This window comes from Bacillus sp. AR2-1 (genome assembly GCF_008368755.1).
GTDB classification, from domain to species: domain Bacteria; phylum Bacillota; class Bacilli; order Bacillales; family Bacillaceae_G; genus Bacillus_A; species Bacillus_A wiedmannii.
Genome location: NZ_QORY01000014.1, coordinates 57,672 through 115,342, shown reverse-complemented (window position 1 = coordinate 115,342; position 57,671 = coordinate 57,672). Strand labels below are relative to the sequence as shown.

Annotated in this window: 58 protein-coding genes and 1 pseudogene (2 of these 59 cut by a window edge); 9 read left to right on the top strand and 50 right to left on the bottom strand. The window is 34.2% G+C overall.

Translation table 11 applies throughout. The features are described from left to right. Nucleotides 1-237: the 3' portion of a cation diffusion facilitator family transporter gene (locus tag DT250_RS16585; protein ID WP_149213356.1), read on the top strand. The gene continues 645 nt to the left of window position 1, outside the view; 237 of the gene's 882 nt are visible here — the last part of the coding sequence; its start codon lies off the left edge, out of view; the stop codon is at nucleotides 235-237. On the opposite strand, the gene DT250_RS16580 is transcribed toward DT250_RS16585, so the two are convergent. From DT250_RS16580 to DT250_RS16560, 5 genes are all read right to left on the bottom strand, one after another. Next, nucleotides 227-862: a phosphatase PAP2 family protein gene (locus DT250_RS16580; protein ID WP_000833364.1), complete on the bottom strand. Its 636-nt coding sequence runs from the start codon at nucleotides 860-862 to the stop codon at nucleotides 227-229. The genes DT250_RS16585 and DT250_RS16580 overlap by 11 nt on opposite strands. A 77-nt stretch (nucleotides 863-939) precedes the next feature. After that, nucleotides 940-1,695: a sporulation protein gene (locus tag DT250_RS16575; protein ID WP_048563103.1), complete on the bottom strand. Its 756-nt coding sequence runs from the start codon at nucleotides 1,693-1,695 to the stop codon at nucleotides 940-942. Then, nucleotides 1,677-2,498, bottom strand: a complete 822-nt coding sequence (locus DT250_RS16570) for a serine/threonine protein kinase (protein WP_149213355.1) — start codon at nucleotides 2,496-2,498, stop codon at nucleotides 1,677-1,679. The genes DT250_RS16575 and DT250_RS16570 overlap by 19 nt, the downstream gene beginning before the upstream one ends. Continuing rightward, complete coding sequence (locus tag DT250_RS16565; protein WP_000473373.1) at nucleotides 2,498-2,680, bottom strand: hypothetical protein; 183 nt, start codon at nucleotides 2,678-2,680, stop codon at nucleotides 2,498-2,500. The genes DT250_RS16570 and DT250_RS16565 overlap by 1 nt, the downstream gene beginning before the upstream one ends. A 110-nt stretch (nucleotides 2,681-2,790) precedes the next feature. Further along, nucleotides 2,791-2,970, bottom strand: coding sequence for a YozD family protein (locus DT250_RS16560; RefSeq protein ID WP_087982478.1), 180 nt, complete (start codon nucleotides 2,968-2,970; stop codon nucleotides 2,791-2,793). Nucleotides 2,971-3,120: 150 nt separating this feature from the next. Between DT250_RS16560 and DT250_RS16555 the strand changes: the two genes are divergently transcribed. After that, a complete protein-coding gene (locus DT250_RS16555; protein ID WP_000456535.1) occupies nucleotides 3,121-3,288 on the top strand; it encodes a DUF3930 family protein in 168 nt (55 codons plus the stop codon). A 4-nt stretch (nucleotides 3,289-3,292) separates the two neighbouring features. On the opposite strand, the gene DT250_RS16550 is transcribed toward DT250_RS16555, so the two are convergent. The 10 genes from DT250_RS16550 to DT250_RS16505 all read right to left on the bottom strand — a co-directional run bounded on the left by DT250_RS16550 (nucleotide 3,293) and on the right by DT250_RS16505 (nucleotide 12,598). Further along, nucleotides 3,293-3,955, bottom strand: a complete 663-nt coding sequence (locus DT250_RS16550) for a hypothetical protein (RefSeq protein WP_000101496.1) — start codon at nucleotides 3,953-3,955, stop codon at nucleotides 3,293-3,295. Nucleotides 3,956-4,145: 190 nt separating this feature from the next. Then, on the bottom strand, nucleotides 4,146-4,361 hold the full coding sequence (locus DT250_RS16545; RefSeq protein WP_000750728.1) for a YozE family protein: 216 nt from the start codon (nucleotides 4,359-4,361) through the stop codon (nucleotides 4,146-4,148). Between the two features lie 72 nt (nucleotides 4,362-4,433). Continuing rightward, complete coding sequence (locus DT250_RS16540; protein ID WP_000995761.1) at nucleotides 4,434-4,706, bottom strand: YokU family protein; 273 nt, start codon at nucleotides 4,704-4,706, stop codon at nucleotides 4,434-4,436. Next, nucleotides 4,703-6,124, bottom strand: a complete 1,422-nt coding sequence (gene kamA, locus DT250_RS16535; RefSeq protein ID WP_000902134.1) for a lysine 2,3-aminomutase — start codon at nucleotides 6,122-6,124, stop codon at nucleotides 4,703-4,705. The genes DT250_RS16540 and kamA overlap by 4 nt, the downstream gene beginning before the upstream one ends. A 210-nt stretch (nucleotides 6,125-6,334) precedes the next feature. Further along, entirely contained in the window at nucleotides 6,335-7,720 is a 1,386-nt protein-coding gene (gene rocR, locus DT250_RS16530; protein WP_087982480.1) for an arginine utilization transcriptional regulator RocR, read from the bottom strand. Nucleotides 7,721-7,819: 99 nt separating this feature from the next. After that, nucleotides 7,820-8,665, bottom strand: coding sequence for a putative beta-lysine N-acetyltransferase (ablB, locus tag DT250_RS16525; RefSeq protein WP_088063275.1), 846 nt, complete (start codon nucleotides 8,663-8,665; stop codon nucleotides 7,820-7,822). Continuing rightward, on the bottom strand, nucleotides 8,662-9,930 hold the full coding sequence (locus DT250_RS16520; protein WP_088063274.1) for a peptidase: 1,269 nt from the start codon (nucleotides 9,928-9,930) through the stop codon (nucleotides 8,662-8,664). Before DT250_RS16520 ends, ablB begins: the two co-directional genes overlap by 4 nt. A 15-nt stretch (nucleotides 9,931-9,945) precedes the next feature. Next, nucleotides 9,946-10,608 (bottom strand): CoA transferase subunit B, encoded by a 663-nt coding sequence (locus DT250_RS16515; protein ID WP_149213354.1) that lies wholly within the window; start codon nucleotides 10,606-10,608, stop codon nucleotides 9,946-9,948. Beyond that, nucleotides 10,593-11,291, bottom strand: a complete 699-nt coding sequence (gene atoD, locus DT250_RS16510) for an acetate CoA-transferase subunit alpha (protein ID WP_000208097.1) — start codon at nucleotides 11,289-11,291, stop codon at nucleotides 10,593-10,595. Before atoD ends, DT250_RS16515 begins: the two co-directional genes overlap by 16 nt. After that, entirely contained in the window at nucleotides 11,288-12,598 is a 1,311-nt protein-coding gene (locus tag DT250_RS16505; RefSeq protein WP_001205889.1) for an aspartate aminotransferase family protein, read from the bottom strand. The genes atoD and DT250_RS16505 overlap by 4 nt, the downstream gene beginning before the upstream one ends. Before the next feature lie 1,003 nt (nucleotides 12,599-13,601). On the opposite strand from DT250_RS16505, the gene DT250_RS16500 reads away from it, so the two are divergent. Further along, complete coding sequence (locus tag DT250_RS16500; protein ID WP_088063273.1) at nucleotides 13,602-14,351, top strand: DUF4397 domain-containing protein; 750 nt, start codon at nucleotides 13,602-13,604, stop codon at nucleotides 14,349-14,351. A gap of 33 nt (nucleotides 14,352-14,384) precedes the next feature. Here the strand turns inward: DT250_RS16500 and DT250_RS16495 are convergent, their stop codons facing one another. Beyond that, the gene (locus DT250_RS16495) at nucleotides 14,385-15,518 is read right to left on the bottom strand and encodes a BA2291 family sporulation histidine kinase (RefSeq protein ID WP_000425101.1); all 1,134 of its coding nucleotides are present in this window, start codon (nucleotides 15,516-15,518) and stop codon (nucleotides 14,385-14,387) included. Between the two features lie 234 nt (nucleotides 15,519-15,752). Between DT250_RS16495 and DT250_RS16490 the strand changes: the two genes are divergently transcribed. After that, nucleotides 15,753-16,145, top strand: coding sequence for a YueI family protein (locus DT250_RS16490; protein ID WP_000247570.1), 393 nt, complete (start codon nucleotides 15,753-15,755; stop codon nucleotides 16,143-16,145). Between the two features lie 121 nt (nucleotides 16,146-16,266). Here the strand turns inward: DT250_RS16490 and DT250_RS16485 are convergent, their stop codons facing one another. Together DT250_RS16485 and DT250_RS16480 are read right to left on the bottom strand one after the other, a co-directional pair. Next, a complete protein-coding gene (locus DT250_RS16485; protein WP_048546594.1) occupies nucleotides 16,267-17,691 on the bottom strand; it encodes an aldehyde dehydrogenase family protein in 1,425 nt (474 codons plus the stop codon). Between the two features lie 132 nt (nucleotides 17,692-17,823). Continuing rightward, on the bottom strand, nucleotides 17,824-19,179 hold the full coding sequence (locus tag DT250_RS16480; protein WP_002108356.1) for a hemolysin family protein: 1,356 nt from the start codon (nucleotides 19,177-19,179) through the stop codon (nucleotides 17,824-17,826). Nucleotides 19,180-19,532: 353 nt separating this feature from the next. Between DT250_RS16480 and racA the strand changes: the two genes are divergently transcribed. Beyond that, the gene (gene racA, locus DT250_RS16475; protein ID WP_088063272.1) at nucleotides 19,533-20,075 is read left to right on the top strand and encodes a chromosome-anchoring protein RacA; all 543 of its coding nucleotides are present in this window, start codon (nucleotides 19,533-19,535) and stop codon (nucleotides 20,073-20,075) included. Nucleotides 20,076-20,171: 96 nt separating this feature from the next. On the opposite strand, the gene DT250_RS16470 is transcribed toward racA, so the two are convergent. The 17 genes from DT250_RS16470 to DT250_RS16390 all read right to left on the bottom strand — a co-directional run bounded on the left by DT250_RS16470 (nucleotide 20,172) and on the right by DT250_RS16390 (nucleotide 41,205). Next, a complete protein-coding gene (locus DT250_RS16470) occupies nucleotides 20,172-20,768 on the bottom strand; it encodes a hypothetical protein (protein WP_149213353.1) in 597 nt (198 codons plus the stop codon). A 274-nt stretch (nucleotides 20,769-21,042) separates the two neighbouring features. Beyond that, a complete protein-coding gene (locus tag DT250_RS16465; protein ID WP_149213352.1) occupies nucleotides 21,043-22,893 on the bottom strand; it encodes a hypothetical protein in 1,851 nt (616 codons plus the stop codon). Further along, entirely contained in the window at nucleotides 22,883-24,703 is a 1,821-nt protein-coding gene (locus DT250_RS16460; protein WP_149213351.1) for an AAA family ATPase, read from the bottom strand. Before DT250_RS16460 ends, DT250_RS16465 begins: the two co-directional genes overlap by 11 nt. Nucleotides 24,704-24,809: 106 nt before the next feature. Further along, nucleotides 24,810-25,070: a hypothetical protein gene (locus DT250_RS16455; protein ID WP_000391452.1), complete on the bottom strand. Its 261-nt coding sequence runs from the start codon at nucleotides 25,068-25,070 to the stop codon at nucleotides 24,810-24,812. 75 nt (nucleotides 25,071-25,145) lie between these two features. Then, nucleotides 25,146-26,573: a basic amino acid/polyamine antiporter gene (locus DT250_RS16450; RefSeq protein WP_088063270.1), complete on the bottom strand. Its 1,428-nt coding sequence runs from the start codon at nucleotides 26,571-26,573 to the stop codon at nucleotides 25,146-25,148. A 213-nt stretch (nucleotides 26,574-26,786) separates the two neighbouring features. After that, nucleotides 26,787-28,298 (bottom strand): ABC transporter permease/substrate-binding protein, encoded by a 1,512-nt coding sequence (locus tag DT250_RS16445; RefSeq protein WP_000129146.1) that lies wholly within the window; start codon nucleotides 28,296-28,298, stop codon nucleotides 26,787-26,789. Nucleotides 28,299-28,301: 3 nt separating this feature from the next. Then, nucleotides 28,302-29,249, bottom strand: coding sequence for an ABC transporter ATP-binding protein (locus DT250_RS16440; protein WP_106383195.1), 948 nt, complete (start codon nucleotides 29,247-29,249; stop codon nucleotides 28,302-28,304). A 100-nt stretch (nucleotides 29,250-29,349) separates the two neighbouring features. Further along, nucleotides 29,350-29,907: a YdcF family protein gene (locus DT250_RS16435; RefSeq protein WP_149213350.1), complete on the bottom strand. Its 558-nt coding sequence runs from the start codon at nucleotides 29,905-29,907 to the stop codon at nucleotides 29,350-29,352. 158 nt (nucleotides 29,908-30,065) lie between these two features. Next, nucleotides 30,066-31,196, bottom strand: coding sequence for an RNA-guided endonuclease InsQ/TnpB family protein (locus DT250_RS16430; RefSeq protein WP_149213349.1), 1,131 nt, complete (start codon nucleotides 31,194-31,196; stop codon nucleotides 30,066-30,068). Nucleotides 31,197-31,919: 723 nt separating this feature from the next. Beyond that, nucleotides 31,920-33,149 carry an MFS transporter gene (locus DT250_RS16425; protein ID WP_088609149.1) on the bottom strand — a complete coding sequence of 410 codons (1,230 nt, stop codon included), beginning with the start codon at nucleotides 33,147-33,149 and terminating at the stop codon, nucleotides 31,920-31,922. A 1-nt stretch (nucleotide 33,150) separates the two neighbouring features. Beyond that, nucleotides 33,151-33,687, bottom strand: a complete 537-nt coding sequence (locus tag DT250_RS16420; RefSeq protein ID WP_046955699.1) for an NADPH-dependent FMN reductase — start codon at nucleotides 33,685-33,687, stop codon at nucleotides 33,151-33,153. A gap of 146 nt (nucleotides 33,688-33,833) precedes the next feature. Further along, complete coding sequence (locus tag DT250_RS16415) at nucleotides 33,834-34,988, bottom strand: CgeB family protein (RefSeq protein WP_149213348.1); 1,155 nt, start codon at nucleotides 34,986-34,988, stop codon at nucleotides 33,834-33,836. A 34-nt stretch (nucleotides 34,989-35,022) separates the two neighbouring features. Next, nucleotides 35,023-36,243 carry a tetratricopeptide repeat-containing glycosyltransferase gene (locus DT250_RS16410; RefSeq protein ID WP_087982498.1) on the bottom strand — a complete coding sequence of 407 codons (1,221 nt, stop codon included), beginning with the start codon at nucleotides 36,241-36,243 and terminating at the stop codon, nucleotides 35,023-35,025. A 270-nt stretch (nucleotides 36,244-36,513) separates the two neighbouring features. Next, nucleotides 36,514-37,410, bottom strand: a complete 897-nt coding sequence (gnd, locus tag DT250_RS16405) for a phosphogluconate dehydrogenase (NAD(+)-dependent, decarboxylating) (RefSeq protein WP_088092666.1) — start codon at nucleotides 37,408-37,410, stop codon at nucleotides 36,514-36,516. 18 nt (nucleotides 37,411-37,428) lie between these two features. After that, complete coding sequence (locus DT250_RS16400) at nucleotides 37,429-38,778, bottom strand: GntP family permease (protein WP_048528855.1); 1,350 nt, start codon at nucleotides 38,776-38,778, stop codon at nucleotides 37,429-37,431. Nucleotides 38,779-38,792: 14 nt separating this feature from the next. Next, a complete protein-coding gene (gene gntK, locus DT250_RS16395; RefSeq protein WP_149213347.1) occupies nucleotides 38,793-40,331 on the bottom strand; it encodes a gluconokinase in 1,539 nt (512 codons plus the stop codon). A 436-nt stretch (nucleotides 40,332-40,767) separates the two neighbouring features. After that, entirely contained in the window at nucleotides 40,768-41,205 is a 438-nt protein-coding gene (locus DT250_RS16390) for an Lrp/AsnC family transcriptional regulator (RefSeq protein WP_060488643.1), read from the bottom strand. A 142-nt stretch (nucleotides 41,206-41,347) separates the two neighbouring features. On the opposite strand from DT250_RS16390, the gene DT250_RS16385 reads away from it, so the two are divergent. The 3 genes from DT250_RS16385 (at nucleotide 41,348) to DT250_RS16375 (ending at nucleotide 44,277) form a co-directional block, all read left to right on the top strand. After that, nucleotides 41,348-41,929, top strand: coding sequence for a DJ-1/PfpI family protein (locus DT250_RS16385; RefSeq protein WP_088080590.1), 582 nt, complete (start codon nucleotides 41,348-41,350; stop codon nucleotides 41,927-41,929). Between the two features lie 429 nt (nucleotides 41,930-42,358). Continuing rightward, complete coding sequence (locus DT250_RS16380; RefSeq protein ID WP_098088179.1) at nucleotides 42,359-43,261, top strand: ABC transporter permease subunit; 903 nt, start codon at nucleotides 42,359-42,361, stop codon at nucleotides 43,259-43,261. Further along, complete coding sequence (locus tag DT250_RS16375; RefSeq protein ID WP_141540979.1) at nucleotides 43,258-44,277, top strand: ABC transporter permease; 1,020 nt, start codon at nucleotides 43,258-43,260, stop codon at nucleotides 44,275-44,277. Before DT250_RS16380 ends, DT250_RS16375 begins: the two co-directional genes overlap by 4 nt. A gap of 140 nt (nucleotides 44,278-44,417) precedes the next feature. On the opposite strand, the gene adhP is transcribed toward DT250_RS16375, so the two are convergent. The 5 genes from adhP to DT250_RS16350 form a co-directional block, all read right to left on the bottom strand. Beyond that, the gene (gene adhP / locus DT250_RS16370) at nucleotides 44,418-45,455 is read right to left on the bottom strand and encodes an alcohol dehydrogenase AdhP (protein WP_000649118.1); all 1,038 of its coding nucleotides are present in this window, start codon (nucleotides 45,453-45,455) and stop codon (nucleotides 44,418-44,420) included. Between the two features lie 388 nt (nucleotides 45,456-45,843). Then, nucleotides 45,844-46,698 (bottom strand): MurR/RpiR family transcriptional regulator, encoded by an 855-nt coding sequence (locus DT250_RS16365; RefSeq protein WP_088063262.1) that lies wholly within the window; start codon nucleotides 46,696-46,698, stop codon nucleotides 45,844-45,846. A gap of 192 nt (nucleotides 46,699-46,890) precedes the next feature. Continuing rightward, nucleotides 46,891-47,538 carry a response regulator gene (locus tag DT250_RS16360; protein ID WP_097890788.1) on the bottom strand — a complete coding sequence of 216 codons (648 nt, stop codon included), beginning with the start codon at nucleotides 47,536-47,538 and terminating at the stop codon, nucleotides 46,891-46,893. 14 nt (nucleotides 47,539-47,552) lie between these two features. Beyond that, nucleotides 47,553-48,671: a GAF domain-containing sensor histidine kinase gene (locus DT250_RS16355; RefSeq protein WP_098649410.1), complete on the bottom strand. Its 1,119-nt coding sequence runs from the start codon at nucleotides 48,669-48,671 to the stop codon at nucleotides 47,553-47,555. 154 nt (nucleotides 48,672-48,825) lie between these two features. Further along, complete coding sequence (locus DT250_RS16350; RefSeq protein ID WP_098230742.1) at nucleotides 48,826-49,719, bottom strand: mechanosensitive ion channel family protein; 894 nt, start codon at nucleotides 49,717-49,719, stop codon at nucleotides 48,826-48,828. 253 nt (nucleotides 49,720-49,972) lie between these two features. On the opposite strand from DT250_RS16350, the gene DT250_RS16345 reads away from it, so the two are divergent. Next, complete coding sequence (locus DT250_RS16345) at nucleotides 49,973-50,422, top strand: NUDIX hydrolase (protein WP_088609139.1); 450 nt, start codon at nucleotides 49,973-49,975, stop codon at nucleotides 50,420-50,422. Between the two features lie 35 nt (nucleotides 50,423-50,457). Here DT250_RS16345 and DT250_RS16340 read toward each other — a convergent pair whose 3' ends face one another. The 10 genes and pseudogenes from DT250_RS16340 to asnB all read right to left on the bottom strand — a co-directional run. Next, entirely contained in the window at nucleotides 50,458-51,006 is a 549-nt protein-coding gene (locus DT250_RS16340; RefSeq protein ID WP_048541253.1) for a cysteine hydrolase family protein, read from the bottom strand. Between the two features lie 114 nt (nucleotides 51,007-51,120). Further along, a pseudogene (locus tag DT250_RS16335) lies at nucleotides 51,121-51,375 on the bottom strand (hypothetical protein). Between the two features lie 65 nt (nucleotides 51,376-51,440). Further along, on the bottom strand, nucleotides 51,441-51,929 hold the full coding sequence (locus DT250_RS16330) for a putative periplasmic lipoprotein (RefSeq protein ID WP_048541213.1): 489 nt from the start codon (nucleotides 51,927-51,929) through the stop codon (nucleotides 51,441-51,443). A 259-nt stretch (nucleotides 51,930-52,188) separates the two neighbouring features. Beyond that, complete coding sequence (locus DT250_RS16325) at nucleotides 52,189-52,836, bottom strand: nitroreductase family protein (protein WP_046955687.1); 648 nt, start codon at nucleotides 52,834-52,836, stop codon at nucleotides 52,189-52,191. Between the two features lie 98 nt (nucleotides 52,837-52,934). Beyond that, nucleotides 52,935-53,810 (bottom strand): D-amino-acid transaminase, encoded by an 876-nt coding sequence (dat, locus tag DT250_RS16320; protein ID WP_000648369.1) that lies wholly within the window; start codon nucleotides 53,808-53,810, stop codon nucleotides 52,935-52,937. Nucleotides 53,811-53,941: 131 nt separating this feature from the next. After that, entirely contained in the window at nucleotides 53,942-54,907 is a 966-nt protein-coding gene (locus DT250_RS16315; protein WP_088122016.1) for an ABC transporter substrate-binding protein, read from the bottom strand. A gap of 144 nt (nucleotides 54,908-55,051) precedes the next feature. Further along, nucleotides 55,052-55,897, bottom strand: coding sequence for a phosphatase PAP2 family protein (locus DT250_RS16310; protein ID WP_088609136.1), 846 nt, complete (start codon nucleotides 55,895-55,897; stop codon nucleotides 55,052-55,054). Between the two features lie 344 nt (nucleotides 55,898-56,241). Further along, nucleotides 56,242-56,571, bottom strand: coding sequence for a hypothetical protein (locus DT250_RS16305; protein ID WP_098230739.1), 330 nt, complete (start codon nucleotides 56,569-56,571; stop codon nucleotides 56,242-56,244). Between the two features lie 48 nt (nucleotides 56,572-56,619). Next, nucleotides 56,620-56,979, bottom strand: coding sequence for a GNAT family N-acetyltransferase (locus DT250_RS16300; RefSeq protein WP_149213346.1), 360 nt, complete (start codon nucleotides 56,977-56,979; stop codon nucleotides 56,620-56,622). Nucleotides 56,980-57,072: 93 nt separating this feature from the next. Then, nucleotides 57,073-57,671 carry the end of an asparagine synthase (glutamine-hydrolyzing) gene (gene asnB / locus DT250_RS16295; RefSeq protein WP_000333826.1) on the bottom strand. It continues 1,303 nt past the right edge of the window, so only the last 599 of its 1,902 coding nucleotides appear in the window; its start codon lies off the right edge, out of view — the gene reads right to left on this strand; it ends in the stop codon at nucleotides 57,073-57,075.

The window sequence follows — 57,671 nt, the reverse complement described above, 5'->3', positions numbered from 1 at the left end:
GAGTACGCTGGTGCTATTGAACATATTGGTGGCGTGGAAAACATCGTAGACATTCGCGCGCGTATGTACGGGAATCAAACGTACGTTGATATTACAATCGAAGTAGATGCTCGTATGGATGTTGGTGAAAGTCATTGTATTACTGATAACATCGAGGCTATGCTCCGGAAAAAGTTTGGCATTTACCATGCACACATTCATGTTGAACCAATGGAAAAAGAACCTATTATGACATAGGTTCTTTTTTAATGAACGCTTTATGAAATATAACACATAAAACGAGCCAGCTACCGCCAGCTGCCCATCCTGCTAATATGTCAGATGGATAGTGAACGCCAAGATATATTCGGCTAACTGAAATAGATAATACAACAAAGCTCGCTATAAAAATAATCAACAATTTTTTATGCAATGTAATACGTTCTTCTGTAATTGTGACGTATGCAATAAATCCTAAAAAAGCAGTAGCATTCATCGTATGACCGCTCGGAAAACTATATCCAGTTGCAGTAACAAGCTGCGTTACATCAGGTCTTGCTCGTTCGTACCATAGTTTAAGCATACTGTTTAAATAACGAGATCCATAATAATTAATTGTTAGAAGTAATGCACTAAGCAACTTTTTTCTAACGAGAAAATACATTACAAGAATGATGAGTAACGGAAAATATATTCTTTTGGAACCGATAAAAGACACCCAAGTAAAGTAGGCTGTCAAGTAATCGTTTCGAAAGCTTTGAATAAAATGCGCGACTATATTGTCAAATTTCTCAATACAAGCGGTATGATACGAAAGTGATAATACGACAAAACAAATGAGTAGCGTAAAACTTAACAAGTATAAATGTCGATATCGTTTCACATACATAACCTCACTATGCAAAAAAATGGAGCGGTTGTTTTAGTTTTCCTCTCCATTTCTTTTTTATGCATAGTTTATTAAAAAATATAATTGTTAATTTTTTCTTGCATTGTTGGAATATCTTCGTTCGTTACTGTAAAGCGAACCACTTTCTCGTCAAGATCAAGCGCTTCCGCAAATAAACCTGCTAATCCGCGAGATTTTCTGTCTACTTCCATAATAATTTCTAAGCGATCGTATGCGCTTGGTAAGATTAATAATTCTAATTCATCTAATTTCCCATAATACTCTCCGGAAACAGGAACAAACTCAAATTCTTGTGCAAACGGAACTTGCTTACGTAATCGATACGGTAATTCTTCACATTCTATATGACGCGCTTTAAAACCTAATTGATTTACACTCTCTAACACACTATTTAATAGTGCATTGGGCAACACTTGAATGTAATCACGATCACTTGGATCTATACTGCGTTTAATATCAAGACCTGTATGCACCCAAACGGTTTTCATTCCAAGTGTAAGCGGCGTTTCAACTGGCATTATAAATGAAAATGGAATTTCTTTTTTTTCATTCGGCTCAACAGAAAAAGGTTCTGTTAAACGAACTCGCTCTAAATCATATGTTGCTGTTACTTTTTTATCATCCACTTCTCGTACATACGACGTCGATAACGTTAAGTAAATGCTTTCAATTTGTTGGCTAACTGAACCACCAGTTATATGAACCTTCCCTAGTATTTCTTCTCCAACAATATACTCATCTTTTTCAAGAACTGTATCTACTTTTGCATTACCAATACCAACACTTGCTAAAAACTTTTGAAACATGGAACCTCCATCCTTTCTAAAGCAAAAGCTATATCTTTTTTTAAATCTTGTACATTCTCATAGTACGGCGTTTTTATTTGTAACATTCGCATAAGCATCTCACGGTTATAATTTTCCAAAGTTAATTCGTCATACCATGGTTTTTCATGTTTTTCATTAGATTCATAGCCTGCATATAATAAAAATAACGAGAAATGACCAAGCGCATAAAAATCGCTACGAAATTGAACTTCTCGCATCAAAGCTTGTTCACCTTCATAAGTTGTAGCTCGTTCATCACCCTCACCCTTCAATTTAGCCAAACCAAAATCAATAATACTAATTCGATTTTCTTTCATTAATATATTCGGAATACGTAAATCTCGGTGAATAATACCTTTACTATGAAACACCGATACAATTTCTAATATTTCATATAAAATTTTAAAAACTTCACGTTCTGTATATGCATGCCCATCTAAGAAAATATAATCTTCGAAATTTTTACCAGGCATATATTCCATCACGAAAAAGCTTTTTTTCTCCCATACGAAATGATCATATAAACTAGGAATTGCATGATGATTTAATGTTTGTAAAATCATTTTCTCTTGTTCAAATGATTTTCTACCAGACTCATATCTTTGTTTACTCTGTCTTAATTGTTTTAAGACTTTATATCTATTTATTTGTAAGTCATTAACGACATATGTAACCCCATAACTGCCCATTCCAATTACTGATTCAATTTTATAACGTTCTGCAACGATTGTATTTTTTCGCAGTGGTCTATCAAATAAAGCTAGTATACGACGCCATTTCATCAGCTACTTGAAAAGAAGCTACGACTTTTACGTTTTCTTTTATAATGCTGATGCCCATAACCAGATGAACGTCGTTTATAATCGCTACTTGAATAAGAGCGACCTCTATGGCGATAATCACTACTAGAATACGAACGATTTTTTTTCCTACCTAATAAAGAATCAATAATTTTTTTGAACATCCCTTCACCTCTTGAGTAAAATTTTCTTTTAATTATACCAATAATTTCCGACTATATTTGTGACAAGTTTGTAAAGAGTAAAAAACGACGAGTTAAGCCCGCCGTTACTTTCACTCATCATCTTCATCAAAAACTTCATCAATCATACATTTCTCTAATAAATACTCAAATGTAATATCTGCGAGATCTTCAATTTCTTCTCGTTTTGGGACGTACCCTCTTTCAATTAGTTGCTCATAAAAAAACTCCGCAATCTCTTCCGTATCAATTACGACCTCAATTTCCTTCATGAGCATCACTCCTTTATTTCTGTTTTATGAAAAAATCTCAAAATTATGTATATGAGATTAGAAAAATAGTTTTTCTTTTTTTATAGGTCATATCCTTTGGACGAGATGCATACGATGGTAGTACAAGCTATCAAAAAGGGGGATTTAATTATGGAATACCAATATGAGGTAGAACAAGAAGTAGGGCAAACAAAAGAAGAGTTCATGCATGAAGATCAATGGGCAGACTCTCTTATTAAATGGCTTTTTATTTTTTTAATAATTGTAGGCATACCTTATACTGCATATGTTGTTGTTCAATTCATTCTCTCTTTCTAGTTAACTATTTTTTCTCTGTCAATTTAACTAAATAATTATGAACAACATCCATAACAATTTTGTATTCTTCATCTTTAAATGTATCGAATAACAATTGATAATCGTTATAAATATCAAGTAATCCATCAATGATCTCTTGACGATTTGTCTTAACACTCACTTTTTTTGAGTTGTTAATTGACTTTAATTTTCCTAAATCTAATTTATTCATACCAGCTTTATCTTGTTTCATTTTCTTCAAAATTGCATTTGCCGTTTGAGCATTAGCAAGTAACGTTAAATCTGATTCATCCGCTTCTAACCATTCACCATCCGTAATTCGTGACAATTCGTATATAGTATCTTCCCATGCGTCATTTTTATATCTCCATACTTCTGTACGAAAACCAACAATTCGAAACACATCTTTATCGTATCCTGTTACTTGCACGAGATCACCAAATGTGAAATTATAATTTAATTCAATCCACTCAGTTTCACCTTTTTTCATATCTTGCTCTGAAACATGCTGCAACGTTTGCTCTACGTAAAACCCATCGTGATTATTGACTTCGTAAACGTAAACTCCATCTAAAACCTTCATATTTGTGATTTTACCAACGGTTCCATATAGCGTAATCACGACTATGTCCCCTACGTTATATTTAGGTTGCTTTTTTCTCGCCATCTATATCTCTCCTTTTTTTGACGTCGTGATTTTGATAACAGTATATGCAACCTACATAAAAACGCTTATCACAGAAGCGTATATTCATAAATTTTTTCAATAAAAAATATCACCGTATAAAAAAATTATTTACAACATAAAAAAAAGCTAGCAAATAGACTAGCTTCACGTCAAAAAATTCATATAGTTCTTATCTCTCTTGTATGTATAAATCCCAAGCTTCATCAAATATAGACATACTTTCTAGCAATCCACTTAACTCTAAGTATGAACTAATTTCATCATAATCTTCAGATTGCTTTGGAAAGCTTAAATCATCATACATTGCTTCTGCTAAATTCGATACTTCATTACTAAATAAAGCTGCACGATGCTTCATCATATAGTGGTAAAATGTCTTTTTCAAAAATATTCCCTGCCTTTCTAACTTGGATACATTATACAAGGCAAAAAAGAAAAAAACCAGCATAAAAGCTGGTTAAAAGTCGAAATAATTTCTTTTTAATAGACGTGGTCTTCCCATTAATTCTTCATATGTTAGTTGTTTTGGTAGATCTTTCGTATAAATTAGAAACAATTGATCTTCTATTTCTTTCACTGTTTGATCTGCTTGATAGTCCATACCACATGAGGAACAAGAAATGCATGGTGTCTCTTGGATTTCAATGGCTTTCGTACCATCTGGTAATTCCCAATATACAGTATTCAAGCTTTCTTTCGCTTCTGTACTGTCACACCACATACAATTCATACTGCATCACCCTCATTTTTTTTGTCGTTTTCTTCTAATTTAGCCATTTGCGATTGATACTTTTTATCTTTAAGTTGATCACGCTTATCACGTTTATCTTTTAGTGATGCATGAGTGTCATTATCTTCATAGTCTTTACGACGGCTCATACGCTGTAAGTCGTCTGGAACAAGGTTAAATTTCTTATCACTCATAAGACCTGCGATACCAACATCTGAACGTTTTTCTTCGTAGTTTGGATAGATTTCTTTAAAGTACCCTTCTGCTCTTCCTGGGATATAGCTCTCTGGCTCTGGATACGTTGTAATAACACCTTCAAAGTTACGAAGCACAACTTTATCTGCACTTTGCGAAATTAAATAGTTTGGTTGAAGCGCAATTTTCCCGCCGCCTCCTGGTGCATCTACAACGAATGTTGGAACCGCATAACCAGATGTATGACCGCGTAAACCTTCAATAATTTCAAGACCTTTAGATACTGGTGCACGGAAATGACCAATACCTTCAGATAGATCACATTGATAAATGTAGTATGGACGTACACGGATTTTTACTAAGTCATGCATAAGTTTTTTCATAATTGGAACGCTGTCGTTAATACCAGCTAAAATTACTGCTTGGTTTCCGACTGGAACACCAGCATTCGCTAGCATTTCACATGCTTTTTTCGATTCCTCTGTAATTTCAATAGAAGTATTGAAATGTGTATTTAACCATACTGGATGGTATTTTTTAATAATGTTACATAAGTTTTCTGTAATACGCTGCGGGAATACTACCGGCGCTCTCGTTCCGATACGAATAATCTCGACATGCGGAATCTCTCGTAAATTTTTTAATACATATTCTAAAATTTTATCGTTAATAAGAAGACCGTCTCCACCAGAAATTAATACATCTCGTACTTGTGGTGTATCACGAATGTAACCAATTGCATCATCTAATTGTTTCTTCGGCACACCCATTCCAATTTGTCCACTAAAACGACGGCGTGTACAGTAACGACAATACATAGAACATTGATTCGTTACTAAGAACAATACGCGGTCTGGGTAACGATGTGTTAGACCTGGAACTGGTGAATCTTCATCTTCATGAAGCGGATCTTCTAAATCATATTTTGTTTTATATAACTCTTCCGAGATCGGTACAGATTGCATCCGAATCGGACAGCGTGGGTCATCAGGATTCATTAGCCAAGCATAGTACGGTGTAATATTTAACGGGATCGTTTTTGTTGAAATTTTAACGCCTTCTTCTTCTTCAGGTATTAAATTAATCACTTTCTTTAAGTCATCCAAAGTTTTGATCGTATTCGTTAATTGCCAAACCCAGTCATTCCATTGCTCTTCAGTAACATCCTTCCACAACTCGATATCCTTCCAGTGACGATTTGGTTTGTATACATCATGTAACATTGCTATTCCCCCTTTTTATACGCTCATCCTTTATATAAGCAATAGTTATGCCAACTTTACATTATTGATAAGTAAATGTACGGTGAACGCTATTACATAAACGAAAAAATATTTGTAAGCACTGTATAAAATCCATACATACTATCATATTCATTACTTTTTATATATGTAAACGCTCTTTTATTGGTGCAAACACACAAAAACCGCCAATTATTCGGCGGTTTTGTCGTACTTACTCAATTTATATTGAAGCGTTTGGCGAGGGATACCTAACATTTTTGCAGCTTGTAATATATTCCCTTCCGTTTCAATTAACGCTTGATCTATTAATTCCTTTTCTGTTTGATGAAGTGCTTCTCTAAGTGGCAATATGCTCTTCTTCTTTGGCAAATTCTCTTTCCGAAATGTACGCGGTAAACAATTGGCTGTTAGTGTATCCCCTTCTGCAATAATGACAGCATGTTCAATCGTATGTTTTAGCTCACGAACATTGCCAGGCCATTGATAAGCTTGTAGTCTTTCTTTCGCTTCCTTATCCATTTGAAGCACACCTTTTTTATAACTTTTATTATATTCGTTCAAAAAATAAGACGCTAATAATAAGACATCCTCAGTTCTTTCACGTAGCGGCGGAATATACAATGAAAAGACATTTAATCGATAATATAAATCAGTACGAATTTTATTCTCTCTTAAACATATTTCTGGTGGCTGATTCATTGCAGTAATAACGCGAACATCTACTTTTCTCGTCTTATTATCACCAATTCGACGAATAACACCATCTTCTAATACACGTAGCATTTTCGCTTGTAAATCGAGAGGCATTGAATTCAGTTCGTCTAAAAACAATGTCCCACCATCTACAAGTTCAAATAATCCCGCTCGTTCAATTGCCCCAGTATAGCTACCTTTCGTCGTTCCGAACAATAAACTTTCTAATAGCGACTCTGGCAAAGCTGCGCAGTTTTGTGCAATAAATGGCTTGTTCTTCCGTTTAGAAGCTTCATGAATCGCTTGTACAAATAACTCTTTCCCTGTTCCTGTTTCCCCATATATTAAAACATTTGCATCAGTTGGCGCTACTTTTTGTGCTAATTCTTTCGTCTGTTTAAATCGAGCATCATCCGTCACAATCGTCTCAAATGCAACATGCTTTTTAATTACTTTTTTTCTAGATGACCGCTTTATTTTTGACTGCAAATCTACAATTGTATCCGTAAGTTTTTGAACTGTGGAATAATCCTTTGCAATTTCAACAGCCCCAGCAATATTTCCATCTATAAAAATAGGTAACGTCGTATTTACTGTACAAATGTCTTCCCCATTTAAATTTTGATAATGCTGAACTTGATGAACGATTGGTTTTTTTGTATCTAACACTTTCATTAACGTACTCGTTTCCCTAGATAAAGAAGGAAACGCTTCTAACAAATGTTTTCCTAACACTTTTTCAATTTTTGACCCATCGTGTTTTGCAGCTACAGTATTATAGAAAATTGTAATACCATTTTCATCTACTGCGTGTATAGCCTCATCAATACTGCCCAAAATCGCTTCAATGACTTCTTGTGTCGAAACTGCTAGCAATGTCATCCCCCCTTTTGCCGAAAATCCAGCAATCACATGCCGAATTTCCGGCATACCTATATGCGATTATAAGCATGACGATTCCGTTCTATTTTTTATACCGTACTATTTAGACAAATCTTTCACCCATATATTCATATCTTCCAGCTTATCGAAAATGTAGCAGTTGTTCGCCAGTCTTCCTGTATACGTATAACCTAACTGATGAAAGGCCGCATTCATTCCGAAAGAAAGCGATCGAGCAATTGTATAGGAGCAGAAAATCGATTTTTCTTGCAGTTCTTCTTCTAACTTAATTAGTAAACTTTTCATAAACCCATGCTTACGATATTCGGGTAAAGTAGCACAATTCGTTAATTCTGCATTTCCTTCTTTTATATTCATTTCTGCAGATGCTGTACTAATTATTTCCCCCGCGAATTCGTACACATAGTATATTGTATCGTCTTCCTTCATCGTTTGTTTTACATAACTCGCTTCGTTTAAAGGAGTCGGATAAACTTCAAATACTTTTCCAAAGACAGCCGCTAATTCTTCCGCATCCTCTTCTGTCGCTTTTCTTAATAAAAATTTCTCTGGTACTATTTTTTCCTTTACTTCTTTTGCTTTAACACCGCTTAAAATGGTATCTTCCTCAGCCCAATGAATACTATTTCGTCTTTCATCATTAATAAATTTCACGAAGAAGTATGCATCGTGACCTTGAAAATAATGCGGTATTGTTGCTTCCAATAAAAAACCGAAAGAGAGCCATGTAGAAACATGCTCTCCCTTTCCTTTAATAATACATTTAGTGAAAGAATGCTTCTCTGCTAATTCGTCAATTGTTTGGATAATCCTCTGAATATTTCCTGTGTAGTGGTCTACTCGAATACGTTTATTAAAATAGTCTAAAACGCCTTCTACTGTATAGCCATTCGTCTGTTCTCTAAAAGATTCATAGTATTTCATTTTTTCACCTCACACCAATCTAGTAATGTACATGCAATAATTTTTGCGGCAGCTATCATTTTATCAACTTCTATATATTCGTTTGGATAATGTGCTACTTTCGTCTCTCCTGGACCAAATACTATCGTTGGTACACCTGAGATTTGTGTAAATAAACCTCCATCAGTCCCCCACGGAGATGCTTCAATAATCGGTTCATTCCCTTCGATTTCAACAAAATTATGCTCTAGTGTTGTAATTAACTCATGATTTTCTTCTAGTTCACCAGGAACCCATCTCGCTCCAAACCATTCTACTTCTACAGGATTTTCAACAAACCAATTGTCCACATTATTTAATTCAGCGATCCAATTCTCGAACTCTTCTTTTGCTGCCTCTATAGTCTCATTCGGCGCAATACCATATCTTCCTTCTAAATTTAATGAATCAGGAACAGAACTTGGCCAACTCCCACCTTCAATTTTCCCAATATTAATTGGAATTGGAATGGGGATTCCTTTAAATAACGGGTCTGTAATTCGGTCATTTCTCTTCACTTCCAATTTTCTCAAATGATCTACAACAAACATACTTTTTTCAATTGCACTTACTCCTTCATAACGCGTTCCACCGTGTGCTGCTTTGCCTTTCACATGTAGACGAAACCACATGGACCCTTGTTGTTTCGGGAAAAACTTCATATTTGTTGGTTCTGGAATAATGACACCATCTGCTTTATATCCTCGTAATATAGTCGCTAATGTTCCTGCCCCGCCACTTTCTTCTTCAATTACACTTTGGAAATAAATATCTCCTTTTAATTCAATACCAGATTCAATAATAGCTTCCATCGCAAGCATCAGTGCGACATTGCCGCCTTTCATATCCGTTGTTCCACGACCATATATACGATTCCCTATTTGCTCACCACTATAAGGGTGATGGTCCCACTGATTCACATCTCCTTCTGGTACGACATCAATATGTCCATTTAATATCATAGATTTCCCGTCGCCACTTCCTTTTAAAGTTGCCACTATGTTCGGGCTATCTGAAAAACTTGTACGCGGTGATACAAAATAAGGATGATCTTTCATTTTAGAAAATGAAGGTTCCCAAATATCAAGATCTAAACCTAGCTCACGTAATTTTTCAATCACAATTGCCTGCGCACCACTTTCATCACCAGATACGCTTTTTTCTTGAATTAATCGTTTTAAAAATTTTACGCTTTCCTCTTCATGACTCTCGATATAATCACAAATTTTCTTTTTTAATTGCTCCATATATTACATCTCCCCTCATTCGATTACTAGTAAGTTAGAGCCAATTTTGAAATCAGCTTCTGTATGTTGTTTTATATCTTCCACTGTGTATGGACTCATTAATTCTTGTAAAACGAGTCCACCCTGCGTCACTTCCATAACTGCCATATCCGTAATAATTAAATCTACACATTTCTTTGAAGTTAATGGTAATGTACACTCCGAAACAATCTTTGCATTTCCGTATTTATCGACATGATTCATCACAACAACGACCCGCTTCGCTTTTTGTGCCAAATCCATCGCTCCCCCAATACCTGGAACGCGTTTTCCTGGTACAATCCAGTTTGCTAAATCACCATTCTCACTTACTTGTAATGAACCAAGAATCGTTATGTCTAATAAACCTTTTCGAATCATCCCAAACGCTGTGCAACTATCAAAATAACTCGCTCCTGTAATTAGAGAAGTCGGTAAACCTGCTGCGTTACATAAATTTTCGTCTTCATTCCCTTTTCTTGGCGTAGGTCCCATACCTACAATTCCATTTTCCGCATGAAACATAACGTTTATATCGTCAGGAAGATGATTCGGTACAAGCGATGGTATACCAATACCTAAATTTACAATCATACCATTTTGTATTTCTTTCGCCGCACGCCTAGCAATCTTTTCTCTCACTTCTACGCCCATACCCATTTCCAATTCACTCCTTCCGACGGTACGATATAATTTACAAATACTCCTGGGACAACAATTTCTTCTGGATCTAAACTTCCAAGTGGAACGATTTCTTCTGCTTCTACAATCGTTATATCCCCTGCCATAGCTACGTGAGGATTCATATTACGAGCACTTTTATCAAACACAAGATTACCAAACGGATCCGCTTTTTTCGCATATACAATCGCAACCTCAGCAGTTAATGCTGTTTCAACTAAATATGTCTTGCCATTCATTTCAACTGTACGTTTTCCCTCTTCTACAATCGTATCAACACCTACATCAACTAATACACCTCCAAGTCCTACACCACCAGCACGAATACGCTCTGCTAATGTTCCTTGAGGAGAAAACTCGATTTGTAACCTTCCTTCGTTTAGCTGTCTTCCTGCATTTGGATTTGAACCAATATGTGAAGTAATTAATGATTTTACTCTTTCATTCGTAACAAGACGACCGATTCCTACATCAGGAAATCCCGTGTCATTTCCTATTAAATTTAAATTTGTAACTCCTTTTTCTAAAATCGCCTGTATTAAAGATGGAGGGGATCCAATCCCCCCAAATCCTCCAAACATTAATGTCATATCATCGTGGAACAAAGAAATTACTTCCTCTATCTCTTTTAATTTATCGAATGTATTCGTAATAGTTGTCATGCGATACTATGCCCTCCTTTTTGCATCATTTCTTCTACACTTTTTGCAAAAATTGAAAGTAATTCATCTAACTCGGAATATGTAGTTGTCATCGGCGGTGCTACAAGCAGTGCACTATCTTCTTTTCCTGCTTGCCCTGAAACAGCTTGGTATAAAAGAAGACCATTTTTAGCTGCAACCGAAATAAGTTCCGACGCTTTTGTAAACGGTTGCAATTCTACTCCAATCAGCAACCCTTTTCCGCGCACATCAGCAATGATTGTCGATTGTTGCTGAACTTTCTGTAGTCCTTTTATTAAATACTCTCCCTTTTCTGCTGTTTTTTCAGGTAGATTATGTTTCTCCATATATTCAATAACAGCTAGAGCTGTTGCTGCAGATAATGGATTTGCACTTAACGTATGCCCACTCATTACAGAACGCGATCCACGTAAAATTGGCTCCATAACACGGTCACTTACAATCGTCGCTGCCATCGGTGTATATCCAGCTCCTAAACCTTTACCAAGAGTCATAATATCCGGTTCTACACCCCAATGCTCCATCGCAAACCATGCGCCAGTACGACCAAGCCCTGTCATTACTTCATCAGCAATAAATAAAATATCGTAATGACTACAAATATCTTTAATGACTTTATAATATTCTTTCGGCGGAACGACTGCGCCTCCAGCTGCTCCGATAATCGGTTCAGCGATAAAAGCTGCGATATGTTCTGCACCAATTCTTTCAATTGATCTTTCTAGTTCAGTCGCACAAGCAAGCTGACAAGTTGGATATACCTTTTGCACCGGACATCTAAAACAATATGGAGCTGGAATAGTTGGATAATCTTCTAAAATTGACACGAAACGTTGTCTGCGCAGTGGATGCCCAGACATTGATAAGGCTCCCATCGTAATACCGTGATAACTCATCCATCGTGACAAAATTTTATGCTTCCCTTGAATACCTCGCTCTTGAAAATGCTGGATTGCAATTTTCATAGCTGTTTCATTTGCTTCCGTACCACTATTCACAAAAAAGCTCCAGTTCAAATCTCCTACACTTAAATCGCTTAATTTCTTCGCTAATTTTTCAGCTGGTTCACTCGTAAACTGTGATCTATAAACGAAAGCAATCTCCTCTGCTTGCTTTTTTATAACATCTGCAATCTCCTTTACGCCATGCCCAATACCTGCCGTAATTGCCCCTGACGAGCCATCAAAATATTTATTTCCGTTTTGATCATACAAATACACACCTTTTCCATGTGAAATCATTGGATACGGCTGACCAACAAGTGGTTTAATTAAGTAATCGCGCATAGCGCTCCCCCATTTCTCCAATTTGTATATATATATGAAGAAAATTGACGTTTCTTTCATAAAAAAGAACCCTCTGCGAAAGCAGTGATTTTATCAAAAAACTATTATAAAATATACAAATGAGTGCTAAATATTAATTTCAAAAACAGAAAATTCAGAACTTAAAACGAAGACCAACCCTTATCTATACGCTCCAATAACCCTCCTTTATATAAAATAAACGCTTCACTACATATGTTCTTAACATAATATCAGCTTCCCTCAATTGCCGACATTGTGTAAACTTCGACGAAACTCCCTTTAAACTCCTTCCTATTCTCCTACTTTATATTGCATATTTTCAAACAAATATCGACAATTAATCCTACTAAATACATAGCAATTATTTTTATAGAAACCTATATTTTACATACATTCTCCTCAGTTTTATACAATAAAAAAAGAACCGATTAACCACATTAATCAGTTCGGCACGACGCTCTTTTATCGGTTAATACTGCCACTTGCTAACGTAAATAGAAAAAATAATGTTACAAATTCAAAATTCATCCTACATCGTAAAGCACAAAATCGTCCATAACTCCATTCACAATTCCTTTTTGGATATCCCCATCCCAATATTTTATTCCTTTCCTTATGTTTAAACTACCTTTCCTTTATAATTTATGTAGGACAATTATCACTTTGTATGTGTATTTGCCCATTATTAAAAAAATCCCTAGTTTCCTAAGGATTTTTGGACATGTTTTCGATATGTTACTTCATACGCTCTTAAGGTTTTTTATTTCGAAATATACATTGTAATCGGTACATCATCATCTAACATAGATGATATATTGCTGTATACTCTAGAAAATTATAAGGCTCTTTCGCCTAAAAAACACTTATCCTTAAGCAATACTCTTTATTAATTTTCAACTTTTCTCCTTCAAAAAACAATTTTTTCGCATAACCTCTTTCTTGTTAAGCATATAGTTTTAATGATGACAAAGGAGGAATATTCATGTCTCAATCTGAAATCGAAAAATATGGACAAGAAGCTGCACGTTACGAACAGCTCGCTCGTTACTATCAATTTAAAAATCCGAAAAAATATGTAGAACTATATATGAAATATTACGATGCGCTTACGAAACTTGTACAGGCGTATGAAAAAAGAGATTCACAAGAAGCTGCTTTACCGTCACACATACGTTTTTTTCACTCTGCTTCCAATACACCTGCGGTTGACATTTTAGTAAACGGGCAAAAGGTTATTAAAAATATTTCATTTAAACAATTTAGTCCCTATTTAACATTAGTGCAAGGTAAATACCGTATAGATATTGTCCCTGTTGGAGATGAAACTCCCATCTTTTCAGCTTTAGTACCAATAATGGGGAATCACACTTATACTTTTGCCGCAATAAATAGTGACAATCATCTACAATTACAACCTATGCTTGATAATACACATTTACCAGCTGGTCAAGCAAAAATACGCTTTGCACATTTTTCTCCAGATACCCCTGTTGTAAATGTAGATTTAAAAGGTGGAGATCATTTATTTGAAAATGTACTCTTTAAACAAATAACAGATTTTTTGGAAGTTAGTCCTGGTACAGCAGATATTGAAGTTTCACTCGCCGATAATCCCAGCGTCTTACTAACTATACCGAATTTCAAAGTCGAACCGAACATCATATATACAATTTCACTTTTAGGTTATTCAACTAAAGATCCTAAATTAGAAGCCGTTATACTTACGAATTAAAACAGTCTACACCATTCATTTGGTGTAGACTGTTTATTTTTGAAATACAATTTGAAATTCTGTCCATTCGTTATCTGAACGGCACATGATGGACCCATTATGTTTTTCTACAATTTGTTTACATACAAATAATCCAATACCAGTTCCTAACTTTTTAGTAGTTACAAATGGTTCGAAAATCATTTCTACACTTTCAGCTGGAATCATTGGCCCATTATTTTTTATCACAATTCGAATCGATTGATCTTCTTCAAATACATCAATGATAATTTTCCGTTCTTCTTTCATTGATTCTAGAGCGTCAATTGAGTTCATTAATATATTTAAAAATACTTGTCTCACTTCACTCCGATAGCCAACAAGTGGAATTGGATACGGTAAATTCTTTTCAATCGAAACATTTGCATTGACCAAACTCGGATATAAGAACTGTATAATATCTTGAAACAAATCATTAAGCCAAAATTGTTCTGATTTATTCCACATTTCTTTTTTCGATACGAGTAAAAATTGCGAAATACGAAAATTTAATTGGTCTAATTCATGCGAAATAATATCTAAATAAGATAAACTTGGATGATCTGCCTTTAATAATTTAACAAATCCCATAATTGAAGTGAGTGGGTTACGGAATTCATGTACAAAACTTGCTGACATTTGCCCTAAAATCGTCAGCCTTTCTTTATGTGTTTCGTTAATATATTGCTGTTTTTCCTCTAAATTTTTTGATATAATTTCCGAGTATTTTAAAACAGTATAATAAATTAATTTATCAAAACAAGTATGTATTTGGGCCATAATCGGTTTCAATTCACGTGCGCTAACATCTAATTCACACATCGCTTCGAAAAGTTCATTTCTTCCCACATTTGCATTATAAACAAAGTCTCCAATATTCGCATCTGCCCCTGCACGTTCAATAGCAATTTTCTCGCATAATGGCTGAAGATAATCTATATCTTTTTCTTCCATAGTAAGTTCGATAATTAACTCTAATAAATCCTCTCCATTTTGAACTGCTTCTAGTTTAAATGGATCTTTATCGGAAATTATCATTTTGTTTTTCCAGTTCTCAACGAATTGGTGCCTGTTGTTTTTCAAGTGCGAACAAAATACTTCTTTAATATCCTTATCGATTGGAAAAACCCCCATTCCCTCCATTTCCATGCGACGAACACCCTTTATATTTTGAATATTAACACAAAAAATGCGATTCGTTAATAGATTATTGTCACATTTTGTTAATATGTGTTGATAAAATTTTTAATGTCCTTATTAATTGTTTAGATTGATACATTCCATTTTCCTTCCTTTCATTCAAAATTTTTTACATTCGATGCGACTTTTTTTTGCATCCTGCTTCATTCTTTCGTACAATAGAAAATGAAAGGTGTGAAAAATATGGTAAATAAAAATGTGGAAGATTATCTCCAAGAAGGCATTTACGGCCAAAAGCAGAACAAACCAGAAGAACGTAATATGTATTTAACTACGTTACGTGAGCGTGTAGAAATCGCTTTAACTATCGGTCAAGTAATGCAAAGTAATGTATATTCTGAAGTAGCTAGTAGCATGCGCTCTTCTCAATCATTACAAATATTCCTAAATGGTGGCATTGCTTACCCACATTTATCAAAATACATTAAATTAGCAAATGAAAAAAATGTTCCTTTTACAATTGTTCAAAATAAAGGTATAGAAACACCAATCGGTTTAGTATTATCTCATAGCACTGCTGTTGACAAAGAACAAATTTATGTAGAAGATGCTATTTTCAAACAAGAAATGAAGTAAAAGGTACACTTGGTTAAATTAAATCGTTCCGAGAAACGTAAAACAAACAATAAAAAAACGAGTATGGAATCGTAAACATTTCCAGCTCGTTTTTTATTAGGATATTTAAGCTCGCTCTACTTTACTTTTTAATACACACTAATTTCATTTCTGTCATTTCTTCTATTGCATATTTAATTCCTTCACGCCCCGTACCACTTTCCTTAACACCACCGTAAGGCATATGATCTACCCTAAACGTTGGAATATCATTAATCATGACACCACCAACCTCTAGCTCATCAATTGCACGCATTGCTTTAAACAAATTATTTGTAAACACACCTGCTTGTAGACCGTAACGTGAATGATTTACTTGCTCAATTGCCTCATCAAATTCTTTAAATGTATTTACTGTCATGAGTGGACCAAATACTTCTTGGCACTGAACAGATACATACTCTGGAACATTTGTTAATACAGTTGGTTCAAAAATCCTTGCATCACGTTTCTTACCACCGTATAAAACAGTAGCACCTTCCTTAATAGCTTCCTGCACCCACATTTCTATTCGCTCTACATCTTTTTTCGAAATTAAAGCCGATACGTCCGTTTCTTCCAGCAATGGATCACCAACAATAACTGTTTCCATCGCTATCTTTAGCTTTGAAAGAAATTCATCCATTCTCTTTTCATGTACAAAAACACGTTGTACCGAAATACAAACTTGTCCATTGTTTACATATGCTCCCCATTTTACACGTTCAATTACTTCATCTGTTAATTCTACATCTTCATCAATAATAACAGCAGCATTTGATCCCAGTTCCAACGTAACTCGCTTTAACCCAGCCTTTGCCTTAATTCCAATTCCAACTTTCGGACTTCCCGTAAAAGTAATGGAAGCAACATCATCATTTGTAACTATCGCCTCACCTACAGTTGAACCGGGACCAGAAATAATATTTAAAGCTCCTTTTGGCAATCCTGCCTCTTCAAATAATTCAACTAATGCGTAAGACGATAATGGCGTTTGATCAGCTGGTTTTAACACAACTGTATTTCCGGCAGCAATTGCAGGGCCGACTTTATGTGCCACTAAATTTAATGGGAAATTAAATGGTGTAATAGCTCCTATAACCCCTATCGGTTTTCGTATTGTGTATGCAATACGCCCATCTGCACCAGGTGCTGCATCAAGTGGCAGTGTCTCGCCGTATATACGCTTCGCTTCTTCCGCTGCAAATTTGTATGTCTGAACGGTACGATCTACTTCTCCCCTCGCAGCACGAATTGGTTTTGCAGCCTCTTTTGCAATAATCTCTGCAAATTCTTCTCTTCTTTCATCCATTTTTTGTGCAACCTTCTCTAAAATAGTCGCACGATCATATGCAGATAATGTATTCATTTTTTTCATTGCATTTTTTGCAGCAGTAACAGCCTCTTGTACATCTTCTTCCGTTCCTTGTGCAATTTCCGCTAACGTTTCTTCAGAATATGGTGCGTATAATGGTTTATAAGTGTTTACAGACTTCCAATCTCCATTTATATATAAATGCTTTTTCATAAATCTTCTCCTTCCAAATATATGTATACAACAATATTTCACCTAGTGAAAGGTCTGGCTTATGCCATTGTATCATAGCCCTTATTCTGCCAAAAATATTATGCTCAAAAAAACCCTGCCATATAGCAGAGTCTACGAACTAATTTGTTCTTGAAATGGAATTTGTTTTTCATCTTCTAAAATAACAATTGATTCTACAGTTTTTGTAACTTCTAATCTCTTTATATAGTGTCCATCTAATTCTTTTACACAAAACTTATAATTTTCAATTTCAATGAAATCCTCTTCAGCAATTTCTATATTCTTCGTTAAAATCCAACCACCGATTGTATCAACACCATTATCATCAATTGTTAAACCTAATAACGTATTCACTTCACTAACAAGTACTTTTCCCTCTAGTATTGTTTTCGTTTCACTAACTTGTTGAATTTCTGGCTGTTCATCCGTATCAAACTCATCTTGAATATCTCCCACTATTTCTTCTAAAATATCTTCAACTGTAACAAGTCCAGACGTACCACCATATTCATCTATCAATATAGCAATATGCGTTCTTTCTTTTTGCATTTTTAAAAATAAGTCGTGTATTGGGATAGAGTCGATAACTAAAATGATTGGCCTAATATATTGCTCTACTTTCTTATTACTTACTGCATTATGCTGCACAAAATCTGTGAAAATATCTTTAAAGTTTACAAAGCCTATTACGTGATCTTTGTCCCCATCTACAACTGGATATCTCGTATATTTTTCCCGAGACATTTTTTGCAAAGCTTCTTCAGCAGGCATTTCTTTACTTATAATATGCATCTCAGTTCGGGGGACCATTATTTCTTTCGCTATACGATCATCAAATTCAAAAATTTTATTTACATATTTATATTCAGATTGATTAATCTCTCCATTTTTGTAACTTTCTGAAACTAACAACCGTAATTCTTCTTCTGAATGAACCTCATCATGCCCTTTCGGTGGTTTCAGCCCTAACAACTTCGTAATAATTCGAGCTGATCCATTTAGGATCCAAATAAATGGAAACGCCATACGATAAAAGAAAATTAACGGTTTAGCAACAAACAAACTCACTTGTTCAGCTTTTTGAATCGCGAATGTTTTTGGGGCCAATTCCCCTATTACAACATGTAAAAATGTAATAAACAAAAACACTAAAATTACAGCAAAAATGTCTGCTAGTTGAGTAGAAATGTTCAAATTTACAAAAAGCGTGTCAAACATTTGCTTTAACGCCGGTTTACCAAACCACCCAATCCCCAGAGCTGTAACTGTTATTCCTAGCTGACAAGCAGATAAATATTCGTCTAAGTTTGTAATGACTGTTTTGACAGATGTTGCGCGATTATTTCCTTCTGCAATTAAATAGTCAATTCGTGAACTTCGCACTTTAACAATTGCAAATTCTGCTGCGACGAAAAATGCCGTTAAGGCAATTAAAACAATCACTATACTTATACTATATATGTCCAAATACTTCTCCTTACTTACATTGTAAGCAAGGAAGCCACCTCCTACTTAATTTTATTCAAGTGAAGTAAGCATTCTAATACTCTAACAAAATTCTACATTAGCAACCACCTTTTTATATATTATATGCATACATAAAAAAGATATTTATCATTATGATAATCTAATTCATTTCCCTTAGTCAAATAGTTCTAAATCTTAAGATAAAATATTTTATATAAACGATATATTCTTCACAGGTTCATTTCGTGAAAAAACACTTTCTTTGCCGATTCCACACTTCTTTTGTCACACTAGAAGGGAACTTCCTTCATAGATCGAAATCATTCAACAGGATATATATAGGAGGGATTATTTTGGAATATAAAACACCATTTATCGCAAAAAAATTAGGTGTTAGCCCAAAGGCTGTTGTCCGGATTGCACAACAATTAAATCTTACGATAGAAAAAAATAAATATGGTCACTTTATTTTCACACAAGAAGATTTAGATCAAATGTTAGAATTCCATCTTTCACAAATAGAGCAGTCTCAAAACTCTCACCCTACTCAAAAAACATCATCAAATGATGTTGAAGAATTAAAAACTCAAGTAAATACAATCGTTCAAAACAAATCATCACATGAATTTGAGCAATTAGCAGCTCAATTAAACACTATTACGAGAAGGCTAGATCGAATGGAAGAACAAATGCAAGATAAGGCAAATGATGTTGTTACGTACCAACTTTTACAACATCGCCGTGAAATGGAGGAAATGTTAGAGCGAATTCAAAAGCTAGAAGCTTCCCTCAAGAAAGAAGAACCAATATATATTACTCCCGATTCAAAACCAACATATGAACGAGAAAAGAAGCCGAAGCGCCGCAAAATGATTTTTAGTATATTTGGATTATAATTTTTAGACCCTTATTAAAATAATAAGGGTCTTTTTTCATGAAGAATGACTTCATATTAAAATAGTATTCTCTTTATTATATATATTCATTTCGCCTTATTTTGTTAACATAATATTCTTACTGTATTCTGCGATTAATGCCTGTGCATGAGCATTCCCTTGAATCACATCTCGAAATTCTTTTAAAGAATACAAATGCGTAGCCCCTTTTCGGGCATGAATTCGCACTGGTACACCTTGTAAAGTATCATGAAACTGAAATGGCTTATCTACCGGTTCAATTGGGAAACCGAGTGTTAATAAATACATATACATTCTTTTTGTCACTGCTGCAATATACCATTCTGCTTTCGTTTCTAATGCATGCATTAATAAAATAGCTGTTAGTCTTTTGAAGTGTCCTCTCCCACGAGACGTTTTCGCAATACTCAACTTGCCTATTTCATACACATTTTTTAAATCTTTCACTAAATCATTTTTAGAAAACGGATAGAAAAACTCAGAATTCGATTGCTCTGGTTCCGTATACTTAATACATTCTACTGTACCAATATGATGTTCATCTTCTATTAATAAAAATCGTGATGGATTTAAATTACGTTCTACGAACATTAAGTTTCTTTCTTCACAAAAATCTCCCCATAGTTGCTCGAACCAAAAATGTTCTTCTTTTGTTTGAACACGCTGGAACATATTTACCCGCCTTTCCCATCGCCGCTCTGTTTTTGATAACGCTTTCACTATCTATCATATAAGAACAAATCTTCGTATGCAACTAAAAATATTTATGACTTATTATATTCTGCAAAACGAATTAAATTCCATCTTAATCGTCTTTTATCCCTCATGTACCGTTCTTCTAACAATATATTTATATTACTTTCAAATTCAAATCGTATAAAGCTGTCTTCCATACAGCATATATTTCTTCTTAAGCTAAAAAAATCCTTTATAAAAAAGGATTTTTTTACTTCTTCATGCTTTTTAACCACTTCTCAAAAATTTGTACCATTCCATGTTTTCCGGCTAATTTCTCTTCCCCTTGTTTCGTTTTATATGGATATAATTGCAAGAACACACCACATCCAGACTCAATTTTTTTACTATGCATATGACTTCCTGGATATACACAAATAACTTCATAAATGGCCCTTCGATAATAGACTCTCTTTCCATCCTGTTCTTCTACATATTTTATAGACCAGTACTTATACATTTGCTCAGTTGCCTTCGTATTTCCAACGTGCTGAAAAATGTTGTACATTGGGCTATACTTCACTTCAATAATAATAGAAGATTGATATACGTATTTTCCTTCTTCCTTTACATAACAGTCTAAGCGAATGTCTGGCTTCTTCGTATCTTCTCCATTATAAAAATTACTCCCTTTACTTAATGCAATAAGGGGATGAGTTTCAATTAAATCATTAAATGCGACATGTACTCTAATATCATCTCGGTGTAAAACTACTGTCGTTCCATCCTGTAATCCATCTACATAAAAATGTTCTTGAATTTGTTCACGAATGGAATTTCTAGCCTCAAAACCAATTTGCTCTAACATGGAAATAACGATAAAAAAAGCGTAATATTCATACACTAAAAATGTTGGTTTATAAACAAATAATAAAGATGGAGATTGTTCTGTATATTGTGGAAGTACATCTAAATGCTGTAGTAGTTGTTGATGTGGTATCGGTAAATCATGTGAGTACATGTTACCTGTTTCGGAAACTTCTCTCCAAAATAGAGAATGCATTAAAGTTTGAAAGTATTGTACACTTTCATGTACAAAGTGCGCTAATATTTTATATTCTTGTATCTTCATAGAGCTTTTTCGCAAATCCGCCTCTTTTAGTAAATGAATATTTTTATATTTTTGTTTCTCTCTATCGGTCACTGATCCATTACGCTCAATTGTTTCTATAATCGTTTTTACAGCTTGAAATTCTTCTGATTTCTTCCTTTTTGCTCTTTCTAATATTTCAATTGTTTGTCGCAAAAAACTTTCAGCTTCAAGTAAATAGAAATAAAATTGCATCGCTTTAAATTTAAGAAATGCATTTTCCTTACTATTTTTTTGTTCTATAAACTTACGATTATAATATTTTGCATACGGTTTTCTTTCCGCCACTATGGCTCCTTTTCTCGTTGCTTTCCGCTCTTTTTCTTCCCATTTATATTCATGTATAAATTTTGAACTCGATTCTATTTTCTTAAAAATTTGCTTTATCTTTTTCATTTTTTGCGGCAACTTTCTAAGTAACACTAAATAAGAAGAATCTTCAATATCACTAAGTGCAGAGAAAGTCTTTTTATAATAACCTCTATCTAAAATCAACTCATTCAAAATTGACTTTACATAGTTTTGAATCATTTCAAATTGATCATCAAAAAAATTTTTGGGAACGATTTGAAATGCGCCATAATACGTTCTATCTTCTATATTCACTTCAAAATGATATAATCCACAACGCCATGGATAAAAGAATTCCGTTTTTCCATGTTCATATATTAATACCTTTTGTTTTTTTTCATTTATTTCATATTTTGACTCTTTTATATTTTTCTGTCCCTCATATACTTTATTCCATATAAAAGTAATATTCATTGGACTTTCATAATGGTAATGCAATCTAATTGGTTTTAATTCTTGTACTTTATAAATACATTGAACTAATGCTGTAGTAGATGTACAAAGACGATTTAATAAAATATATTCCCCCTTTGCCTCAGTTCCAATGATTAACTTTAATACAAAAGGGAGTGTTTCTTTCGTATCAACGATTTCTGTTTCATATCGCCCTTCATTTTGCATAGCCATACAGCTCCAGTTCTCTACGCTTTTCTCTTATATATGCTAAAGAGTGTTCAAATGTAGATACTCTGTTTGCAAGTGGCGATTGCAAAAGAGGTAGTAATGTCGCCCCCCTTTTTACGTCTTCAGAAAGTAAAGACCCAACCATCATTTCAGTACCTCTTATTTTCGTCAATACACGTTGCTTGATTTGTAAATCAAATCCCTCTTCTCTACTGATCATATAGGAATGATTATTTTGGAACGGTATATTTTGCAAGTAAGTAGCGATTGCGTTTGCACATCGAAATGAAATTCCCTTTGACATATCATGTGATGACAATACAACATGTAACTTATCTAATAGTTCTAACTCTTCTTCAGAAAACACCTCAATCATCGCTTTATTCCTGACCCAGCTTATACGAAATTCTCCTGCAGTTACTTTCAGAGGTGGTTGTAATACAATTTTCTCTTGTTCCATACACATCTCACAAAACGGAATCTTTTGTAACGTTATTAAATTCGTCCGATCTAATAATCGATCTGAGAGTTCTTTCGTTGTTTCATCAAAATTTACTGTACCTACAAATATAATATTTTCACCAATTTCAATTGTTGATGGAATTGGATTTTCTTTTTCTTGTACACCTTCATACAAATTTAGAATACGGTTTTGCTTTTCAAGTTGAAGAACAGATAGAAATGGAGTAAACCAATGCTCAATATGTGACATATTCATTTCATCAAAAACGATTATATATAGTTGATTTTGATTTTCTTTTGCCTTCATTAACGCCCTAACTAATTTTGTTTCACTTTCAATAAAAGTACCATTTGGGTGAAGGTAACCAAGTAAATCATGTGGTTCTTGATACGATGGTGAAATCGGAATCCAAACCAATTCTTCCCCATACTGTAATCCAAGTGCTTCTGCATAAGCTTGCACAAATCGGGATTTCCCAGCGCCTGGTATACCACCTAGAATCGTCAACATATTTGTTTTCGCACTTATATGGAAATTATAAATGTCCGTTTCATCCAAATATAGCCCTTTATTACGTACAAAACTTTTTACATACTGTAAAAAGACGGATTCACGCTCATCCCATTCCCATTCATCCTTGTGCACTTTTATTTCCTCTACTTCTACATGCTTACCTTCTTCAGTCATTCGTTTTTTTAATTGCTCATACATGTGATTGCTTACAAAATACAATTGATCTTCTACCACTATTTCCACATACTTCATCCAGTCATTTAAGTCTATATACTTACATTCCCGCTGCTGTTCAAAATATGCGATTGAACTAATTGATGATGACTTTAAAGATATATTTCCATATAACCTTCCATCGTGCCACAATAATTCGGGAGGCTCAAAGTCTTTCGGATATTTTGGCATTAGAAATGACAAATAGCCATTTCCAAGTTTTCTTTCTAAAGACTCTCCTTTTTTGTATTCGGAAACTTTAGGTACTGGAATCATTTTATAGCCATTGGCCATTTCTCGTGGTTCTTCTGCACAAATTAACTCCACGTATATATGTCCTCTTTCATAATAGAGACGAAACATAACCAATTGCTTTTCTAATTTTCTTTTCTTTAATTCCGAAAAGACTTTTTCATTCTTTTTATTGCTACATAAACCTTCAAATACGTATGGTTCATTTTTTAATTGCTCTTGTAACGTGAATGGTATTGGCGATAGGCATTGTACAAAGAAGTTCTCTCCATTCTTCTCTCTCTCTGCTTTTGTAAACTTTCCGATAAACCTCATATAGTACATTCTTTTTATAAAACTTGGCTGAAGAGCTTTATGTAATCTCACCTTCGTCACCTTCTTTTTTTCATACTATTCTTAGTGTATGAAAGAAACGAAAAACTAGAAACAAAAAACCTGACGTTATCCGCCAGGTTCAAAATTAAAACGTATATTAATGAGATGGAAATGCTTTTTTCTCTTGTAAAATGGCATTATGAGCAATTTTCATTTTAGCAAGTACATATCGTAATCGATCTTCAGCGTTTTCATCTGTATTTTGCTGTAATTCCGCCAAATTTTCTACAGCACTCGCTAAATTTTCAATCACTCCTCGTAGTTCAGGATGATGATTAAAAAAGGATTCTTGCACTAATACTTTCCTTACTTCACTCGCTAAATCAACAATTCTGGTTAACTGTTCTTTTTCTTCCATTTTCATCCCTCCTGAATATCTTATGTATTAAATATTCTCTAGACAAAGAAAAAAGCCCTTTATTTAAAAGGACTTTTACATTTTTATATTTCCAGTTAATAACATATAAAGTGATGTGATAGCTGCGATAACAATTGCCCACATTACATATCTCTCAATACCTTTAAAACAACGATTTCCTTTTTCTTTTCTTGCATACATGTAAACAATAATCCCAATTCCATACACGATTGAAACAAGTAATAAATTTTTCAAACCTGCTGCATATAGAAGCCATACAGAATAAGTAGAAGCAATTAAAGCTAACGAGCCGTTTTTTACTTTTGCATCTTTTAGTTCGTTTGTAATAACTAATTTAAATTGGAATAACGCTGATAATAAATATGGTACTAAAATTGATGTTGAAGCAATAAAATACATAATTTGATATGTTGATTCTGAAAACAGAACGATTATAAATATAATTTGGGCAACACCATTTGAGATCCATAATGCCATATGTGGCGTTTGTTTTTTATTTGTTTTCGTAAAGACTTTCGGAAACACGCCATCTTTTCCTGCTACGTGGGAAATTTCAGAAACAAGTAAAAACCAGCCTATTAATGTACCTACTAGTGAAGCAACTAACCCAATGTTAATCGCAACGGCGCCCCATGTCCCAACAACATGTTCTAATACATGTCCCATTGACGGGGTTTCTAACACGGAAAGCTCTCCTCTTGTCATCGCTCCCATAGACAAGACAGAAATTAAAATATAAATAGACATTACTAAAATAAGTCCAAGTACTGTCGCTTTACCAACATCTCGGCTATTTTTCGCTCTACCAGATAATACAACCGCTCCTTCAACCCCGATGAAAACCCAAAGAGTTACAAGCATTGTATTTTTCACCTGACCAAGTATAGAGGAAATTGATATAGTTCCTTCTCCCCAAAAATCATGTGTAAATGTATCCCAGCGAAACGCCGTTACCATTACAACAATAAATAATACGATTGGAACTAATTTCCCTATCGTTGCAATAACATTCATAATAGATGCTTCACGAATTCCAAATAAAATTAGAAAATGAAGTGTCCATAATAAAAGTGATGCACCAACGATAGACGCAACATTATTTCCACCTTTAAAAATGGGGAAGAAATAACCTAATGTACTAAACAGTAACATGATTGTTGCAACGTTTCCTAAAATTCCTGCTAGCCAATATCCCCAAGCACTGTTAAATCCGATATATTCTCCGAAACCAGCACGTGCATAACTATAAATTCCGCCCTCAAGCTCCGGTTTTTGTCTTGCTAACGTTTGATATACGAGCGCGAGTGGAATCATTCCCATCGCTGTAATACACCAACCAATTATTATAGAGCCGCTATTTGCTCCTACTGCTAAATCATGCGGTAAACTAAAAACACCGCCACCAACCATCGTTCCGACTACTAATGCAATTAATGGAAAAAAACCTAACTTCTTTTCTATTTGTACCACCCCATCTGTCATTCTAGGTGTTATGTTCGTTCAACTATTAAAGTCACCTTTTTCTCTAATAGACGTTTCTCTTATATTTTTTCAGGAAAACATTACTTATTCTAAAAGAAAATGAAGAAAAATGGAATACTTTTTTGAAAAAATGTATAAGTATGCACAAAAAAACCGTTCATTTTGTAATGAACGGTCATTTCATACATATAAATTTGTATATTTCTTGTAAAATTAACGAAGTAAATTCTCTTTTTGTAAAAATTGTTTCGCAACTTCTTCACTACTTTTTCCATTCACATTTACTTCATAATTCATTTTTCGCATTTCTTCATCTGTAATCTTCCCAGATAATGTATTTAATACTTTTTCAAGTTCAGGATATTTCTGTAACGTCTCTTTTCTTAATAAAGGTGCACCTTGGTACGGTGGGAATAACCCTTTATCATCTTTTAGCACTTTCAGTCCATACTGCTCAAGTTCACTATCAGTTGAATATGCATCGATTACGTTAACATCCCCTGATTGAATTGCGCTATAACGTAGTTTCGGTTCCATCGTTTTCACATTTAAAAACTTATAGTTATATAATTTTTGCATTCCTTTATAACCGTCTTCACGATCAGCAAATTCTAATGTGAATCCTACTTTAGCATCCTGTGCCATTTTTCCTAAATCAGAAATTGTATTTATATTATTTTGATCTGCTATTTTTTTCGGCATAGCTAGTGCATATGTATTGTTATACTCCATCGGCTTCAACATAACCATATTATATTTCTTTTCCATTCCAATGCGAGCCTGCTCATATACTTCATCCCGATTTGTGCTTTTTGGCTCTTCTTTCACAAAAGTAGATAAAGCTGTTCCCGAAAACTCAGGGTATATATCTACTTCTCCTGATTTCAATGCTTCAAATACAAATGCTGTTTTTCCAAGACCTGGTTTTAATTCTACGTGTAAATCGGTATCCTGTTCAATAAGCTGCTTATACATTTGAATTAAAATTTCAGGTTCTGATCCAAGTTTTCCGGCAATAACAATATCTTTCTTTTGTGTGTTCCAAAGAAAGGGAGAAGCAATCATTATACAAGTAATACATATCGTCAATATAATACGCTTAGAAGAGCGTTTTGGACTCTCAAGCACTCGAAGTACTACATCAAAGAATAAAGCGAGTAACGCGGCTGGTACGGCCCCTAAAATGATAAGCGCATGATCATTTCGATCGATACCAAGTAATATGAGTTTTCCGAGCCCACCAGCACCTATAAGAGCTGCTAATGTAGCTGTTCCAACAATTAATACCATCGCCGTACGAATACCGGCCATAATAATTGGTAATGCAAGAGGAAGCTCTACCTTCCACAGTCTTCTCCAGCTATTCATCCCCATAGCTCTCGCTGCTTCGATTAAAGATTCATCTAACTCCCTTATTCCTGTATATGTGTTTCGTAAAATAGGTAATAGTGCATACACAACTAATGCAATAATGGCTGGGAGTTTTCCAATTCCTACTAACGGAATTAAAAGTCCGAGTAATGCAAGTGATGGCACTGTCTGCATAACCGCAGAAGTTCCTATTATAAATTCAGCCATTCGTTGTTTTCTCGTTAATAAAATGCCAAGTGGCACCGCAATAATTACTGCAAAAAATAGTGAAATAAGCGATATTTGTAAATGCTCACTTAATGCAGTTAGTAATTCTATTTTTCGCTCTTGGAACGTTTGTATAAAATCAGTCACTGTTTAGCCTCTTTCCTTCATTTGTTCAACAATGTAATTAACAATATGACGACTTGTTAAAGCTCCAACATATTGACCATTTTCTTCAACTGGAACGACTTCGTCAGCTCGTACACGAACTAATGCTTCTTGTAAAGAAGAATGCAATGATAATGCATCCCCTTCTACCCGTATACTTTCATCAAGTGGCAATATATCTTCTATACTTTTCCCCTCATACCAAGGTTGTCCACGATTTCCAATGAACTCTTCTACAAACTCATTTTTCGGATTATGTATAATACCTTCTGGTGTATCTAATTGAACTACTTTTCCTTCTTTCATAATACAAATACGATCTCCAAGTGATAATGCTTCTTGCATATCATGTGTTACGAATACAATTGTTTTTTGAATCTTCTTTTGCAATTGTACGATATCCTTCTGAAGCTGTTCCCTACTTAATGGATCTAACGCACTAAACGGTTCATCCATAAGAACGATTTTCGGGTTTGCGGCTAATGCTCTTACGACACCAACGCGCTGCTTTTGCCCTCCTGACAATTCATCAGGCATACGATCGCGATATACGTCTGGGTCTAGCCCGACCATCTGTAGCAACTCATCGACACGAGCTTTTATTTTTTCTTTGCTCCATTTTCTCATTTCAGGAACAACTGCAATATTTTCTGCAATTGTCATATGCGGAAACAAAGCGATTTGCTGCAATACGTATCCTATATTCCAACGCAATTCATTAATATTATATTGTTGAATATCTTTTCCATCGATTAAAATAGATCCTTCAGTCGTTTCAATTAAACGGTTAATCATTTTCATTGTCGTCGTTTTCCCGCAACCACTCGGACCAATGAGAACAAAAAATTCTCCCTTTTTAATTTCTAAATGCAATGAATCCACTGCTTTCATGCCATCTTCATACGCTTTTGACACATGATTAAATTGAATCACAAATACAACTCCTTTAATGTTGTTTCCTTTATTTTGATGGAATACGGCATTCATTTCAAATGATACGCTTTATAATTAAAAAAGAGCTCAAATTTGAGCTCTAACGGTCGAACAATATCGTTTTCATTATTGCAGCATATTCACGTACATACATTTTTTTCTTAGAGCGCATTGGTGTTTCAGCAGCTAGTGCCTCCATCTTCATGCCTAAACGCTTTGCAATTATTTTGGTCCTATACAAATGATACGCATTACTTACAACTACCGCATGTTTCACATCATATAAATCCATACTAAACTTTAAATTCTCATACGTATTTGTAGATTGATCTTCTATTAAAATACGACTCTCATCTATACCATGTACCATTAAATAGTTTCTCATACTATGAGCTTCCGGTATATCTTCATCTTCCCCTTGACCACCTGAAACAATTACTTTCGCTTCAGGATGGGAATGTAAATATTCTAACGCTACATCCAAACGGTTTTGAAGAGATAAAGACGGTCTATCTCCAAATAACTTTGCACCTAAAATAAGAACGTACGGAGAGTGATTACTCAATTTTTCACGAGCAACTTTCTTCATTCGAAACGTCATATAAAGAATGTACAGTGGTGGAAATAATAAGATTATAAGCAAGATCCATTTGTTCATAAATAAGTTTGCACTCCGATACGATAAACTTAACTAAATCTATACAATTCAATCAAATTTACACGAGTTAGTGCTTCATCGTGTTCTCGCAACCCCGAAGGGACGAGGGGTATAACACTCCACACGAGGCAGTATCGTTACCTCCTATTATCAAGCATTTATTTTACCCATCTTGATAAATTTATCGAAGCATTAAAATCTCTATCGTGGTGGCTATTGCACCCAACACAACACCACTCACGTATTTTTAAACTCCACTGTCCTTCTGGTTGAACTGAATGGTCGTATTTTACTCCGCAACATGAGCAAATCTTGCTTGAGGCGAACCATTTATCAGCTTTTACATACTCAATACCATACTTCTCGCACTTGTATGATAAACATTGAAAGAAGAAGTGTAATTTTTGAAATGAAAATGCTTTCGATAGTTTTTTGTTTTTTAACAGGTTTGAGATAGGTAAGTCTTCCACAACGATCCTCATTGGTTTGGTTTTCACCAATTTAGCTGTTGCTTGATGGATATGGTTAATTCGGATATTCGTAATTTTCCTAGATAACCGCAGGTGCTCAGTTTTAGCTTTTTCATATCCGGCAGATTGAATTTTTACACCTTTTTTAAATCTCCTAGACATATCTCTTTGTGCTAACTTTTTCCTTTTCAAAAGTTTTTTAACCTTGGCATCTTTGTTTATATTTCGTTCTTTCGTACCATTAGAAGCTACAAACAGCTCTTTTAAACCAACATCCACACCAATCGACTCATTGGTTAGTTCTTGTGATTCAAAGTTTTCTTGGAGCCCTACACTAATCCACCAGTGACGACCGTCAAATGTAACTCTTGGATTTGATGGCTTTTTGTTTCTTGGTAGTTGTTGGCTTGTTTTCACTTCTCCAATAGACTGAATATGAACTACTTTCTTTCCTATAATCAGTCTTTCATAATTGGCATAAAATCCTTGGATTAAATCTTTTTTGGATTTATAAGAAGTGTGAGAACCATTTTTGTACTTTTCGAACGAATTTTTCCTCGCCTTATCAAAATCTTTTGAAGCCTGTTTAGGAACTTGTGCGTTGATGTCATTTAACCACTCATATCTCTTTCGCTTCTTGATCTTTGTAAATCGTTTCTGTAAAGCTAACTGTGAAACAGATTTTCCAAATAGCTTATAATATCTATCACTCATTCTTTTACAATAGTTATAGGCGAATCTTGCAGCACCAGCATGGTTTCTAAGCACTTTTTCTTGTTCAGGCGTTGGAATCAGTCTAACTTTCTTCGCCAATATCATCAGAAGCCTACTCCTTTACTGTACGATTATTCGAGCACTCACCTTTCAGATAATAAAAGATTGATTCTTCTGAATAGTAGCATGTTCCATCAGCATTCTCCTAAGACTACTAGGATACAAACCTGTTAATTCCGATACTTGACTAACTCGTAAAAACTCCATTATTATTCTCACCTCATTGAATTTACCATAATGCATAGATTCGGTAGATTCAATGAGACTTGATAGATTTAATTAAATTTATCTCGTTCAACTAAGGGCGCAATTCCTTAGCCAGTTCTCTTATGAACTTCTCATGCTTTCACATGAGCGCAGACTATATGTTTATCTACTTAGAGATAGAGGATTTTTCCACCACCATAGGCTTGTAGTGTACTCTCGTCAGTTATACGAGATAGTCGTTGAACGTTCATCTTATCCATTTTGACTTAGATGATTCGAGGCGGAAGACCCATTGTTCTAGTGTTTAGGATTTAACCTTGCACGATCTGATTGATTTTTTCTGCTTTCGCGACATTCACGCTCGCTATTTCTAGCCACGTTGTAGTTCAATCAGCTTTAGGGATTGCCCGCAGTTAACCCTCACTACTAGCCAATCACTTGACTAGCAGGGCTTACTGATATGTTTAATTAACTTTCGTTATAATTGGTTAAATAAATCGTAACAGTTAATTACCCTTTCTTTTTATTATATAGAAAAAGAAAGGAAGGCAGAAGTATTTTTTAAACGATCGATTTATTAGAAACACTCGCTTCGAATTTACGTTTTGAGATTACATAGTTTATAGCAATTCCTAACGAAAGGATCAATATGAAACTTAGTAAATAAAACGGTACCATGACACCTACTTTAGATACACCAGCTGTAAACAGCATTAATAATACAATTCGTATTCCTGTACCAATTAATCGAAATAAGCTGTCTACACGTCCCATTACTTCATTTGGAATTTCCTCCATCATCAATACATTTCTTGCCACTCTTGTACCCGCATTTCCAATTGCATGAAAAATTGCAAGTCCATATAACAACATTACGGAAGGTTCAATAATCATTACGGTAATTGAAATTACATATATGAACATCGTCATGACGATTGAAACTTCTGTCTTTACATATTTCATCATAATTGGAATACTTATTCCCGCAAGAACCGCTCCGACACCGTACATCATACCTTCTATTGCGTATACAGAGGCACTGGCTTTTAATAGATCTGAGATATATACTGGGATTAAATAATTTGCCATCATGACACCGATAAACGGCATATAAGTCGCCAGTAAAAACCAAAAGAACTTCGGACGCTTTTGCATAAAGTGAATCCCTTCGAACAATTGCTTCTTAAATGTTACTTTTCTTTTTACTTCCTTTTTCTTTACATACGGTATACATAAGAAAAGGAAAAATGCTCCTGCAAAAGTTAACATATCTACTAACAAGATCCATTTTAAAGAAATGATTTCAATAAGGAAGCTAGCAGCCGCTCCTGAAATAACTTGAGTTAACTGTCCTTGTATTTCCATTGTTCCACTTAAATTTTTATAATGTTCTGCTTGAAATATCTCTTGGTTAAACGCAAATATTGTAGGATAAAATAATAAATAGTAAAATGACCCTGCTATATATATTAGAATATAGTGAATAGAATGATAAGGTTGCCCAGTAAATCCCCATATAGCCATCATTCCAATAACGACTATCCCAATACCTTCATTACATAATAATAAAGATTTTCTTGAAAAACGATCAATACTCTGCCCGATAAACGGTGTTAATAAAAACATAATAAGAGTTGCGATGATGGATACATAACCAAACGTTGTCTCTCCTCCATTCTCTTTAATTAACAACCACGGAATCGTTATCATAACAATGCCGGAACCAATAGCTGATAGACTATTGGCCCCTAGAATGAAATACAAGCGTGAATCTTTATACAGAGATGGCATATCACTCAACTCCTAGTTGTTTTTTCACCTCTTTATATACGCTCATATATGCTTTTAATTCTTTAACTAGATCATGAATTAACGGTTTTGCATCTTCTCCCAGTTCACCGTCTTGTACATGAAGTCCATCAAGCACAACTTGTTTTGGGATTGCATTTGCGTACACCCCTCTAGCAACAATACGCATATTGTTTAATGCGTTAATGCCACCTTTACCGCCTCCAGCAACTGCAAGTAATGCGACAGGTTTATGAACAAATTCACTACTGCTTAAGTAATCTAACGAATTTTTCAACGCTCCACTCATTGCATTATGATATTCAGGTGTACATAGTACTACACCGTCTGCAGTTTTCACTAATGCCTTTAATTTTTTTACCGCTTCTAATTCACGTTGTGATTCTTCCCCGTTATATAAAGGCAGTTCCTCTACTGATAAATCGTATAACTCCCCTTCAAATTGATCAGCAATATATTTTGCCACCACACGAGTTCTACCGAATTTTCTTGGCGTACCGTTAATAACGACTAGTTTCATAATTATTTCTCTCCTTTGTTTTTCAGTTATACTTATATATTATCAGAAATTTCTATACAAAGCACAATATAAAGAGGGAACTAGCTTGATAAAATAGTATGATAGACGAAAAAAAGAACTCATACGAAAGTAGGAGTTCTTCACAATTACTTTTCTTCCGCTTTATCGCTCAGTATGTCTATGCTTCTTTTTGCTTCAAAATGGTTATACGCTTCTTCTGCTAATTTAATACGTTCTTCTGGTAATTCTATATATTTCATAACGTTTTCTATTATTTTTTCATACGGAGTAAACACTATTCCTGGCCACTCTATCTCGTCCTCGGGATTACTATTTTCAGAGATAATAAATTTCTTATTTGCCACTGCATAAGAAACTCGAGGAGTTTCAAGAATACCCGATAAGTAAAAATGAATATTTAATATAATTTTAGACCTAGCAATCAACTCATTTCTAACAATTCCCCACGCATTATTTTTAAAAACAATATTTAAATTCGGGGCAACTACTTTTAATTGATCTAAAATAGCTTGTCGCCTTGGGTTAAGAGCACCTATAAACAGTATATCAATGTCTTCAGTTAACTCTTCATCAAATGCATCTTTTTTTATTTCTAGAGTTGGGGCATAGTTCATTTCCACATGTTTTATTTCTTTTCCTACTCCTTTTTGTTTTAACCATTCTATATTTTGTTTACTATAATCCCAAATTTCCTTATCTTTTAATAACATTAAATAAAGAGGATGCGCATAAGGACTTCCTTCATATAGCTGTTCTAAATTATAAACAATTGCATTTTTTGGTAGTAGATTCGGATTATGCGCATACGTATGCGCTCCAAAAACAATTGTATTTTTCACATTTTCTAGTATTGTTTCTGAAATAATTGCTGTATTTCCCTCCTGCTCCAATCGCCATTTCAAAGCTCGCGCAACATCTATAAAACTACCATACGTCTTTGGGCATATAAAAAGACAATAATCATATTCTTTATTCAAATAAGCTTCCATTAGTCTTAAATTATTTTTATATAAATCCACATCCGGATATCTAATTAAAAGCTCACTTGCATGTTTTTTTGCTACTTTATACATTCCAGCATAATAAGCAGCAATGCACCTTCTTAATTCGATTTTTTGCCGATGCTCTTCTGCTACGTCCATGTCTATAAGGAGATTTGCGATACAATACGCTTTTAAATGATCACGATCATAATAATAATCTAGTAGTGGCATCAATTCTTCATACGTATTTCCATGCACGGATTCCCCTAGTTCTAGCGCCCATCGTATTAATTCCATGATTACTCCACTACTCCTTTAACCGACAATGTATTTAATAAAATTTCGCATTACTTTCTACCATATTTGCTATATGCAACGGTAGCTCTTCTTTTCTCGATTCCAAATATTTTTGTGATACTGCACCTAAATGTTTTTTATGCGGTATATAAAAAGCACTTATAGAAATCTCATAGTCAAATAAGTAATCATACACATGATAATCTACAAATAGCAGATCATTTTTCGGAAAAGGAATTTCCTTCCCTTGCAACGCATACATCAAAGCAATATTATTTTGAGATTTTAATCGATACATTCTTGCAAGTTGGTATAATGGCTCAGCCCGAGTTGGTCTATATTCCCACGCTTTTTGAAAATAAAGAATAGCTAATGCTGTATATTGCTCTTCTTGCGCCTTAGCATTTTCTTTTTCATCCACTTCTGTTACCTCATATTGTTTATTTGCTGAACGGTTTGCTAATTGTTCATAACAAAATCCTATTCGCAATAACGAATAGAACACCTCTTCAACCCATCCACCTGCTTCCACTCTTTTTTTGTACCATTTAATCGAATCTTCAAATTGACTTAAATGAAAATAAGTTTGGGCTAAGTAAAATAAATATCTTATATGCAAATCTGGCGTTGTTTCTGGATCACTCAATCCTTGTAACAACAACCGCTCATCTCTCTCAAATTTATCAGCTTTACTACCACCATCCCCAGGATCGTTAACGACAAGCGTCTCTAACCTAGCTACCCTCGTATTGTAATTCGCACCAACTTTGGAACGATCTATATCCCAATACTCATGAGTAACACCGACAGATTTCCATGGTAAAGAAGCTTTCAAAAGGCGTGTAAGCCAATACTTAATATGAATATCATATTGCATTGTAAGATAGTGGTCTTCCGTTAAACTAGTCTTATCAAACTCGGGATCAACTTCTAATATCATATCTGCATCTAATATTAATAAATAATCTGCTTCTGGATATGTTTTTTGTGCTAATGAAACTGCTAAACTTCTGTTATAGCCAAAATTTTGAAATGGTTCATGATGAACTGTTCCAGGGATTTCATTTTCTTCACACCAATTTTCAATAATTTCAGGTGTATTATCAGTTGATCCCGTATCACAAATAGAAACAAAATCTACAATTGATTTTGTAGCATTTAAACATCTTTCCATAATTCTAGACTCGTTTTTAACAATCATACAAAGACATAACTTTTTTTCTTCCCCTGCATTCTTCACTTGCTCATTTCCCATTTAACCACCTCATATTTTATTAACACGCTCTTTTCATATGTAACACCACTTCATAGCTACACTGATGACATAATCATCCTTTTACTATTTATGAAAATTTCATTTTATTTATTCTTATTTTTATGTTGGGACATCTTTCATGCTTCACTATATATTTGATACAATCAGTACAAATAAACAATGATTGATTGATATTTTTAAATTAGAGATTTCTTACACTATAAAAAAAGAAACTTGCGCCTATGCACAAGTTTCTTTTTAAAAACAACCTTATTTTTTCACAACTTCATGTCCACCGAACTGATTACGAAGAGCTGAAACTACTTTTCCGTGGAATGTATCATCTTCTTGAGAACGGTAGCGCATAAATAATGACATTGCGATTACCGGTGCTGCCGCTTGAAGTTCAAGTGCCGTTTCCACAGTCCATTTCCCTTCTCCTGAAGAGTTCATCACACCTTTAATGCCATCAAGTTTAGGATCATCTGCAAATGCCTTTTCAGTTAAGTCCATTAACCAACCGCGGATAACTGATCCGTTTGCCCATACTTTAGCAACATCTTCATAATTGAAATCAAAATCACTTTTATCTAACACTTCAAAGCCTTCAGCGATTGCTTGCATCATTCCGTATTCAATACCGTTATGAACCATTTTTAAGAAATGACCACTTCCGACGCGGCCTGCATAAGAATACCCATTCTCTACTGCTAAATCTTTAAATAAAGGTTCTAATTGATCATAAATTTCTTTTTCTCCACCAACCATTAAGCAAGCACCGTATCTAGCTCCTTCTACACCGCCTGATGTACCGATATCTACGTAATGTAAACCAAAACTTTTCGCTTCTTCAGCACGGCGTAACGTATCTTTATAGAATGAATTCCCGCCTTCAATAACGATATCGCCTTCCTCTAATAATGGATATACATCTTTTAGTACCGATTCAACAACTTCTCCCGCAGGTACCATTACCCAAATTTTACGAGGAGCTTCTAGTTCAGCAATCATTTCTTTTAATGTATGACGAGCGGTAATCCCTATTGCCCCTGCCTTTTCAACAAGCTCTTTATTAACGTCATATACCACTACTTCATGCTTGTCTTCATATAAATGTTCTGCTAATGGGAATCCCATTTTTCCTAATCCAATTAAACCTAGTTTCATATTAATCAATCTCCCATTCTATACAAATATATTTAATAACGAAATGAGTCCAAGTGCTACAACAGATAATATCGTCTCCATTGCAGTCCATGTTAATAATGTTTCTTTCACAGTCATTCCGAAATATTCTTTAATCATCCAAAATCCAGAATCATTTACATGTGATAAAATTAATGACCCTGCACCTGTTGCAAGTGCTAGTAGTTCAACATTTACACCTGGTGTACTTGCTGCAATCGGCGCAACAATACCAGCTGCTGTCATCATAGAAACCGTTGCCGATCCAGTTGCGATTCGGATAAGTGCCGCAATTCCCCAGCCTAATAATATCGGTGAAATATGAGATTCTTTCGCCATTTCTGCGATTGTCGTTCCAATTCCAGAATCTAATAATACTTTATTAAATGCGCCGCCTGCACCGATAACTAACAGTATGTTCGCAATAGGCCCAAGGCAATCGTTTGTAAATTGTAATACTTTATCCTTTGAGAAACCTTTTGCATAACCAAGACTAAAGAAAGAGTATATCGTTGCAATTAATAACGCGACGATTGGATCTCCAATAAAGTGCAATACTTGTGCAAGTTGACTTGTTTTGTTTAGTGCTACTTCCGCAATTGATGCACCTAGCATTAGAAATACTGGAAGTAAAATTGTAAACAATGTATTTCCGAAACTAGGAAGCTCCTTCTTCTTATCTCTTTCAATAAATTGCTCCGCTATATCTAATGGTACTTCTTTATGTATACGAGCACCAATCCATTTCCCGTAAAGCGGACCTGAAATGATTGCAGTTGGAAGTCCGACGATTAAAGCATATAAAATTGTCTTCCCTACATCTGCTTTAAAAATACCTACTGCTGCCATCGCTGCTGGATGTGGCGGAACGAGTCCGTGTACAACAGATAAACCTGCTACTAGTGGTATACCAATTGTAATAAGTGATACCCCTGTTTCTAACGCAATTGTAAATACTAATGGAATTAACAGTACAAATCCAACTTGGAAAAACACTGGAATCCCTACTAAAAATGCAACGAACATCATTGCCCAGTGAACACGTTTCTTCCCAAAACGATCAATTAATGTGTTAGCAATTCGTTCAGCACCGCCAGATTCGGCCATCATTTTTCCAAGCATCGTTCCTAATGCTAATACTATCGCTAAAAACCCTAACGTATTACCAAGCCCTAGTTTAATAGAATCGATAATCCCTGGATCTTTTGGTGAAGTTCCAATCAATGGCATTCCCATTGCTAGTCCTACACCAATTGCTGTTAAAATTAACGCGACAAACGGATGCCATTTTACTACTGTAATAAGTAAAAGTAGTATGACAACTGCCGCTAGTACGATTCCAACTACCATTTCTCCCAATCCCCCTATTGTTTACGTTGGAAAGCAGCTATACAATCAAATTCTTCTTTCAAGCGATTGTAAAGTCGTTCATACATATAAAACATTTCTAAATATATAGCCGTATTTTCTTTATTCGGTACATGATGATGAACAATATCAATCCAATCCTTTACCTCTTCAAGAGAATCAATTTTTCCTACAGCATATAAAGCAACTGCCGCTGCCCCAAGCGCAGATGCTTCATGACTTTCAGGAACAAGCAATTCTTTTCCCATCATATCGGATAACATTTGTCTCCAAAATGCAGATTTCGCAAAACCTCCTGAAACGCGTATTTCAGTAAGTGGCCCTGTACAATCCCTGATTGCGAGTGCAACAGAATATACGCTCATACAAACACCTTCCATGACTGCACGTATAAAATGTTCTCGTTTATGCTGAAGGTTTATTCCAAAGAATGTACCACGAGCATTTGCATTCCAGTACGGTGCACGCTCTCCAGATAAAAACGGTAAAAATAGCAATCCACCCGCTCCAGCTGGTACACTTTCCGCATACTTAATTAATAAATCATACGGATCAATGCCAAGTTTTTTTGCTACTTCTTGCTCTGGGCTACCAAATTCATCACGTAACCATCTCAGTAATATTCCGCCGTTATTCGTTGGTCCGCCGATCACCCAGTGCTCGTCTGTTAATGCATAACAAAACGTTCTTCCTTTTTCATCTGTATTAACACTTGATGAAATTGTTCGAACCGCACCACTTGTACCAATTGTAATTGCAGCTGAGCCAGGCGATATTGCCCCAACGCCCACATTCGCAAGAACACCATCACTTGCACCAATAACAACTGGCGTATCTTCACGAATACCCATCTTTTGTGCTAATTCCGGTTTCATACCCGACAAAATATATGTAGTTGGCACTGGTGTTGATAATTGTTCTGGTGACATATGTAACAACGTTAAAACATCTTCATCCCAGTTTAATGTTTCTAAATTAAATAACCCAGTAGCTGATGCTATTGAATAATCCACTACGTAACATGAAAACAATTGATACATAACATACTCTTTAATGGAAATAAATTTATATGCGCTCGCATATAATTCTGGCTCTTCCTCTTTCATCCACAATAATTTAGAAAGTGGCGACATCGGATGAATTGGTGTACCCGTTCGTCTATAAATTTCATGACCATTCATATGTTGTAATAATTTTTCTGACTGTTTCGTACTTCGATTATCTGCCCAAATGATAGAACGCGTTAATGGTGCACCGTTTTTATCTACTGCAATTAATGCGTGCATTGCTGTACTAATACCGATTGAAGAAATACCCTCTGGTAACACGTTACCCTTCCGGATGGCAACGCTTACAGTTTTATATACAGCAGCACATATTACATCAGGGTCTTGCTCAGCCCATCCGACATTCGGTTGAATAATTGGATAATCAACTGCATGTGATGCAACAACTTTTCCTTTTTCTGTAAATACAACCGTTTTTGTACTTGTGGTACCGATATCAATCCCGATTACTCTCCCCCTTGTTTCCATGCGAATCTTCCCTTCGTTTCTAGCAAAATACGATCTAGTAAACCGTTTACATGAATTAGTATATAAAATATTTTTTCATTAATCAAGTTTTAAAAAGAAAATTTTTTTCATAACAAAAAATATATCCCCCTCATTCCATTTCACTTACATACTAAATTTAGATTTTCCCCGCGGTAAAGTTGCGTTATATTCGTTACATTTCGCAACACACTCTCTTTTTCTTTCATTAACAACACATACATAGTTCTTCCTTACGTTCTACTCATTTGCATGAAAAAGAGTTGAGAAGCAATATTCATTTTTAAGGGTCACTTTACATAACCATCAAGCTAAGAAAAATGATTAGTGACCCTTCTTTTTATACAAGTCCGAAAAATAAGGGATATTTTTAAAAGATTATTAAGTAGGCAATAGTTAATTGATTAGGCCAGTATTTTTATTCTTCACTAATAAAGGGAGCAATTATCTTTTTTTCATGAGAAGATAACACGATATTTGTTGATGGCGTACCATATTGCATCGAATCATCAATAAATTTTTCTAAACTTTCTACAGAATACGTTGCTAATTTGACAATATAGCTAATTTCCCCTGCTACTCTGTAACACTCAATTACATCTGGATGATTATAGCAAAAGTTAGATAATGATTTACAATTCGTTGATTTAAACAATATAAGTGCAGAAATTGGACGATTAATTTTTTTTAGAGAAACACGTGCATGGTAACCTTCAATAATCTGTTGCTCCTCTAACTTCCTTACTCGCTCAGTTACTGACGGAGAAGATAAGTGAACTGCTTCAGCTAAATCCTTCATTGAAATTTTTGCATTTGACTGTAATAACCCCACGATTTTTTTATCAATTTGATCCATAAACTATCCAACCTTTTTTTATAAAATAGAATAACCTAAATTCTTTATATAATAAAGCCAAACAATTGAATATCCTTATTTAACTTATTCATCAGCTTTTTATATTTATATAAAATAAGGATATTAGGAGGCGATTTACGATATGAAAAAGATTTTATTATTATTAGCTGACGGATTTGAAGCAGTAGAAGCTAGTGTATTTACAGACGTACTAGGCTGGAATAAGTGGGAGGGTGATGGATCGACCGAGGTCATAACAGCTGGTCTTCGGGATAAATTAACCTGTACTTGGAATTTTACTGTCATACCCGAAAAAACGGTTGATAATATTCAATTGGATGAGTTTGATGCACTAGCTATTCCAGGAGGGTTTGAAGAAGCTGGTTTTTATCGGGATGCATTCAGTAAAGAATTCTTACATGTTATTCAACATTTCCATGTCAAACAGAAGCCTATTGCAAGTATTTGTGTTGCATCATTAGCGCTTGGTAAAAGTGGAATTCTTATAGATAAAAAAGCTACCACATACAGTCATCCAACGAGTAAACGAAAAGAGCAGTTAAAGAATTTCGGTGCAAAAGTACAAAATGATTTAATTGTTCAAGATGGAAATATTATTACATCTTCAAATCCAGGTACAGCTTTTGATGTTGCATTTTTATTACTTGAAAAATTAACATCTAAACAGAACGCTAAACATGTAAAGAATCTTATGGGGTTTTAAACATTAAACTTCAACAAAGAGATAATTCTAGAACTTGTTAGAATTATCTCTTTGTTGAACCACAGGTGCCCTCCTAGGAATTCATTGATCCCTAGGAGTTTTTTAAATTTCCTACACGTAGCCTAAAAGAAGAAACCATCTCGTCTAAAATTAACTTTGCATCAGCTTAGCTTTATCGCGCTGAAGTCGCGTAACATAGCCGCTACCTCTCCAAATAAGAATTCTGTACATTTTGCTCTATTAATTGTTTTTGGTTCACTCATCCTATTACCTTAATAAACTTAGAGCGCGGATCCTACTATAACTTTATTAACTTGTAAATATATGTTCCATACTATAAAATCTAATAGTATTTTTATTTTTCAGAAAAATAAAACAATAATTTAGACTTTATTGTATAATGTTGTAAAAAGATGTCGGAGGGATTTAATGTTACATAAAATATCTCAATTCACAATTAAGCTTTCATCAATTCTTTTATCACTGTTACTATTATTAAATTTACCTTATTTATTTATCACTCAACAAGGATTCACCTTTCAACCAATTTATTTTTTTAACCAGATCGTTACTATGTTAAAACAGGTTTTCTCACCTGAATCATTGTTGGTTATAGGATCAGACCCAAAGTTTGGTCATTTAAAAACAACACCATTATTTCCAACTGTTTTAGAACCTTACCTATATTCATTTATTGTATTATTTGTGGCCTTTTTGCTTGCGCTCTTTATCTCATCTAGCATGGCATTTTTTTATTTTTTAGCAAAAGATTATATAAAAAAATGGATAAACCGAATTGTGTTCATATTAGAAGCTGTCCCTGATATGATGATGATGATTTGTTTGCAAATATTTTTCATTTGGGTACTTAAGAAATTTGGGGAAGCTCCTTTCACCATTATTTCTTTTAATGAAAATCGCGCTTATTTACTCCCTATTTTATCTTTAGCGGTCTTACCTACATTACAAATGTTTCGGATGATGGTGTTATACATACAAGAAGAACATGGAAAACATTACGTAGAGGTTGCATATGGAAAAGGTCTTTCATCAAGTTATATACTACGCATTCATTTATTCAAAAATATATCTATCCACTTCTTCTACCATTTAAAAACGATTTTTGTTTTCTTACTTTCTAACTTATTCATTTTAGAATTTGTTTTTAATATGCAAGGTATTATTCAATTTTTATTTAAGAAGGCGTTTATTTCACCTCCCGCTGCATTTATTATACTTGTCATGATTATCTTACCGTTTTATGCCATTTTTCAAATAACCTCTTTCATGATGAATAGATGGCAAAAGCAATTGAAAGGAGCAGCTTTATGAAATCTATTTGGAAATCAAAACGCTTTTTAATCGGCTTTACTTATTTATTCATACTTGTTTCAGCTAGTTTTATTTATAGTTGGTTCTTTAAAGATAACATCCCAAAACCTCCTCAGTTACTTTACAATGACAATAACGAATTACTTGGAAAGGCCCCCTTTCCACCATCGTTAATACCGCCTTTTGGATCTGATCGTTTTGGAGAGTCTGTTTTCTTACAAATTATAGAAGGAGCAAAATTTACCATTTTATTAGCCGTGGCAATTAGCTTCTTTCGAATTTTATTCGGAACATGTATAGGAATCCTCTTAAGTTTATATGCTCCAAAATTCAAGAGATTTTTCCAGTCATGCTCAGAAGTTTTTTATTACATTCCTACTTTATTTATCGCATTTATACTCATCACGCCCGTTAATATTGTAATCGTATCAAATGCTGATAGATTAGATCCAAATATTTCATTTGCTTTTTATCAAGTACTCGTACTTATTTTCGTCGCTCTGCCTACACTTTCTTTATATATATCCTCAGAGGTTGAGGAATTTATGAAACAAGATTACATTTTAAGTTCCCAATTGCTAGGGGCTAGCCGTTTTCATATTATCAAAAAACACTTACGAGTCTTATTACTTGATCGCTTATTTGTGTTATTCATGGAACATATCGTCCAAGCACTCATACTCGTTATCCATTTAGCGTTGCTTGATATTGTAATTGGCGGGATACAAATGCGTGAACTCTATGACGGAGTACTCAAACCTGTTTCTCTATCTAATGATTGGGCAGGCCTTATTGGATTAAATCGTTATGAAATGAATATTTCATGGTGGATTATTTTGTATACTCTCGTTTCATTCTTTATTACGATTCTATTTATAAAGCTTATGACAATCGGGATTCAAGATGCACTGAAAGCAAGAGATTCGCAAGTTGTAGCAATTCAAACCGTTCCAAATCATAAAAAATTTGTTAAAAGTAAAGATTCTTTTTCGTTTGTAGATAAAGTGAACCTTTAATCCTTTCTCGTTAGTCGACATTGATAGTAGTGGAATGCAAAGAAGATGATTCCTGTTGAATGCAGGGATCATCTTCTTTCTGCCGTCTAACTTTTTTACATGTCTTTAGCTAGACTCATGCTTTTTATATTTAAAATGAATTATTTGCAATCACAATTATGCTGTTTAAAATCGATTACCATACGTCCTTGAATTCTACCTTGTTCCATTTCTTCGAATACATTTTGTACTTTATCTAGAGAACAAGTTTGAACAACCGGCACTACTTTTCCTTCTGCACCGAACATGAATGCCTCTTCTAAGTCTTTACGAGTACCGACTAGAGAACCAACTACTTCAATTCCATCTAGTACAAGTCGCGGAATGTTTAAATCCATCGTTTCTACTGGTAAACCTACTGCAACGACTTTACCACAAGCACGTACTGCATCAACTGCTGAATTGAACGCTACTTTAGAAACGGCTGTTACTACAGCAGCATAAGCACCACCAAACTCATCTTGAACAATCTTATCAGCAGGACCTTGAGAAATTGGATTGATAGTCATATCCGCACCAACCTCTTTTGCTAATGCTAATTTATCGTCATTAATATCTACTGCAATTACCTTTGCACCAAACACGTTTTTAGCATATTGGATAGCTAGGTTACCTAATCCACCACACCCATAGATGACGATAGGTTGACCAGGTTTAATGTCTGATACTTTTATTGCTTTATATGTAGTTACGCCCGCACATGTGATTGATGATGCTTGAGCAGGATCTAATCCTTCTGGTACTTTCACAGCATAATCAGCTGTAACAATACATTGTTCTGCCATACCACCATCTACTGAATAACCAGCATTCTTAACTTCACGGCAAAATGTTTCTCTACCAGTTACGCAATATTCACAACGTCCACAAGATTGGAACATCCATGCAATACTTACACGGTCACCTATTTTTAGTGAAGTTACATCATCAGCAATTTTCGTAACAATACCTACACCCTCATGACCAAGAATACGGCCATCTGTGTTTCCAAAATCATGATTTGCAACGTGTAAATCAGTATGACAAACTCCACAATACTCTACATCTACTAGCGCTTCACCTGAGTGTAACGGACGTAATTCCTTTTCAATAACTTCAATGTTTGCTTTACTATTTTTATTAACTACTACTGCTTTCATATGTGATCTCCCCTTTAGTGTTTTAGAATTTTAATGAGTTCATCTCACAACTTCTACCTGCACTGTTTCGGCCAATTATTGCACCAAATTTAAATGTTCAATCATCATTACACGTTCATCATAACATGTAATTTTAAAAGCTTATTGTTAAATATTGAACAATATTTGAATTATTAACCAAATGTTTTCTTACTATATTTGAAGGGAAAACTGAGATTTCATCTATGTATCGTTTATTAGAATTCAAGATGCGAAGTAATAAATAAAGATTTTTTAATATAGGAAATTATTATCATTATATTTTCAAAAAAGATTATAACGAGTAAACCTAGATTATATATCATCAAACTATTGACCAATATAAAAAGCCCTTCAACTGAAGGACTTTTTATATTCGTTTCATCGAAATTGTTTCACGTATACTTTGTAAATTTTGCAATGTCTCTTCTTGGCGTTGTAACGATAACCCAACGTATAAAGTATCTAACAAACTTAACTGTGCTAATCTTGATGAACTTGCTTCTGTACGGAATTCCGTCTCACGTGTTGAAGTATATAATGTAATATTAGCAAGTTGACTTAATGCTGATTTCTGATAGCTCGTAATTGCAATAATGCGAGCTCCTCTTGCTTTTGCTACTTCTAACGCTTCCAGTAACCCTTTATTGCTACCAGAATGAGAAATTGCAATTACCACTGCTTCTTTAGTAAGTAAACCCGCACCCATAATTTGAAAATGTGAATCTGTATGAGCAATACAAGAAATACCCGTTCTCATAAATTTATGATATGCATCCATCGCTATAATACCAGAACCACCATTTCCATAAAACTCAATACGACTTGCATCTTGCAATACCTTTACGGCTTGCTCTAGCGCTGTATCATTTAACAAATGCAATGTATCTTGCAGTCCTGTAATATGCGAATGAAAAACTTTTTTAGCAACAGTTACCATACTATCTTCTGCCGATACTTCTTCATGAATATTTTGCATAGGAGTATGTACAATTTCACGAGCTAATGTAATCTTTAAATCTTGAAACCCTTGAAAACCGAGGTGCTTACATAAGCGGAATATCGTAGCTTCAGAACTATTCGTAACTTCAGCTAATTCTGTAATAGATTTATGTACAACATCTTGTGGATGTTTCAATATATGTTCGGCAATACTTCGCAATTTCGGTGATAAACCATTTAACGAAGCCTGAATCTTTCCAATCCCACTTCTTGTACCTGGCATAGCATATCTTCCCCTTCCATCGTAGTTTTATTGTACCTAATTATAGAAAGAAGAAAAACCTTTATTTAGCACTACTATAAATTGAAACTTTAATCAGTGAGAGTATTGTACATCTCCCACTAATTATAAGCCCGCAAATAGCGGGATAAATTTTAAATACTCCTATGTATTCTGTCGTAACATGGGACATAATTATTCATACTTATTATTTCCCCCGTGCTTCACCGCATATAATGCAGCTTGCGTACGATCATCTACTTCCAATTTAGCTAAAACATTTGAAACGTGTGTTTTCACAGTCTGTTCTGTAATATGAAGCTCTGCTGCAATTTCTTTATTACTTCGCCCTTTCGCAATTTCACGAAGTACTTCTTGCTCTCTTTTTGTTAACATGGAAAAAGGGTTCTCTTTTTCTTTCTTAACTGCTGATCGTCCGAATAGTGCTGGTGTTACTTTCGGATGAAAATTCGCATTTCCTTCATGTACTGCAATGATAGAAGCAACAAGTTGCTCAGGTTGTACTTCTTTTAATTGATAACCATCTGCTCCAGCTTCCAGTGCTGGTAAAACATAATCTTGCTCTGAAAAACTGCTTAATATAAGTATCTTTATTGTTTTATCATATTGCTTTATCCGTTTTGTTGCTTCTATACCATCCATCTTCGGCATTGATAGATCCATTAATACTACATCTGGTCTTTCCGTTTGAATGAATGTTAATGCCTCTTCACCATTTTCTGCTTCCCCAACTATTTCAAATCCTTCTCTCGTTTTTAAAAAGAATACAAGTCCTCTTCGAACGATATGATGATCCTCAACTAGTAGTAATTTAATCTTCAATCTTCTTCTCCCCTTTAAACCGGCAATTGAATTTCAATTTTTGTACCCTTTTTCAGCTCAGTTTTTATTTGAAATGATCCCCTCATTAACTGAATACGTTCCTTCATACTTTTTAAACCGAGCGCTGACTCTCTTACGTGATCTTGTATAAATCCTATTCCGTTATCCTCTATGTAAAAATACAACTGGTTATTTTCTATTTTTAAAAGAACATTTACCTTTTCACATGAAGCATGTTTTTTACAATTATGTATTGCTTCTTGACTAATACGCCATAAAACTTCTTCTATTTCATCTCCAATTGAAACCATACCATCAATTCGAACTTCCACGTGGATCCCTAACAACTTTCCGTAATTTTTAATTGCTTCTGCTAAACCTTTCTCTAATCCTTCCGGTCTTAATTGCCAAATTAAAAGTGTCATTTCTTGTAATGCTTCCTGTGATAATTCTCCAATATAGCTCAACATCTCTTGCAAGTCTCTATCTTGCGTCATATTTAAAGTACCTTTTGCTGTTAGCATAATAGAAAATAACAATTGTTTTACTGAATCATGTAAATCACGTGCAAGTCGATTTCTTTCAGCTACCACTACGTATTTACGTTCCTTCTCTACCAACTGAATACGTTGTATTGTCGTTCCTATTTGAAATGCAATCGATTCTAATAATGCCAATTCTTCCTCTGAAAAGTGTGTTTTTTGAGGTGAGGCTACATTTAATAGACCAAACTTCTCCGATCCAGACCTAAGTGGAATCGTCGCATGATGCGTAACATCTTCTGTCTCTCCCCAATTACACTCAATCGCATCCTCTATTCGCTTACATTCAATAATATTTGTCGCTTTTTCCAATCTGCCATTCACAAAACGCTCTACACACCAGCAGTCCCCTTCACACATCGGCTTCTTCTCTTTCCATGTAAGAGCCGGTGGTAAGTTTTCATCTACAAGCATACGGTGCTTTCCACTTTCATCGATAAAGAATATCCACCCTGTTTGTAAATTCATAACTTGTAACAATGTATGTAACACTTTTTCTAACATGACTTGTAAGTCTGTTGCTTCATTTAATAATTCTGCAATTGCTTTTAATGCTTCTAAACGATGCGTCTCTTTTTCTTCAAAGTTCATTTTCATCACCATCTATCATTATAACATTAAGAAATTTCTAAATTCTACAAATAAGAAAGAACTGAATTCCTTCAGTTCTTTCTTTAAATTAATCATTTTATTATTTTTCTATCCAATGTTGGAAGCTAGATTTTTGTTAACAAACTATTCTATTTTAGCTGTCCGATAAAGATTGTCCACCATGGTTATGCTGTAAACTTTCAGTAGTAACGACCATATTTGCTGCTGGCATTTGCACTTGATTCTTATGGAACATAGACATTAATTCAAACCTTACTTGTCTAGAAGTTTCAAAATAATCTTCTGGCTTTATTAAACCTGTAATACAAAATTCATATCCAACATATTTAAGGTTCGGGTTTAAATCTGTGACACCAACATATTTAAACGGCTCAACAGCTTCATCCTCTACTTTATAAAGATTCGAAGCCAATCTTTCATTACAATTAACACAAACTTCTTCTAACAATTCCTTAACTCTTGTAGGATCTTCCTGATAACTTACCGTAATCCGTTCAATTACGCGCATCCATCCTTTATTAAAATTTTGTATCGTCCTAATCTCTCCGTGTGGTATCGTAAGAAGTTTTCCTGACCATTCACGAATTTGCATAAAACGAATACTAATTTCCTCAATTGTTCCTGAATTTGTTCCGTTAAAAGTAACAAAATCGCCAACACGAAACTCTTTGTCCGCTAATCTCGCAAAGCCTAATATAACATCTTTTAACATCTGTTGTGCAGCAAAACCAATAACAACTCCCGCTATCCCTGCACCTGCAATGATACTTTTTATATCTACAAATTGGCTAATTAAATATATGATTAGACTGATGATAATGATATATCTAAAAATAGATCGAATCACACTTTGAATCGTTTGCTCTACCTCTTCATCAAAAAAGCTTGATTTCCTAAAAAACCAATCAATAATACGGTTGATTACAAAAGAGATAATGATTAAAACTAATGCAAATAGTAAAAATCTTAAAAGTAAAAACTCACGTACATAATTAAAAAATTCTTCAGTATACGTTAATAAACTCATCCATCCACACCCTTAACTAATGAAAATTTCATGAAAAACTAATTTATTGTCATACCTTTTGATTTCCTTAAAACTTGTTACACTTTCTTCTATAAATATACCCTTTTTCATTATCTAAAGGGAGATTACATTAGAATTTTTTTATACCCGACTTTATTTTATGACTGCGCTACATATCTCAAAAAAGGAAAATATTAACACAATACCAAATAGTTCATTTGTAAATATTTTGACTCGCGGGGGTTAACTAACAATGGGCTATATCGAAGAACTAAGAGAAGTTATTGGATCAAGACCACTCAATTTATCTGGCGTTGCTGTAGCTGTCTTCAATGAAAAAGAACAAATATTACTACAACAGAGACGAAGTGGTATTTGGGCTGTCCCTGGTGGATTCGTTGAACTTGGCGAATCAACGGAAGAAGCCGGAAGACGGGAAGTGCTTGAAGAAACAGGGATTGAAATAGGCTCTTTACAGTTAATAAGCGTATTTTCCGGAAAAGAATTTTTTGTAAAATTACCGAACGGAGATGAATTTTACCCTATAACAATCGCATATCTTTGCAAAGATATTACAGGTGGTACGTTAAAAGCTGATGGATTAGAATCATTACATGTACAATTTTTTGACTTAAATGGGTTACCAGAAAAAATTAGTCCGTTCATAAAAAAACTAATCGAGCGAAACCTCGTCTCAATTTAAACGAAAAAAGAGACCTTTTTAAAGGCCTCTTTTTTTCACTTCACTTCTGCATGTAAGCATGACTTAAAATGTCCAAGGGCAAATTCATGTCCTTGCTCATTAAAAGATGCAACCGCCTTTTCAAAAACAACAATTTTAAATCCTTTATTATAGGCGTCTACTGCTGTGTGAAGAACACAAATATCAGTACAAACACCTACAAGATGAACTTCTTCTATTCCTCTTTCTCTTAACTTCATCTCTAAGTTTGTTCCTGCAAATGCACTATATCGTGTTTTATCCATATAATATACATTCTCTGCATTTTTATATGTTTCGTACACATCTTGTAATTCACCAAACAAATCTCTTCCATTTGTACCAGCTATATTATGAGGCGGGAATAACTTTGATTCTGGATGATATACATCATTTTCATCGTGTTTATCGATTGCAAAGACAACATAATCCCCATTTTCAATATATTCTTTCGTTATATGGACAATTTCCTTCTCAATTTCTTGTCCTGGTTTCCCGCATGTTAAAGCACCTTTTTCAGCTACAAAATCATATGTATAATCAATATTAATAAGAGCTCGTTTCATAACCACTATCTCCCCTTCTCCTGTTTCACAGTAAACAATAGAAAATTTGTTATTACGACATCGTATGTACTATTCGACATTTCAAATGAAATACCTACATTTTTCATGTAAAACTTACCTTAACCTGAGTTTATCATATGATAGATAAACAATGGTAAAACAAATAGCTCCTATTAACAAATCATGAATTTGTTAATTGAGCGTAATTTGAGTCACCTCTTGGATCATAAACCAAATGACTGACATCGTTAAAATAATCAAGACGATACGAATACACCGATTCACATCTTCAGCCTCTTTCTCTATCATAGTAGAAACAAGTGATTTCTTCCTACTTAATCGTATTAGAAAACGAAACAAGTTATTCACTGTTACATCCTCTAGTATAAACAAAAAAGCACACTACTTTTTGAGTAATGTACTTTTTATTCTTCTTATGACGCTGGTTTTGTTTCGAATGTTGCTTGATTTAAACTAATAACCTTTCCTTTTGGATCATTGTTTTCATACTGAACTGCAGTAATCGTATGACTACCTGTCTCAAGTGTCTTTTCTTTTAATTGTACTGTTGTCTGTGTTGTACTAGTGACTTGATGTTTATCTGCATATACTTGATCTACAAATATAAATGTTTCTTTATCATTTTGAAAATTAGAAAGCTCTAATTCAACATGTTGAATTAAAGTATCCTTTTTGATGAATACAGTTGGTATATTGCCGTTTTCAGAAGTACCATCTGGTGTAATAACTTTTACTTTTCCTTCACCAACTGGTACTGCACCTTCAGGGAATACTACTATATTCTCATTACTTGCATTTACAACTCGTTCTTCCTGCTTTGATTGCGCATCCTCTTTTTCTTGTGGAGCACCGCAACCGGCTAATAACAATACAGACAATCCAGTGATTATGAATTTTTTCAAAATTCATCCCCCCTGTCATTTCATTATAATTTATTATACAAAAATAACTTTTAAATTTTAAGACTATTTTCAACACTTTCATGAACAAATAGAATCTTGCCCACGATTAATGTATCATACTTTCCTTAATAGAACATTAATTTTTTTTATGAAATAAATAGTAATTCCCTCTTATCTATCATTTTAGCCCAACAAATTAATTACATACCTGTCCAAAATAAAAAGACATTGTTCATTCAATGTCTTTTTATTTTAAGCTTTAAAAAACAAATGTTGTAATCTCATCTACTTCTTTTCTTGGAAGTTTCTTCGGCTTATCTTTCGGAAAACCGAGTGAAATAACCATATTTATTTGTTTTTCAGACTCAATTTGTAAATATTGTCGTAGTTCATCTTGAGCTAACAATACCGGTCCTGTCATTGGACAAGTACCCAGCCCTTTCGCATGTGCAGCCAACATTAAGTTTTGTGCCGCTAAACAGCTACTCTTAATTCCTTCTTCTTCCCAAACTGAATCTGGAACAAAAGCAATTGGATCAAATATCTTTTCGCGAAATTTTGATTCATATGGTGTTGCCAAACACACGATTAATACAGGTGCCTCTGAGAAAGCTGTTGCATATGGTCCAAATGAACGGGTAAGTAATTTCCCTGCTTTCTCTTCTCCGTTTTCTGCCGCTTTTGCCGCAAGTTTATGTAATGCATCCCAAGTCATTTGCTCAATTTCTTTAATTTTCTCTCGGTTCATAATGACCAAGAACTCCCAAGTTTGTGAGTTCGTATCACTCGGTGCATAACGAGCACAATCAATAATTTCTTTTATGTCACTAATGGATACTTCTTGTTCTGTGAACTTCCTAACACTTCGTCTACCGTGAATTACTTCTTTAAAATCTTCATAATTCATACATTAAATCCCCTTTTTACAACGTTTTCAAATCTTGTCCTATGTTTGAATTATATCATGAAAAAAAGCTGGAGGAATACCAGCTTTTTTCTTCAATATTAGTTCGTAACTTTAAATAAACGAATACTTTCTTCATATGCAACTTGGAGTTTCTTTGTAATTGGTCCTCTTTCGCCGGTTCTAAACTGTTCATCACCTATTTGAACGACTGGGAATATTTCTAGTGGTGTCGCTGTAAAGAAGCACTCATCAGCCTCATATACTTCTTGTAGTGAAAATTCTCGTTCTTCTACTTCAATATGTAACTCTTTCGCTAATGTAATAACGAAGTGACGTGTAATGCCGTGTAGAATGAAGTTGTCAGCCGGATGTGTAATCAATTTATTATTCTTCACCATAAAGAAATTTGAATGACACCCTTCAGTTACAATTCCATCTCGTACTAATATCGCTTCTTGATAGCCTTGTTCGTTTATTTTATTTTTAATCATAATATTAGGTAGCAGATTTAAAGATTTTATATGACAAAACTTCCACCGTATATCCTCTTCTACCGTAACTTTTATTCCCAGTTCCATAGCAGCAATTGGTCTTGGAAACGAAACAATATTTGCAAAATATGTTGGTTGCATATTTGACTCATATACATGATTACGTGCTTGAGCACCTCTTGATATTTGCAAATATACATTCCCATCTTCTTGAAATTGATTTTTTTCAATCATTTGATGCAACTCTTCCACTAACTCCTCCTTAGTAAAAGGTGGAATTAGTTTTATTTCTTCCATAGAATTAAAGAATCGTTCCAAATGTAGATCTAATAAATGTGGCTTCCCATCATATAGTCTGAATACCTCGTATATACCATCACCAAATTGAAAGCCTCTCTCCTCTAATGGAATCATCGGCTGTTCTTCCTTCGTATTTACAATTCTTCCGTTAAACAAAATCCAATCTTTATGAGTAGCTTTCATTCATTCCCACTCCTTTATTCCATAATTGATTTAATTGTACAACTTATCCACACTCAAAAGAAGGAATTTTCTGTATTTTCACAAATAAAAAAGTACATCACCCATTTAAGGTGATGTACTCGACCATTCATTTACTTTAAAAAATATTTTTCAATATCATCTAACATAAGGTTTGCAGCTACAATACCACCTGCTGTATTCCAAATCACTTCATCTACTTCGAATACTTTATTATCTTTAGAAGCCTGTAACTGCTTAAAGAGCGGATCTTCTGTCCATTCTTTCGCTAACGTGTTTCCTTCATTATTCTTATCCGCATCTTTATCAGATGTGAAATAGAATAAGTAGTCCCCGTCCATATTTGGAATTTGTTCTTTTGTAATTCCTTTTATCGCAAATTCATCTTTATCTTGTAATGGTGGTCGTTTAAATCCAATATCATTTAATACAACGCCTGAGAATGAATTTTTTTGATAAATACGAACATCACCTGGGACGAAGCGAATAATTGAAACTTTAGAGTTAATTTTATCACCTAATTGTTCTTTTATTCCTGCAATACGCTTTTTATAATCATTAAGAGCATTTTGCCCTTCTTTTTCTTTATTTACAGCTTTTGTATAAAGCGTAAAGTTTTCTTTCCAATCACCGCGCAATGTTTCAGCATATACTGTTGGCGCGATTTCTTTTAACTGCTCGTATATTTTTTCGTGACGCATTTTATTTCCAATAATTAAATCCGGCTGAAGCTTCATTACTGCCTCTAAATTAATGTCACGCTCAGTTCCTACTACTTTCGTATCTTTTAACTCATTCGCTAAATGAGGATACCATTCATCCCCAGCTCGTGGTTTTGTCGTTCCAACTGGCGTTACTCCAACAGTTAAAAGTGCCTCAGCACCCTCATTCGTTAAAACAACAACTCTTTTTGGTGTACCATTTACTGTCGTTTCGCCCATTGCATGCTTTATACTATATGAATCTTTTGCCTTTACTGATGTATCTTTATCTTTCTTCTCTTCTTCTTTACCGCAACCTGCAATTATGACCATTAATAACATAATGCAAAGTATAAGAATATTTTTAGTGCGTGTCATAAATCCCCCTAGTTGAAAATGATTTTCATTAACATTTAAAGATTAATGTATATCTCATACATTGTCAATAGATATATCAGAAAACTTTTTCAATATATATAATTTCGACCTCATTTTTATTCAAAATATTTTTGTACTTATTTGCTATTCACTTTTTAACCGTAACATGTGAAACATAAACGGACATAAGAAAGTAATTGTAATTCCAGTCAATGCATAACGTACATAATACATATCAGGTATTACTTTTTTTAGTATGAGCTGTATCATTAACATGAAACTAAGGCCTAAAACTGTTTTTACTACTTGTATTTTAAAATTATTATTTTCATTCATTTTAATGAAGTGATTCTCTAACATGATACCAATCGTAGAACCTGTCAAAACTCCAAGTAATTTTAAATTATCTATTTGGTCAGTCATAAAATACATAATGAGTGAAACTGCCAATACAATTCGTTGTAACAATATAAATTTCCTATCACTTAATTCCTCTGTTACTTTCGTATATAAATAAACAACTATGACACTAATTAAAACGGCACCTATTATATCACTGAGCCAATGTACACGTAAATATAGACGAGAAGTAGCAACCAATATTATAAAAATAATTCCAATGATCCAAATGATTCTCTTTTTACATAACATCATAAAAGAGCCCCAAAATGTTGTCGCTAACTGGACGTGTGTACTTGGAAAAGAATAACCTGCAGCTGATTTTTCATATAAAGCCTGAATTCCTTCGTATGTATACGGTCGCGGGATTTTCATGAATTCTTTTACCACTATCCCTATATACCCAGAGAAACAAAGCATAACAATCATATGAAATGCTTTTCTTTTAGAAACGCACCAATATAAAATCGAAATAATGACTAAATACAACGTTTCATTTGCAATACTAGATATAAGTTTAAAAAGTATTGTAAGCACACTTCCCTCCACACTGGTCATCCATTCAAGAAATAAAATATCCAAATTAAACATAAAAAAAACGAAACCTCCCCAAAATTTAATCCTGCTATTTGTCAGCACTTAAGATAAACTAGTTGATTAACATTTCAAATTTATACACCTACTTACGTTACAGATTAAGAACATATAGTACCACATACTAATAATAGATAATATGTTAAATCATCTAATTATTTTTATAAATTTTAATGAAATTTTGAGCTTTATATACAAAAATATCTGTATCTTGTTATCCACTTATTTATATTCCATGTCAAATTGCACCTCGTTGTTTTTTGATATATGGAACTACTATTAAATAAATCAGCATACGTATAACTTTCAAAACCATTACAATTACAAATAAAAAAACCGCCTTATGTAAGGCGGTTTCTATCATTGTGCTTTAACCAATTTAAAATAAATATATACGATTGATAGTGAATATAACGTATGCAAAATAAAAGAAATAAAAGGGCTATTCCAGTGCTACTATACAGCAAACCGAACTTAAAAAAAATATTTAAAAGCGGTGGAAAGTTCGTTATGTTTTGTAATGTAATAAGCATACAAAATAAAAGGAAAAACACAGGGGCATATTGTAATTCATACGGCTTTCTTTTCTTATTCATTCTTTTTCGAATGAACATATGGATTAGCTCTGCTACTATAAAACACCCTCCAATTAATACAAGACCAGAAGTCATCGTCATATATCCACCTGCCTTATATTTATCTCGCACAACTACTCATCGTTATATTTTCTTCACATATATTCCATCTTCTTCATTAAAACCAAAGCTCTCTATGAAATTTTTTGCTTGTTCTGTTAATTCCGTTTGTAATACCTTTATCTCTTTCACGTTTCTTTCTTTCATCATCGTTTCAAATGTAAAATACGTATTTGTCCCATAACCGTAACTTTGATAATCAAAGTGAATAATTAACTGCGATAAAATTGCACTCTCCTCTTGTACACTATAGTCTATTACACCAATATATGTATCATCAACTTTCACACAATACTGTACTTGATTCTCAGTTAAACTATGTGAGCGAAACATTTCTTTAACAACGCTTTCATTATCTACAGTTACTTTTTCAAACGTAATCATATGTTGTCCATCCTTTTACTATTATTGTATCAATAATACGTCCTATTTATGAAAAAAACCTTAAGACCATATGCGATCTTAAGGTTTTTCTAATTAAACTAAGCTATACGCACGTTTCGTTTCTTCATGGAACTTATTCGTATCGTATTTATGCTCAACATAAATTTGATGCCATACCATAAACGCAAGTACAGTCCAAATTTTACGGCTATAATCGCCTTTATCTGCACAATGTGCTTCCAGTAAGTTTAATACATACTGTTTGTCGATTAAATGCTCTGTTTTACTCTCGTTTATAATATTGATAGCCCAATCATGCATTTCGTCTTTTAACCAGTGACGAATTGGTACTGGGAATCCAAGTTTTTTACGATCTAATACGTGATCTGGAACGATTCCGCGTGCCGCTTCACGTAAAATAGCTTTCGTAGTTCCGTTAGCAATCTTAAATTCAGTTGGAATTTTAGATGCAACATCAAATACTTCTTTATCTAAGAACGGTACACGAAGTTCTAATGAGTTTGCCATTGTCATTTTATCAGCTTTTAATAAAATGTCACCGCGTAACCATGTGAACATGTCAATGTACTGCATTTTGCTTACATCATCATAATCTTTAATCTCGTTATACAATGGTTTCGTGATATCCATATAGTTAACACTTTCATTGTAATACTTCATTAATTCAACTT

What these genes read in the sequence shown, in the direction of transcription:
- DT250_RS16520 (WP_088063274.1), bottom strand. Translation starts at nt 9,930, where the DNA reads ATGGAGCAATTAAAAAAGAAAATTTGTGATTATATCGAGAGTCATGAA.
- gntK (WP_149213347.1), bottom strand. Translation starts at nt 40,331, where the DNA reads ATGGAAACAAGGGGGAGAGTAATCGGGATTGATATCGGTACCACAAGT.
- DT250_RS16435 (WP_149213350.1), bottom strand. Translation starts at nt 29,907, where the DNA reads ATGAACAAATGGATCTTGCTTATAATCTTATTATTTCCACCACTGTAC.
- DT250_RS16400 (WP_048528855.1), bottom strand. Translation starts at nt 38,778, where the DNA reads ATGGTAGTTGGAATCGTACTAGCGGCAGTTGTCATACTACTTTTACTT.
- DT250_RS16500 (WP_088063273.1), top strand. Translation starts at nt 13,602, where the DNA reads ATGTCTCAATCTGAAATCGAAAAATATGGACAAGAAGCTGCACGTTAC.
- DT250_RS16350 (WP_098230742.1), bottom strand. Translation starts at nt 49,719, where the DNA reads ATGAGTTTATTAACGTATACTGAAGAATTTTTTAATTATGTACGTGAG.
- DT250_RS16375 (WP_141540979.1), top strand. Translation starts at nt 43,258, where the DNA reads ATGAAATCTATTTGGAAATCAAAACGCTTTTTAATCGGCTTTACTTAT.
- DT250_RS16515 (WP_149213354.1), bottom strand. Translation starts at nt 10,608, where the DNA reads ATGGGTATGGGCGTAGAAGTGAGAGAAAAGATTGCTAGGCGTGCGGCG.
- DT250_RS16485 (WP_048546594.1), bottom strand. Translation starts at nt 17,691, where the DNA reads ATGAAAAAGCATTTATATATAAATGGAGATTGGAAGTCTGTAAACACT.
- DT250_RS16570 (WP_149213355.1), bottom strand. Translation starts at nt 2,498, where the DNA reads ATGAAATGGCGTCGTATACTAGCTTTATTTGATAGACCACTGCGAAAA.
- DT250_RS16310 (WP_088609136.1), bottom strand. Translation starts at nt 55,897, where the DNA reads ATGTTTAATTTGGATATTTTATTTCTTGAATGGATGACCAGTGTGGAG.
- DT250_RS16390 (WP_060488643.1), bottom strand. Translation starts at nt 41,205, where the DNA reads ATGGATCAAATTGATAAAAAAATCGTGGGGTTATTACAGTCAAATGCA.
- DT250_RS16340 (WP_048541253.1), bottom strand. Translation starts at nt 51,006, where the DNA reads ATGAAACGAGCTCTTATTAATATTGATTATACATATGATTTTGTAGCT.
- DT250_RS16575 (WP_048563103.1), bottom strand. Translation starts at nt 1,695, where the DNA reads ATGTTTCAAAAGTTTTTAGCAAGTGTTGGTATTGGTAATGCAAAAGTA.
- DT250_RS16450 (WP_088063270.1), bottom strand. Translation starts at nt 26,573, where the DNA reads ATGACAGATGGGGTGGTACAAATAGAAAAGAAGTTAGGTTTTTTTCCA.
- DT250_RS16325 (WP_046955687.1), bottom strand. Translation starts at nt 52,836, where the DNA reads ATGAATTATGAAGATTTTAAAGAAGTAATTCACGGTAGACGAAGTGTT.
- DT250_RS16495 (WP_000425101.1), bottom strand. Translation starts at nt 15,518, where the DNA reads ATGGAAATGGAGGGAATGGGGGTTTTTCCAATCGATAAGGATATTAAA.
- rocR (WP_087982480.1), bottom strand. Translation starts at nt 7,720, where the DNA reads ATGACATTGCTAGCAGTTTCGACACAAGAAGTCATTGAAGCGATTTTG.
- DT250_RS16425 (WP_088609149.1), bottom strand. Translation starts at nt 33,149, where the DNA reads ATGCCATCTCTGTATAAAGATTCACGCTTGTATTTCATTCTAGGGGCC.
- DT250_RS16430 (WP_149213349.1), bottom strand. Translation starts at nt 31,196, where the DNA reads ATGATATTGGCGAAGAAAGTTAGACTGATTCCAACGCCTGAACAAGAA.
- dat (WP_000648369.1), bottom strand. Translation starts at nt 53,810, where the DNA reads ATGAAAGCTACTCATAAAGATTGGATTTTGTTTAACGGAAGAATTGTA.
- DT250_RS16380 (WP_098088179.1), top strand. Translation starts at nt 42,359, where the DNA reads ATGTTACATAAAATATCTCAATTCACAATTAAGCTTTCATCAATTCTT.
- DT250_RS16470 (WP_149213353.1), bottom strand. Translation starts at nt 20,768, where the DNA reads ATGTTCCAGCGTGTTCAAACAAAAGAAGAACATTTTTGGTTCGAGCAA.
- DT250_RS16465 (WP_149213352.1), bottom strand. Translation starts at nt 22,893, where the DNA reads ATGCAAAATGAAGGGCGATATGAAACAGAAATCGTTGATACGAAAGAA.
- DT250_RS16355 (WP_098649410.1), bottom strand. Translation starts at nt 48,671, where the DNA reads ATGAACTTTGAAGAAAAAGAGACGCATCGTTTAGAAGCATTAAAAGCA.
- DT250_RS16550 (WP_000101496.1), bottom strand. Translation starts at nt 3,955, where the DNA reads ATGGCGAGAAAAAAGCAACCTAAATATAACGTAGGGGACATAGTCGTG.
- ablB (WP_088063275.1), bottom strand. Translation starts at nt 8,665, where the DNA reads ATGAAATACTATGAATCTTTTAGAGAACAGACGAATGGCTATACAGTA.
- DT250_RS16385 (WP_088080590.1), top strand. Translation starts at nt 41,348, where the DNA reads ATGAAAAAGATTTTATTATTATTAGCTGACGGATTTGAAGCAGTAGAA.
- gnd (WP_088092666.1), bottom strand. Translation starts at nt 37,410, where the DNA reads ATGAAACTAGGTTTAATTGGATTAGGAAAAATGGGATTCCCATTAGCA.
- DT250_RS16540 (WP_000995761.1), bottom strand. Translation starts at nt 4,706, where the DNA reads ATGAATTGTATGTGGTGTGACAGTACAGAAGCGAAAGAAAGCTTGAAT.
- DT250_RS16505 (WP_001205889.1), bottom strand. Translation starts at nt 12,598, where the DNA reads ATGCGCGATTACTTAATTAAACCACTTGTTGGTCAGCCGTATCCAATG.
- adhP (WP_000649118.1), bottom strand. Translation starts at nt 45,455, where the DNA reads ATGAAAGCAGTAGTAGTTAATAAAAATAGTAAAGCAAACATTGAAGTT.
- DT250_RS16305 (WP_098230739.1), bottom strand. Translation starts at nt 56,571, where the DNA reads ATGACTTCTGGTCTTGTATTAATTGGAGGGTGTTTTATAGTAGCAGAG.
- kamA (WP_000902134.1), bottom strand. Translation starts at nt 6,124, where the DNA reads ATGTTACATGATGTATACAAACCAAATCGTCACTGGAAGGATATCGAG.
- DT250_RS16315 (WP_088122016.1), bottom strand. Translation starts at nt 54,907, where the DNA reads ATGACACGCACTAAAAATATTCTTATACTTTGCATTATGTTATTAATG.
- DT250_RS16410 (WP_087982498.1), bottom strand. Translation starts at nt 36,243, where the DNA reads ATGGGAAATGAGCAAGTGAAGAATGCAGGGGAAGAAAAAAAGTTATGT.
- DT250_RS16345 (WP_088609139.1), top strand. Translation starts at nt 49,973, where the DNA reads ATGGGCTATATCGAAGAACTAAGAGAAGTTATTGGATCAAGACCACTC.
- DT250_RS16565 (WP_000473373.1), bottom strand. Translation starts at nt 2,680, where the DNA reads ATGTTCAAAAAAATTATTGATTCTTTATTAGGTAGGAAAAAAAATCGT.
- DT250_RS16415 (WP_149213348.1), bottom strand. Translation starts at nt 34,988, where the DNA reads ATGGAATTAATACGATGGGCGCTAGAACTAGGGGAATCCGTGCATGGA.
- DT250_RS16455 (WP_000391452.1), bottom strand. Translation starts at nt 25,070, where the DNA reads ATGGAAGAAAAAGAACAGTTAACCAGAATTGTTGATTTAGCGAGTGAA.
- DT250_RS16365 (WP_088063262.1), bottom strand. Translation starts at nt 46,698, where the DNA reads ATGCCAGGTACAAGAAGTGGGATTGGAAAGATTCAGGCTTCGTTAAAT.
- DT250_RS16555 (WP_000456535.1), top strand. Translation starts at nt 3,121, where the DNA reads ATGGAATACCAATATGAGGTAGAACAAGAAGTAGGGCAAACAAAAGAA.
- DT250_RS16300 (WP_149213346.1), bottom strand. Translation starts at nt 56,979, where the DNA reads ATGATTACGTTTGAAAAAGTAACTGTAGATAATGAAAGCGTTGTTAAA.
- DT250_RS16490 (WP_000247570.1), top strand. Translation starts at nt 15,753, where the DNA reads ATGGTAAATAAAAATGTGGAAGATTATCTCCAAGAAGGCATTTACGGC.
- DT250_RS16560 (WP_087982478.1), bottom strand. Translation starts at nt 2,970, where the DNA reads ATGAAGGAAATTGAGGTCGTAATTGATACGGAAGAGATTGCGGAGTTT.
- atoD (WP_000208097.1), bottom strand. Translation starts at nt 11,291, where the DNA reads ATGACAACTATTACGAATACATTCGATAAATTAAAAGAGATAGAGGAA.
- DT250_RS16420 (WP_046955699.1), bottom strand. Translation starts at nt 33,687, where the DNA reads ATGAAACTAGTCGTTATTAACGGTACGCCAAGAAAATTCGGTAGAACT.